This window comes from Vibrio sp. 10N.239.312.C11 (genome assembly GCF_041466065.1).
GTDB classification, from domain to species: domain Bacteria; phylum Pseudomonadota; class Gammaproteobacteria; order Enterobacterales; family Vibrionaceae; genus Vibrio; species Vibrio tasmaniensis_A.
Genome location: NZ_JBFSRZ010000040.1, coordinates 1 through 44,168, shown reverse-complemented (window position 1 = coordinate 44,168; position 44,168 = coordinate 1). Strand labels below are relative to the sequence as shown.

The window sequence follows — 44,168 nt, the reverse complement described above, 5'->3', positions numbered from 1 at the left end:
TGATCAGATCGTAGGTTCTTGATTTAGTTCCATTGAATTACGCAACAAAGCCCTTCCTCACCATGGCGATCAATGAAGACAGGACTTCCGGAAAAACCTGACACTTCAAAGTTTTTTGCTTCTCCATGAGAGTTTATGTTCGAGTGAATATTAAGTTGGACATGACTTCCTGCTTGAGCTGGAGTATTAAGAATCAACCTATCTTTGGTCCCTCCCTTCCATGCTTGGTACTCGTTGTCCAGTTTCGAAAATTTTTGAAGCTTTACCTTAGCATTGTTAGCATTGTTAGATATTCGCGCAATGGCAACATCTTTTGTAACTGATTGATTCAACTCAATTACTGATAGATCAATTGAACTTGACTTTATTGAAGCTAAATCAGTGGGAGCAATACAAGTGTTACATTTTTTTTCGATACATTGATCATAATTGACACAAAAAGAATGCTTACTTGAGAGAAGAAACTCCCCGTCCTCATTACCAAATAGCAACGCGCTACTGTTAGAAATAACCTTACCTTGTAAGTTTATTTCTAGCTCTATTGTGCTTTCTTTAAAATTCATAATTGAATTCCAAATAGTTTGTGACTGGTTTATTAAAATAAACTCCCACTCTAGTCTCTAAATCTTCAACCTTAGAACTATTTTTAGTAATGAAAATTTTAGAATCATTATTGGCTAACACTCTAAATATTGTCGTTGGTGAAGGGTGGTTATGATTATTATCAGCATTTGAGCATATTAAAAAATTCTCACAATTAAACATATTTAGAAGAGCGTTATTTGTGTTTTTATCACTACCATGATGTGAAAGCTTAACAAGGTCATATCTTATTTGATCTGTACCATCCGTTCCGTAGCTTTGTATAACTGTCGTAGGATGTGCATCGCCTAAAAGTAGAACTCGATAACCATAAAAAGTGATATCTAAAGCCAAACTCGATCCATTAGGTTCTCTCTTATCTTCAACAAAACAGCTATCATCCTTCGCATGCTCTCGTTGCTCATCTATAGACAACGTTGTTCTATTTCGAGCTATCTTGATATTCCGCTGCTTCTTTTTCTCTTTTTGAAGCCAAGTTGCGTATCTTTCGAGTTTATCTCTGTTTGGAGATCTAAAATCAATTTTAAATTCATCGAATATTTTCCCCATAAAGTAACCGTCTTCGGACAATTCAAGAGGAATAATTTTATTATTGACGATATTGCTTAGTTCAATATCTTGACTTAACGATACTTTAATGTCACGAGGTTGGTGCAGAATTTTTTCGATATAATCGTGATGATTAAAAATAAACTGCTTTACTATAATTCCTTCATTTAAAAAGCTCTTAAATCCACCAATATGGTCGTCATCATTATGGGTAACGATTGCTAGGTCTACTTCTCCATCAAATATGAGTGTCTTTATCGTCTTAGCCAGTTTTTCACTAATTCTTGACGATTTGGGGCCAGAATCAATTAAAATCGTGTAATTGGTACTATGGTTGACAAGTAAAAGACAATCGCCATTTTCGGCATCCAGAGCATAGAGGGATATGGTGTTAGACATTTTCAGTATTCAATCTTCGGCAAGGTATGATATTCAAGTAAGAAGCCTTAGCATCCTTAGCTCATGTTCACTCAAAAGTTTGAGATAATTGATCTCTTACATTTATTGAAACATTATATGATAACCATCGCATAATGACATGTGGAAATCTTATTAAGTGAGAGCTTAGTTTCTTTGTTATCAGACTGTTACCCTCAGTTTATTGTAATTCTTACGATAGTGACATCGGTCTTAAAACAATTTATCCCTATACATCCCTAAATCTTATCTGGTCAGTTACCTACAAGCGCTCTACTAAGTCTGACCCCAAACAAAAAAGGCCTCGCAATGCGAGGCCTTTGATTTTCTATCTATCAGAAGAGATTAGTCGCGAAGTGCTGCGCCGAATTTCTCTGAGATTGAAGCTACGATAGCATCTACTGAACCAGCGATGTCTGCATCTTCTAGTGTGCGCTCTACAGACTGTAGGCTAAGTGCGATTGCTAGGCTCTTCTTACCTTCTTCAACGCCTTGACCAACGTATACGTCGAACAGTTTAGCGCCTGTTAGGAATTCGCCACCCGCTGCGATACACGCTTCTACGATGTCGCCAGAAGCGACTGCTTCGTCAACAACAACTGCGATATCACGACGGTTTGCAGGGAACTTAGATACGGCTACTGCTTCTGGAAGCACGCGAGTGTTGATAGCTGCCCATTCGATTTCGAATACGATAGTGCGGCCGTTAAGACCAAACTTACGCTCTAGTTCTGGGTGAACAGTACCAATGATACCCACTTCTTTGCCGTCTACTACGATAGCCGCAGTTTGACCTGGGTGAAGTGCTGGGTGCTTCGCTGCTTTGAAGCTGTATGCGATTTCGTTTGCTGAGAGCTCAAGAACGGCTTCTAGGTCACCTTTAAGATCGAAGAAATCTACAGTGTTAGTTGCAATGTCCCAGTGCTCTTCGCCACGAGTACCAGAGATAACGCCCGCAAGCATCATTTCTTGGCGCATGCCGTTTTCAGCAGTTGCTTCAGGGATGAAACGTAGGCCTGATTCGAATAGACGAACGCGAGACTGTTGACGCTTCTGGTTGTGAACAACTGTGTTTAGAAGACCTTGGATTAGGCCAAGACGCATTGCTGACATGTCCGCAGAGATTGGGAATGGCAGGATTAGCGGCTCAACACCAGGTACAACAAGTTTTTGCTGTTCTGGTTCTACGAAGCTGTATGTGATTGCTTCGTGGTAGCCACGGTCTACAAGAAGGTCACGAACGCGCTTAAGCGGTTGGTTAGCTTCTTTGTGGTCATTCATTTTAAGTGCCGCTTTAGGCGCTTGGTTTGGAATGTTATCGTAACCGTAGATACGACCTACTTCTTCAATTAGGTCTTGCTCGATTGCGATATCAAAACGCCAAGATGGAGACGTTGCCGTCCAACCAGCTTCTGTCGTTTCAACGTTACAACCTAGGCGAGTAAGAATTTCCACTACGTCTGTAGATGGGATTTCGTGACCTAGTAGGCTGTCTAGCTTAGCGCGACGTAGAGCAACTACGTTTGCTTTAGGAAGATCAGCTTCAGATTCGCTGCCGTTTACTGGCGCAATTTCACCACCGCAGATTTCAACTAGAAGCTGTGTTGCACGCTCCATTGCTGCTGCTTGAAGTGTTGAATCAACACCACGTTCGAAACGTAGAGAAGAATCAGTGTGAAGGCCGTAAGCACGTGCGCGACCACGGATGTGATCCGGTGCGAAGAATGCAGCTTCAAGAAGAACGTCAGTTGTTTCAGTAGTAACACCTGAATCTTGACCGCCAAAGATACCAGCGATTGCTAGTGCTTTGTTGTGGTCAGCGATAACAAGTGTGTTGCTGTTTAGTTCAGCTTCGTTGCCATCTAGAAGTGTTAGTTTTTCGCCCTGCTCTGCTAGACGAACCACGATACCGCCTTCGATCTTAGCTAGATCAAATGCGTGCATTGGTTGGCCTTGCTCTAGCATCACGTAGTTTGTGATGTCTACAACTGGGTCGATTGAACGGATACCACAACGACGCAGTTTTTCTTGCATCCAGATTGGCGATTCCGCTTTCACGTTTACGTTCTTAACCACACGGCCAAGGTAACGTGGACAAGCATCAGTTGCTTTGATTTCAACAGATACTGTGTCTTCAATACTTGTTGCAACAGCTTCAACTGCTGGCTCTGTAACGTCTGCGCGGTTTAGTACGCCAACTTCACGAGCAAGGCCACGGATGCTGAAGCAGTCTGCGCGGTTTGCTGTTAGGTCTACGTCGATAGTTACGTCGTTAAGCTCAAGAAGCTCACGTACGTCCATACCTAGCGTTGTGCCTTCAGGCAGCTCAAGGATGCCGTCAGACTCTACGTCGATACCTAGCTCAGAGAAAGAACAAAGCATGCCGTGCGATGGAACGCCACGTAGTTTTGCTTTCTTGATTTTGAAGTCACCAGGAAGTACTGCGCCAACTGTTGCTACTGCTACAGTTAGGCCAAGACGACAGTTAGGTGCACCACATACGATGTCTAAAAGCTCTTTATTACCGTCTGCATCAACAGCGCCGATATCAATTTTTGTAACTTGTAGTTTGTCTGCGTCTGGGTGCTGACCGCACTCAACCACTTTACCTACTTTAACGCCGGTGAATTCACCAGCAACAGGTTCTACATCGTCAACTTCCAAACCAGCCATAGTGATTTGGTGAGCTAGCTCTTCGCTGTTAATTGCAGGTTTAACCCACTCGCGTAGCCAAGATTCACTGAATTTCATAGTTTTGACTGCCCCGGATTACTTGAATTGTTTAAGGAAACGAAGGTCGTTCTCGAAGAACGCACGAAGGTCATTTACGCCGTAACGAAGCATCGTTAGACGCTCTACACCCATACCGAATGCAAAACCAGAGTATTTCTCAGGGTCGATGCCAACAGAGCGAAGTACGTTAGGGTGAACCATGCCACAGCCTAGAACTTCTAGCCATTTGCCATCTTTACGTTTCACGTCAACTTCAGCTGAAGGCTCTGTGAACGGGAAGAATGAAGGACGGAAACGCACTTCAACTTCTTCTTCAAAGAAGTTACAAAGGAAATCGTTAAGAATGCCTTTAAGTTGTGCGAAGTTTACGTTCTCATCAACTAACATACCTTCCACTTGGTGGAACATTGGCGTGTGAGTTTGATCGTAGTCGTTACGGTAAACACGACCCGGAGCAATGAAGCGGAATGGCGGTTTGCCGTTTTCCATCGTACGGATTTGAACACCAGAAGTGTGCGTACGTAGCATTAGATCAGGGTTGAAGAAGAAAGTATCGTGATCAGTACGAGCTGGGTGATCGTCTGCGATGTTTAGTGCATCAAAGTTGTGGAATGCATCTTCGATCTCAGGGCCAGACTCAGTGCTAAAGCCAAGCTCACCAAAGAACTGTTCGATACGCTCAACTGTGCGAGTAACTGGGTGAAGACCACCGTTCTCAATGCGACGACCTGGTAGGCTCACATCGATAGTTTCTTCAGCTAGTTTCGCTTCAAGCTCTGCACGTTGTAGTGCGTCTTTACGAGCTGCGATCGCTTGTTGAACAGCACCTTTCGCTTTGTTGATCTCTTGACCAGCAGTGCGACGCTCTTCAGGTGGAAGTTTACCTAGGCTTTGTAGTTGAAGAGTTAATTCACCCTTCTTACCTAAATACTGAACTCGCACTTCATCAAGTGCGACTAACGAATCTGCTGTATCAATAGCAGTCGTTGCATTAGCAATGATCTCTTCTAGATGTTGCATCATTTCCTCATCTACCAGTTGGTAGTGTCCGTATCGGATGATTAGTTTTTTTAGATAGCTACACATAGTAATCAAACACGCAACCAATGCCAAATTGAATCGTTAAAAGAGCAAGTTATTGACTAAAAACACGGCAAATTTAACGTTAGAAAACAGAATTTCATTGAAATCGATGAAATCAAAGAGAAACCGATACAAAAACGTCACCAAGTGAGACAGTTTGATTACATTCACAGAACCTTGTTTGAGGCGTGATGTTCACAGGATTTGGATAGGAAGGCTGGAACTGAGATAAGTAGGTAGACTGAGATAAGAAACCAAGGAGCGAGGTTTAAGACCACCGCTCCTTGGTTTATTCGTAGAGAGCTTAATTTGAACGTAAAGAATGGGAGCTAAAACATCGAGCCTTTAGAAGTAATATTCCAACACAACTTCGACAAAATCATCTTTGCGAGCGAAGAACAACAAGTCTTCTGGGGTTTCGTTCTCAAACAACCAAGCGTTTAATCGCCACTTGAGATTGTTGTTGATTCGGCTTGATGCTTCGAGCTTCGCGCTGTAGACATCGCTGTTGTCCAAGTCTTGAGTGATGCCTGTAAGCACTTCGGTGCCGTCTTCATCATTCAAGGCGAAACGCGCTCCAAAGAATACATCGTTTTGGCCGATGGTTTGGGCATTGTTACCTCGGCTGTCATACAGGTATTCAGCAATGAAGCCAATGTCCCAATACGATTCAAGCGCCCCAACCCATGTGTATTCAAAGCCTGTCGCCACGCCAGTGTGGTTGTCGTAGCTGTCGCGATAAATGCTTTCCAGCTTCCATAACCAATCACCGATAATACCCTGCACATCGAGTCCAAAATGCTGCATTTGTGCGTAATACGGCTTGAGCTCATTACCTTCAACACGATAATAAGGGTCGCGATTTGTGCCGCCTAAGTAGCTTAAACCGACATCCCAGTCACCGTACATTTGGCTATAGCGCAGTGCTACATCAACGTGCTTTTCTTCTCTTGAAGATTCGTAAAGTGCATCGTCCGAAACGGGTACTGTTGGCCTTAAGCGTCCGTCTTCCCCTGCAAAGGTACGCTCACGAAAATACGGCAGTAACATGGCGTCGATGGTTCCCCAGCCTTTGATTGAGGTAAAGTGCACCATAGGCTGACCCAATTTCGATTCACCATCGACCGATTCAATGGCATCGGTTTGGTTTACCACATCCACCAAGTGCGCCGATTCGGTTACACCCCAAAACACCTTGCCGACACCGGCTCGCAATTCGTAATCGTCCCAATAATTGAGATACAGAGCTTCACGAACGTCGCCATGGGTTCGCTCATCGTCTTCGCTGTCTAGGCGGTAAAACGGCGTGAAGGTAAAGCTGCCGTTGCCCTCCTCTTGCTCCCAGTAAAACTCTGGTTGCAACACCAGTGAGCTTTGTCCTTTATCTTGCCCTTGCAAACCGTCACTAAAGAACTGCCTGTGTTCGAGGTTAATCTGCCCTGCGAGCTGTGGGGTGATCTGTTCTACGAACTCAGAGCTAATTCCAGCCGCCACACATGGCAACGACACCTGCATGAGTCCAACGGTCGCTGCCAAGGTTAAAGATAACTGCGTTCCTGTTAACACAATCCTTTTCATATTCTTGCCTTACTTTGCACGTTTCAATGTGTTTTTCTGGAAATCTTTGTCCTTAAGACCGGTTTGGAACGCTAAATCTGTCGTGGTTAAAACGGTGCTTTTGCCTGTTTGATGGTTTTGCATCGACATGGTGTGTGCGCGCCAGTATTGGTTTAGGTATTGTTTGTAGTCTTGGAACGAGAGGGTTTTCAACAATGCGCCTTTACGGTCGTAAAACTCCACTTGAACGGGGCGGTAATATTGTTGGTCTAGCCATACTTTCTGCATGGTGTAGCCAGAGTTTTTATCGGTCGGTACTTGCTCTAAAACAAAGGTATCAACACCTTCAATTTTGGCGTCTTCAATGTAGTTGAAGGTGTACTTTTCTAACTCAAACGAGCTTAAGTCTTCGTAAGCAAATTCACTGCCCATAAACGGGCCCGATTTGTTGCGTGAAGAGATGCGTTTTACACGTTTCAGAGCAGGTAAATACAACCATTGGTCATCCGATTTAGAGATGTGTGAATGGTTTAAGAAAGCCGTGCCTTTTACGTCACGTGGCTCATCAAAAATAGTCAGTCCTTTGTCACCATCGTCATCGACTTCTAATGACTTCAATCGCATTAGGCGCGAGCTGCTTTCGCCTTGTTTGTTGCGAAGTAGCATTTCCATGGTCGCAACAGAATCGCCCCACCCCATATCGACGGCTTTGCGTTGCTCGGCAATCTCTAAGCCTTTCGCTGGGTCTGCTAATGCTGGGAAAGCTGCCAACGTGCTCAGTGTGAATAATGTAGTAACGAATGTTCGTTTAACGCTTTTCATAAATTTCTCCTTGAGTCAGCCCACCGCAGCAGGCTGACGATTCCTTATTTGGTTGAAGCAGACAGTTCGCCAGTTGGGTTAGCTTGCGCTGATTTAGGTGATTGTGGTTCGTGCTGAGGTTTATCTGAATAGTGAGTCTGTTTGTCGAAGATCATCAGTAAGCTCGGTAGCAAGATGAAGTCGACTACCAGCGCAATGAAAATCACAATCGCGCTGAGTAAGCCCATGTCGGAATTGAGTCTGAAGCTCGACATCGCCAGTACAGAGAAACCAGCCACAAGCACGACAGTCGTGATCCACAGTGCGCGGCCAACTGTGTGGAACGCGTAACGAACGGCTTCCTCCGCTGATTTCCCTTCTAATCGTGCTCGTTGGTATTTACTCAAGAAGTGCACCGCATCATCGACAACGATACCCAACGTGAGCGTGACCACGACCGACAGGCCAAGGTTGATTTCACCGGAGATGAGCGCCCATAAACCAAAGCCAATAATCGCCGGGGCAATGTTTGGTACTAGGCTAATCATGCCTAAGCGAACTGAGCGCAATGCAAAGATCATCAAGCCAGAGATAAGCACTAAGGTGATAGGCAAAGTTGATAACATGCTCGCCATGTTGGTTTCGCCAATATGAGCAAACATCAGAGATGGACTGGATGCGACTACTTCATATTGCGGCGCATTAGCGGCAAACCATGAGTAGATGCGTTCTTCGAGTTCCACCAATTCCACGCTGCCGAGGTTGTCGACCGTGAGTACCATTTTGATCGACGATTTATCGACGTTGATCTGGTTGTTCAAGTCCAAGCCGTACGGCAGAGACATCTCGTAAAGCAGTAGGTATTGTGCGGCAAGTTCACGGTTAAGTGGCAATTGGTAATAGCTGTCATCATCGCCGTGCATGTTCTTATTCAAACGCATGTAAACATCGGAAAGCGTGGCGACATGGTCGGTTTCAGGTTGAACACGTAGCCAATCGGTAAAGTCACCAATCGCTTGCAAAAACACAGGATCAGCAATCGCTTGAGATTCATTGGTTTTGACCGCAATGCTGATGGTCGTCATGCCGCTTACTGTCTCTTCCATGAAGTCCGCAGCTTGTCTGAATTCGCTTGAGGTATCGAAATACTTCACCGATTCATCATTCACTTTGTTCAACGGAATTAACGCCGCAGCGCCAACGATTACTAGAGTAGAAATAGGTAACAGTGCTTTACGGTTGGTTACGACAAAATCACCGAGCTTATCCATAAAAGTGACTTTGCTTACCGCGGCTTCATTTGTTGGCAGAGTTTTCACTGGCAAGAGTTTTAATAGCGCAGGCAGCATAGTCACAGATAGGAAACACGCGATGATCACGCCCAATGCCGACAAGTTACCGAAGTCTCGCAATACGGGAGAATCCGACATGTTCATCATCAAGAAGCCAATCGCGGTGGTCACTGAGGTGATCAGAATCGGCATAGCATTGAGCTTGATGCTGTATTGAATAGCTTGTGCTTTCTCCATTCCGCGTTGCATGGCTTGTCTCATGGTCACAATCACGTGAACACAATCGGCAACTGCAAGGGTTAATACCAAGGTTGGAACGTTAACCGTCGCGGTGCTGAGGAACATCCCTGCCCAGCCAGACAAACCCATGGTCGCGACAATCGAAGAGATAATCACAACTAAGGTAGCCACCACGCTAAAGAACGAGCGCAACATAAAGGTCAGGAACACCAATACCACCAACAGCATTAACGGCACGAGCGTCGAGCTGTCTTCTTGAGCCGACATCATAAACGCGTTGTTCATGGCAATGATGCCCGCTTTATGGAATTCGACGCTCGGGTAATCGGCTTGGTACTTGGCGATCATAGTATTGATGGCCGCGATCACTTCTTGCACTTCGGCGGTTTTATCCACTTCAGGCAATTGCACGGTAACGTTAACAATGGTCACGTCACCAGAGGCCGATACCAAGGCATTCTTAAGCAGTGGTTCGTTGAGGGCGATCTGTTTAACTTTGGCGATTCGCTCTGGTGTGTGCTCGTATTCTTCGTACAACAAGTCTTCAACTAACAAGTCATCTTCAACGGCTTCGGTATGCTGATAATTGGCCAGCGAATCGACACGGCTTGAGTACGGGATCTGCCACGCGTCAACCGTGAGGTTTTGAATTAATGTGAGGGTTTCTGGGGTGAAGACATTGCCATCTTCAGGTGCAACAACAATCGCAAGGTTGTCGGTTTTTGCAAAGGTGGTTTGAATCTCATCGAACGCCATCAACTGCTTGTTGGTGCCTTCGAAGAAGATGTTGTAGTCCCCTCTAAAGTAGAGGTTCTTCGCCCCAAAAGCAGAGAGCATGATGATTGAAAAAACCACCAGCAGAACGATAAACGAACGCTTAGTCGGTATTGAGTGCAAACTGTTATCTAGATTATGAGCCTGTTGACCTGAGTTGAATGAATGATTCTCTAAATCGGGTTTTTTAGTTAAATCGAGGTTACTAGTTGAATCAGGGTTACTCATTAAATCAGAGCTATTGGCTAAATTGGGCTTCTGGCTGTCATGTTCCATCACAGTCTCCATTTGTGACGATTCGTCATAGTTGTGTCTTAAAAAGCCAGCCGGAGCTGACAAAAGACACAATTCTTAGTCATATACTCAAGAAAACCAAAACCACACTAGGCAAACTTAAGTTTATGACGAATCGTCACTAATGGTTATTAATAAACCCACACGAGTGGGCTTAATGGAAGATTATCGACCTACTGACTCTAGGTAAGCGACTTCTTCACTGAACAGTTCTTGTTCTACACGGCGCCAAGTTTTGCGGTAATCCCAATCGCTAGAAAGGGGCTGCCAATTTAGGCCGTCTAGTAGCATGTTCGCGTTATGTAATACTGAATACGGGTCTTGTAACCGCTTGATACAATGACTGTTTGATGCGTTCTGTGACAAGGCATTTGAACCAAATGCGATTGACCAGTTAGCAAACACGATGGCATCTGAACCCACACCAGAAGAGAACTTAAGGTCACCGGCTTCTACTGCTCGGTTTACCATTGAATCGGCTTGTTCAATCACCAACTCTTCCAGTTCATTCATCTCGGTTACACGTGCACTAGACGCTTTCTCTAGTACCCACGGGCTTTTCGCCATGATCGCACAGGTTGATAGTACCGGTTCCATGCGAGCATAGATTCGGTAAGCAACGTGCAGTGCGACAATCTTTTCACGTGTGTTGCCTTCAAACTCTCCAGAACGAGCAAACATCAATGCCTCGGTCTTTAAAGAGTGAATACACAAGGCTAAAACCACGTCTTCTTTGCTGCAAAAGTGATTGTATATCGTACCTTTAGAATAAGAACTTGCTGCCGTTAGCCTATCCATCGTGAGGTTTCCGAACCCTTGTTCTCGAACCAGATCTTTTGCTAACAACATCAATTCTACTTCTCGGTCTGCTATAGACTGCTGCTTTTTAGACAACACGCCTTTGCAACCAAAGATACCTTGTTTATCGCCTTTACAACCAAAGCCAAACATAATTTCTCAGTCCGTATTTGAGCTTAGCTATCATCTAAGCTTCGCCAGTATTTAAAACGCTCCTATCCAATATATTAACACGAATAGTAAATTCATGTAGTTAACCATTTTGTGACGCTTCGTCATTTCTGACTTATCGTCATAATAGCGCAAATATTGATCATATCAAGGTGTTTCATAAAATTAAATTCACTTTATGAATAGATGAGAAAACCATCAATAATCACATCGCGTTACTCACCAGCCTGCCGTCATTAACTGGCATAGCATCAGTAACCAACATAAGATCAATAACCGACACAGCATCACTAACCAACGCAACATCACTAACCAACGCAACATCACTAACCAACACAGGAAGAAGCGCCTTAGTTTGGCGAAACCAATACAAGCCCATTACGCTGTCTTCATCTAAATAGAGCATGATGGTTTAGGACTGTCAGCTATTCGAGCCGAATGGAGGGGTACGTAAACCACGAGAATGAGTGAGTTCAGGTTCACTTTTTGGTGCAGACCTCTCCTTATGGTTAATATTTGGCTTACTAATGCCGTTTTCTACTAAGTTGCTATAAATTAGGTAAGGGGTGACTTACAATAGTGACAACGACTTACCTTTTTTGAGAACACGATATTGAGCGCCAAATATTCTTATTTAGCTTGGCAAGTGAATACTTCTAGCCCAGCAGAAAAGCTTGTTTTATTGATGCTTGCAGACGGTGCTGACGAATTCGGCTACACCAATGTGTGCTTACAAACAGCAGGTCAACTTTGTGCTCTCTCTACGTTTGGTTTAGCCGACTGCCTTAAGTGTTTAGTCGACCAAGGTTTTCTCGATAAGATAAAAGTAGATTATCGAGATCAAAAAGAGATTCACGTTTTCAAAATGCTCATTGAGCAAGAGCAAGCTACGGCGCACGTTGAGGTTCAACCGACCAACAGTATTCCTGTCTACTCTACGGCACCTGCACCTAAGTTTCAGCCTGCTCCGGCACCGATGCAACACATGCAGCATGCCCCTCGCCCACAAGGCCGAGGCTCAATGAACAGCAACACCGTATCTACTCATGATCTCAACGAAGAAGAGATACCATCATGGGCAGAACGTGCGTTTAAATTCTCCGGTTTGACCGGTGACCATAGTTTAGTATGGAAGAAATTTGTCCTCTGGTATAAAGCCAAAGCCAATGAATTAATGCCACTATCTCGGATTGAATCCAAGCTGCAGTACTGGCTAGTTAACGAGAAGCAAAATGAAAGACAACAACAGCAGAAGACCTCTCAATATTCAGGAAATGCAGGACAAGCTCAAGGAAATGGGTATCGACAAAAGCTTAGCCCATCTGAACGCTTCAGGCAGCAGCTCATTCAAAAAGGCAAAAAGCCAACCTTCTGAGCCCGCTTCACCTGTTGTTCCTGACTCTACAGGCTCTGTAGTACCTGAGGTTATTGAAGCACAGAGCACTGAAGTAGCGACACCCAATGCTGCTAGCACGGGTTCGTCTCAACAAGTGCCTGTTGTTGACCAAGATCCCGCAGAGTTGGAGCTGACCGATTGGTGTATCCATGTTTTCGGTTCTTTCTTGAGCGTGTACGAAACTCAGTGGGAATACCAATACGGTAGTGAGCCAAGCGGAAAGTTTCTTGAGTTTGCGCACTCTGTAGACTCAGACGGCCTTAATCGCGTGCTAATGCACTGTCATGAACGTATTCAACTAGGCAACAGTTGGCCGCCGCAAATGGGTGAGCTTTGGATTCTAAAGGATTCATTAACAGAAGAAGAGCTGCTTGATAGCCGCATTCGCGTGTTGTCACGCACAGCTGTTAACAACATAGAAAAATGGCTTATCCAAAACAAGCTGTACGACTTGAAACGCACCGCTGAAAACAAGCTTGATGGCCTGTTTAAGAAGTACTATTTGGAAGCAAAACGTTTAGATGAGAAAGGCATGCTAGAAACTGAATTACCGCAGTTCCTTCTTGCTGCTAACTCCGTAAAGAACCTGAACGATTTAAAACGTGAAGAGTACGAAAGCCAACACGGCAAAGCGATTAACCCAAGAATTCAGAAAATTCTAAACAGTAAAAAGTAGCCGTCTTGTCTACGGTCTACGGTCTACGGTCTACGGTCTACGGTCAAAAAATACCGTCAAGATTACCCGGTCAATAGATACAAAAATGCCAGCTATCAAGCTGGCATTTTTTATGAGTTTTATTAACCCATCAAACAATTATCCGACCGCTATTTACGATCGCCTTACTGATTAATTACAGTAGGTGGATAGTTGCGTTTAGAGAGAAAACGCCTGAGTCGTCATCTTTCATGTTGAAGTTTTGGTAGCTAGCGCCTACAGATAGTGGGCCAAAGATGAAGTATTCTGCGCCTACACCGTACATGATATCAACTTCGTCTTGCTTGAAGCCGTTCGCTTTAAGCTCGTAAGAGTGAAGACCACCCTTCGCGTATACGTGAAGAGGACCAAAGTCGATGCTTGGTTTGATTGCTAGGTAAGTTGTGCTTGCGTCTAGTTTAGTCAGTGTTTGGTTGCCGTATTTAACACTGTCGAAAGAACCTAGATCCCAGTAACCCGCTTCAACACCAATAAATGGAAGGATGCCCGTACCCACGTGGATACCCATCGCTGTCTCTTCTTGATTACCTAATGAATTTTGACCGCCCATTGCGCCGCCGTACAACCAAGAATCAGCCATCGCTGTTGAAGATGCACCTAGCAGTGCTAGAGCCAATAACGTTTTTTTCATATTCGACCTTTTTCGTCCTGTTGGCAGGCCTTGCGTGGTAATGAATTGCCACCAAGTCGCCCTGTATGTAATAACTATTCAATTAGTAATGCAATAAGCAAGATTTATACCCAAACCTTGCCACTGCGTCTAGCTTTATTCGTTTAGCAAGCATCAATCGCGTTTTTAACACGCTTATCTGATACTGGGTAAGGTGTACCGAGTTGCTGTGCGAAGAAGCTTACACGAAGCTCTTCTATCATCCAACGCACCTCTTTTACATTTTCTGGAACCGCGATCCCTTTTGGAATTTTATTCAGCAGCTCTTTGTAATCATTCATTACAGAGTCCACTTTGATCATATGAAGGCGATCTTTATTCGGGTCAATCGGCAGTTTTTCCATTCGGCGCTCTATCGCTTTCATATAGCGTAGAATATCCGGCAAGCGTTTCCAGCCGCATTCTGTGGCAAACCCCTTAAAAATCAAACCTTCTATTTGAGCTTTAATGTCTGAAAGCGCAAATGCCATTGAAAGATCGACACGCCCTTTCAGCTTCTTACTGATGGCGAATGCCGTGGTTAAGATGGTTTCAACCTGTTGAGCAATCTCAACAACTGTGTCATCTAACTCTGCACGTACGTGTTCTTTTAGAGCTTCAAACTGCTCTGGCTCCCAAACTATGCCGCCCTTCTGCTCAATCAGCTTATCAATACCACAAGCGATACAGTCATCGATAAGATCGAGCACCTGTCCGTATGGGTTGAAGTACAAACCGAGCTTAGATTTGTTCGGTAAATTCGAGTGCAAGTATTTGATCGGCGATGGTACGTTCAACAGAATTAAACGACGCTGACCCGATTTCATTGCAGTGATCTGCTCTTGTTCTGTTTCGAACAATTTGATCTCTACGCTGTCTTTGGTGTCCACCAGTGCTGGGAAGGCTTTAACATCATAGCCACCACGTTTCTGCTGGTAGACTTTTGGTAACTCACCAAAGCTCCACGTATGCAGGTTTTGCTGCTCGATGTCATCGTCTGCCACTTTAGAAAGTGTTTCTTGAACCTTGTCTTTCAGGCTCTCTTTCAACTCATGCAGGTCTTTCTGCTCTTTCAGTTTGCGCTTGCGATGATCCACAGCACGGAATGTTACCTTTAAGTGCTCTGGAATCTGGTCTAACTTCCAGTCATCACGTACCACTTCCACACCTGTCATGCGGCGCAACTCTTTCTCAAGGGAATCCAATAGTGGAGCTTCAAGTGGCGTTACTCGAGCCAAGAACGCATCGGCATAGTTTGGCGCAGGCACAAAGTTACGGCGTAGCGTTTTTGGTAACGACTTAATCAGGCTAATCACCAGTTCCTGACGTAGGCCTGGGATCTGCCAATCAAAACCGTTCTGGTCGATTTGGTTCAAGATAGGCAGCGGGATATGTACCGTTACACCATCGTTGTCATCGCCCGGCTCAAATTGGTAGCTCAGCTTCAGCTTGATACCATTTTGATGCCAGAAGTTCGGGTAATCCAAATCAGTAACGTGGCTAGCATCGCCTCGGAACAGCATCGACTTTTCAAAGTTAAGCAGTTCCGGTGTTTTCTGGCTGGTCTTCTTCCACCATGTGTCGAAGTGACGTCCTGAAACCGCCTCTTCACCAACACGTTGGTCATAAAAGTCGAACAGTTCATCATCGTCGATCAAGATGTCACGACGACGCGATTTATGTTCTAGCTCTTCCACTTCTTGTAGAAGCTTACGGTTTTGTTTGAAGAAGGCATGTTTGGTTTCCCACTCACCTTCAACAAGTGCGCTACGTACAAACAACTCACGGCTGACGGTTGCGTCAATCGCACCGTAGTTTACTAAGCGTTTTGGAATGATTGGGATTCCGTAAAGCATCACTTTTTCGTGTGCCATTACTGCCGCTTGCTTCTTCGACCAATGTGGTTCGCTGTAGCTACGCTTAATCAAGTGTTTCGCTAATGGCTCAATCCATTCAGGCTGAATTTTGGCGATAACACGGCCCCAAAGTTTTGAGGTCTCCACAAGCTCAGCAGACATGATCCACTTAGGCTGTTTCTTAAATAGGCCAGACGCTGGGAAGATATGGAAGCGTGCGTTACGAGCACCTTGATATTCATTCTTCTCTTGGTCTTTCATACCGATGTGTGAAAGCAGACCTGATAGTAATGACATGTGGATGCCATCGTAGCTGCCCGGCTCTGTATTCAGCTTGGTATCTAATTCACGCATCGCTTGGTGAATTTGGAAATACACATCTTGCCATTCACGGATACGTAAATAGTTCAGGTAATCTTGCTTACACTGTTTGCGGAACTGGTTACTCGACAGCTCTTTTTGTTGCTGCTTAACGTAATCCCAAAGGTTCACAAACGTGATGAAATCTGACTCTTTATCGAAGAAGCGCTTGTGCTTATCGTCAGACGATTGTTGCTTGTCTGATGGACGCTCACGCGGATCTTGAATTGACAATGCAGAGGCAATCACCATCACTTCATGTAAACAGCGGTTGCTTGGCGCTTCAATCACCATACGTGCTAAACGTGGATCGATAGGTAGCTTAGCGAGCTTACGACCAATCGCGGTTAGCTTCTTCTTGTCATCGCCATGGTTCTTATTTTTATTCGCAGACGGTTCGACTGTCGCAATCGCACCCAACTCTTCAAGCAGCCTTACACCATCTTGAATATTGCGCTTATCTGGCGCTTCAACAAATGGGAATGCTTGAATGTCGCCTAGGCCCAGCGCTGTCATCTGAAGGATAACCGATGCTAGGTTAGTACGAAGGATCTCAGGGTCAGTAAACTCTGGGCGTGATTCAAAATCTTCCTCAGAGTACAGACGAATACAGATACCTTCCGCAACACGACCACAACGACCTTTACGCTGGTTAGCACTCGCTTGAGACACTGGCTCAATCGGTAGGCGTTGTACTTTAGTACGGTAGCTGTAACGGCTAATGCGCGCCGTACCCGGGTCGATGACATACTTGATGCCCGGAACCGTTAATGAAGTCTCTGCCACGTTGGTCGCCAGAACAATGCGTCGACCAGTATGAGACTGGAAGATACGGTTCTGTTCACCCGCCGATAGACGTGCATAAAGCGGAACAATTTCGGTATCACGCAAGTTACGTTTACTTAAAGAGTCGGCAGTATCGCGAATCTCACGCTCACCGTTCATGAAGATCAAGATATCGCCTTGACCTTCATCACACAGCTCATCAACGGCTTCAAAGATACCTTCGATTTGATCGCGGTCTGAATCACTGTCATCACCACCTAGTGGGCGGTAACGCGTATCTACTGGGTAAGTACGGCCTGACACTTCAATGATCGGCGCGTTGTTAAAGTGCTTCGAGAAACGCTCAGGATCGATAGTCGCCGACGTGATAATCACTTTCAAGTCTGGGCGCTTTGGTAGAAGCTCTCTCAAGTAACCCATGATGAAGTCGATGTTCAGGCTACGTTCGTGCGCTTCATCGATAATGATGGTGTCGTACTGGCTTAAGAAACGGTCGTGTTGAATTTCCGCCAGTAGAATACCGTCGGTCATCAATTTGATTTGGGTGTTTTCAGAAATTTGGTCGTTGAATCGAACCTTGTAACCAACGAACTCACCCAACTGCGTTTCCATCTCTTCCGCAATACGGTTTGCAACCGAACGCGCCGCAAGACGACGAGGCTGAGTATGACCAATTAGGCCAAAACGACCTCGGCCAAGCTCAGAACAGATCTTGGGTAACTGAGTAGTTTTACCCGACCCTGTTTCACCCGCCACGATAACTACTTGGTTTTCAGCAATGGCTTTCGCAATATCATCGCGCTTTTGGCTTACTGGGAGAATCTCTGGGTATTCGATGGTTGGTTTCTGCGCAGCACGCTGAGTTGCCGTCATCATTGACTTGGCAATATCTAACGCAATCTCATCGAAGACAGCGTGCTTAGATTGTTCGTTCTTGATTTTACTCGCGCCAGTAATTCGCTTACTCAAACGGAAGCGATCACGCATCATACATTCGTGGAGCGCTTTACGAAGAGATACTGGGCTATTCTGAGATGATTTTGTCTTTGTCGCTGATTGTTCAGTTTTTTTGGTATTTGATTGTTCAGCATTTAATTGTTTAGCAGGTCGGTTCGATGCAGGCTTATTTGATTTCGCTTTGCTCTGTGAAGAACTTGGCTGTGCTGCATTCTTGTTGTTATCTGCTTTTTCCGGAGACGAAGTCAAAGCGTGTCCTATTGTTGTACTTATTAAACTCGCGCGATTATATCACAAGTCTCAAACAAAAAAGCCTGACAACAAAGGGAAAACCTTTTGCTATCAGGCTGATTAGTCACTCTCACGTTAGTAAAAGCGATGGAAGCGTGACGAACGCAAACCGAATGTTTCAAAAATCACAGTTAAAAACTAAACGCTAAAAACACCTGTTATAAACTGCCTGCTAAAAACCGTGCTTAAAACTCGTACTGTAGATAAACCGTGTTGTAGTTACTGCCGCCTTTGATTCGACCAAACTGAGAGGCGTTTTCAAAAATAGCAGAGCGGTGATGCAACGAATAGCCGAACCATAAGTTGTTCAGGTCATTCTTACTCATTAAGTCACCTACGTTTACATCGACCGAAAAGTCGAGGTAATTAAGCAAATGGCTCCCGTTATAACCTTTCTCTTTCATCTCTTTCGCTTCGATGTAAGTCAGCGAATCGATGTAAGACATACCTTCTGCCACACCAACACGCCATTGTGTCGGCCAGTCGAAAGTGTAATACGCTTTGATAGCGACAATGTATTCAGTGCTGCTTGACTGAACATCTGAATTCCAGTGATGCGCGATACCCGGTGTTAAGTAGATGTCCAATGGGAAACCGAAGATCTCATCGGTTAACGGGTGGCCATAGAAGAAGGAGGTCAACTGGTTGTTGTATTCGTCTTTCTCCCTGTTGAATTTCATGATGTCGCCAATATTCGATGGCGTCGCCCAGCCGTGTGCAACACGTAAATACAGCGCATTGCTCAGCTTAGGTTTTGGCGCTTTGGTTTTATCATTGAAAAAGCCAAAACCAAGGTAAAGTTCGCCTTGATAACGGTCTTCGACAATCGACGAATCGTAAGCGTTGTCATCCAGTCGAGTCACACTGGTTGAACCCAATAAGTATAAGTTCGAAACCACATGGTAACGCGCTTCTACACCGACATTCAGGTCCACACCTGCGCCGATGGTTTCATTGGCTGCTGAGTAATACTCGCTGTTGAAATCCGCACTTTTATAGCGCAGTGTCGCACGCGGAGTGAACTCCCAGTCTCCGGTTTCATACTTGGCTTTCGCACGTAAGTTACCGTGAAAATTGAATTCACTGTCGCTCATTAACTCCGTTTCGACAGACCAAGGCCCATCAAGTTGGTAAGTCAGTTGAGCACCAAAGTCCGCCGTATCACCTTCAATTTCATTCTGCTCAGATGCTGGGATATCAATAAAGCGCATGCGAGAGATAGCATTAAGAGACCATTTCTCGTCATCGGGTTGATAAAGGTAAGCACCCATCTCAGTTCCATCAATGAACACATAGTCGTTCTTGAAAAATAGCATTGGAACAAAAGAGCTAACCGTTTGGTCGCCACCTGATGTGTCGTAAGGAATACTTGCCGTACGAAACATTGCAGCGATGCCCCACTCTTGCTCTTCAGCGGCCCACGCATTCGTACTTAGGAAAACGCTACTGACGAAAACAACGCCCGACGAAGCGAGAGTCGGTAAATATTTGAGCTTCATTCTTATGTAATTACTCTTTGTAATAAATTTTGTGTTACTGAATAGACATTTATTAGCCATAACGGCTAACTAATTTTAGGTTTGAGCGGCATTGACCGTTACAATGTAGAATATTCTCGGTTAAATGAAAGCATTGTGAAAGTCTCCGAATTACAAAACATTATAGATCACTTACCCAAAGATTCCGATCCGGATATTGTTATTGGTGAGGCATGGTTGCCCGAGCGTTTGGTGAATACCAACCTAGACGGCGACATGCTATTTCTTGAGTTCGATAATGCCCCTGAAGACAATCAAGGGGATGAAGAAGGCCGTGGTTTTGTTGAACACGAAATTGCTATGATTCGTGAAAAACTAGAGCAAGTGTTAGACGACACATCCGATACTAAGACCAAAGCCGATGCCCTATTGGCAATATTTCTAATGGGCCATGAACTTTCTAGCTCGGAAGTTATCGAAGTTCTTGAAGCAGATGGTTCTGAAACAGCTGAGTCTGAAATGATCGCGCCTGACATAACAGAGCCTGAAACGAACAAGCTCGAAACAAAACAACACCACGACGACTAGCCACCAACGATTTTAGGTACCGTATTGAAACCCTCTACGACATCATCTCTTCCCCTGTTACTCGCCGGACCCATTTTAAGAAAAACGACTGCAACTGAAGTCGTACTTTGGTTAGCCACCAGCTCGCCTCTGACAGGCAGAGCCGAACTGTATACCCGTAATTCTGACGTAGAGCCAGACCAACCGTTTTATACCTCATCGCTTGAAGATCATGATTCGATTCAAATCGGTACACATGCGTGGGTAACGCTCATCCGCTTACAAGGCGAGTTCCCGACGAATACACCTCTAGAGTATGACGTTCACACAGAGTCAGGCTCATTAAAAGAGCTTGCCCCTCACCTTGTTTACAACGGTAAATCTCGCGTTGAGTTTAAGATATCGACCTCGGCTGATTACATTCTTCATGGCTCTTGCCGTAATCCACATCATCCAAGCAAAGACAGCCTAGTCGCAGCAGATAACAAGATTGCCGATCAAACCGTCGCTGAAAGACCCGATATGCTGATGATGAGCGGCGATCAGATCTACGCTGACCATGTGGCAGGCCCAACACTTGATGCTATTCAGCAAGTGATTCAATTGCTTGGCCTAGTGGGAGAGAGCTTACCGACTGACTCGCAAGTTAACCGAATCAACAGCAGTGACGCCTTATTTGAGAGCGAATATCACTTATATCAACGTGATCAGTACTTGCCACACCACACCACTTCAGAATCCATGCTCGATAAGTTCTTCCCGAATCGTGGCGTACCGATTTTTAGCTCTACCGATTGTGAAAACCACTTGGTCACGCTGTCTGAGTTTATCGCGATGTACCTGTTAGTTTGGTCGCCGACACTGTGGCAGTGTGTCAATCGAGAGCGCTTAATTGAGAATAACTTCACTCAAGGTGGACGCCAATTAACACCGACTGAGCAGCAACAGTGGCGTGATGAAAGCGTCATCATGGATGATTTCATTGCTGGCTTACCGCAAGTACAACGTCTGTTCGCACATATCCCTACGTACATGATCTTTGATGATCACGATGTGACCGATGATTGGAACCTTACCGTGGGTTGGGAACATGCCGTAGACCAAAACCAGTTCGCAACTCAAGTCATTGGTAACGGCCTTGCGGCTTACTGGATGTGTCAGGGCTGGGGTAATAAACCGGAGAGCTTCGACGAGACATTCATCGAGCAAGCAAAACAGCTTTTTGTCGATCAACCGCGCGTTCTTAAACAAACGCATGACGTTGAACAAACGAACAGTGAAACCGGCGATGCCGCGACTACTCACTCTGTTAGCGACATCGAGCCAAACAAGCATCGAGCCTTCATTGAGATGTTGAGTCGCTTTGAGGAGTGGCATTACACAATAGATACTTCACCCAAAGTCATTGTGTTGGATACCCGAACCCGTCGCTGGCGTTCGGAATCTCGTATGAATAAACCTTCAGGTTTGATGGACTGGGAGGCCTTGATTGAATTTCAACATCAATTGATGCATCAAGATAAAGTCGTGATTGTTTCTGCTGCGCCAATGTTCGGCGTTAAGTTCATTGAAACACTACAAAAAATGGCGACAACAATTGGTAAGCCATTGGTGATTGACGCTGAAAACTGGATGGCACATCCGGGCAGTGCCAATACGCTGATCAGTATCTTTACCCATACCAAAACACCGACCAATTTCGTGGTGCTTTCGGGCGATGTTCACTACTCCTTTGCTTACGATATCAAGCTTAGATACCGCCGAAATAGCCCGAACATTTATCAAATCACCTGTAGTGGCATTAAAAATCAATTCCCAGCGCCGCTGCTTAAATTCTGTGATGTGTGGGACAGACTATTGTATAGCCCGCGCTCGATTCTGAACTATTTCACCAAGCGAAAGCGCTTAAAGATCGAGAAGCGGAGCCCAGACAATCAAACCTTCTATCGCCTTTCAAACCGAAGTGCGATTGGTGAATTAAGGCTAGATGAGGATGGTAAACCACAGTCGATCACAACACTTAGTGGTGACGGTAAAACCACCCGCTTTCCTGAACCTTACTAGGGCGTGTTCCTTATTGCTGACCTCTTCGTAATGTCAGTTTTAAGTAAAGACGCTTGCGATCACACTCCGTAGGCCCAATAGTAATAATATTCACCATAACTGGAATGCTCTTATGTTTAACTCACTTACCTCGTTATTTAAACAATTAGTTGACGGCTCTGATTTAGGCAAAACGCCCACTGCCTCACCTAACTTAGCCATCGCCAGCTTGTTATGCGAAGTCGCTGGTGCAGACCACGCGATCAACGAATCAGAGCAACAAGCCAAACTGCACTTACTTCAGCGTTTACTGAACATAACCGAAGAAGAATCAAAAGCTTTATTAACACAAGCTGAGCCTCAAGTTGAACAATCTGTTTCTCTGTACGATTTCACTTCTCAACTGCGAGAGCTTTCGCAGCCGGTTCGCATAGAATTAATCAAAGCTATGTGGGAAGTCGCGCATGCGGATGGAGAGATTGACCCACTTGAAGATTCAGTGATCCGTAAAACCGCAGAACTGCTCTACGTTGACCACAGTGACTTTATCAAAACGAAGCTGAACGTCATCGGTAAAAGCTAACCAAAGGCTCGATACTCACGTTAAGTGACTGGATCAACGTAAACGGTCGCCATGCATGATGCCTTTGAGCTCTAACGGCGTGCCCTTCTTAGTGACATAAAGGCCGCGCTGATTTGATACCAACACACTGCGCTTGCCTTGTGTTTGTTGAATGTATAAGTGCTTGATATTGAATGTCTGCTTATCTTGGGCCTGATCTTGATCCAATTGATAAAAGTAGTAATGATTCCCCCAGCGCAAGAACACGCCAAACATCTGCTTAGTTTGAGCGATATTCCCATCGATATCGTAACCAATGTACTGCATTTTGACTCGACCATTTTCCAATCGAAGTGATATTTTTTCCCAGCCTACCATCGGGTATTCTGCGGAAAATTTATAAGTACTTTTGGTTGCGAGCCCAGAAATTAAGCCTACATTTAGAATCACAAAAAACGTGAGTAAGATAGGCATCCAAAACTTACGATTCATATCACTCACCCTCGCTCATCGTCATTATCGTCATCGCAAGACAAAGATTTAAACTGGTGACTCATCTCTTTCCAGCGCCCGTTTATCAATGCGACGGCTTGGATATTCTGGCACCCAACTCCGATGCGATGCAGATAAAGCGAATCAACACCGAGTTCTGAGACGGTATTGAGTTCGGTTAATAATTCTTGATCAAAATTCAAACTGTCGTGATAAACATCCATGCCACGATAGCTCGTTTTATCCATAAAAAAAACGAACTGATAAAACAGCACGAGAAGAAGCGCGCTGACGACCATCCCTACGATACGAGATTGGTGACGAGTGAGAAAACTCTTAACCCTTCGCTGTTTATGAAGTTCCCGTTGTTGGGGTAATACAGACTCGCTTTTACTGTCATCACTGCGATCACTGCGATCACTGTCAGTATTAAAAACCTCTAGCTCAACGGTTTCATTAGGAACATTAACTTGAGCTACTTGAGTTTGAATAGCAGAAATGGGTGTTGATAGATAACCACCAAGCTGTTGAGGTCTGCTAAAACTGTACCCTTGCTTCTGAACCGTTAAAATTTTGCACTCACAGTTCAGTTCATTCAACGCTGTACGAATGTTCTTTATCGCTACGTTTAGCGAGCTTCCTGTCACCACCCGCCCAGGCCAGCAATGTTCAAGAAGGAAGTCTCGGCCAATCGCTTTCGGGCTATTCATCACCAAATGTTCAAGGATCAAACTTTCGGATGAAGACAAGGTGACCTGCTTGTTAGAGCTCGAATTAATGAGAGTATTGTTATTCAATTCGATACCCGAAGCGTCTAAGGTGATCTTATCAGGGCTATTGGCGTTCATTTCGGCGAGGCGTTCATAAATAAAAGGTCATCAAAAAGGTGTTTATTTGGTCGAGCTAATACCAAACCATACATGGAAAAGAAGAGTAATAAGTTTAGTCAATAATTAAGCCAAATATAAGCTCAGCAAGTAACAAGATAAAATAACAACAAGGTGAGCCAGTCACGAAAACTCACTCACCTATAAACATAGCCGAGTTTAACTCTAAACTTGTCATGGTCCTATATTAAGACCTCGTCGTTACGCAATCTGAAAACGAGGTCACAATTCTGTTCTAGCGAAATTATAGTTCCAGTTTGAATCCAAGTTCACTAATCATAACTTCAGCGAAGCCTAACTTTACTGCATTCAACTGACTGGCAACTCCGCGAGCTTGTTCTTCGTTTTTAGCCAATATTGCCATTGAGTAAATGGGTCTGATCATCGCTTTTTGGTTTGGCTTCTCTTGAGCTATTTCTTGATGTTTTAAGTAAGCAGAAGTAATCACGCCTTGAGCGCTCCAATCGACAACCATTTGTAAATCTTGGCTGATAATCTCATCGACAATGAATTGATTCTCAGGCTCTGTCCAAGCGAGTTCGACTGCGTAGTTTTTGAAAGCGACGTCAGTGTTTAACCACTTATTACCGATGTCTCTGATTTCAGTCACCTCGACAAGCTCTTTAAATTGGAATGGTAGGTTACCAATCAACTCTCGAACGTGCTGTTCACTGTCCGCTTCAATCACAAACTTAATCATCGGAAATTTCTTGTCTCCGATAAAGCTTTCCGATACGAACATATCGTGTACCAAGCCAGCGTCAATTAAGTTAGCAAATGCTTTTTTCTGATGAGGCATCGCCTCAAATACCGCTTGAGCATCGTCGGTTTTCCAAGCGACTGACACACCGTATGCCGCAGCATGGGCATGGGTTGAAAAAAGAGTCGCTGAAAGTAGAAAGCTAAAAATAGCTAAAAAGGTTCCTAGAGTTGTTTTCATTATGTGGTTTCCTGATTAGTCGCGAATAATTTCATACAAGTTAGGGTCAGCAGAAACCCCTTCGATTTTTAAAGGTGGTAGCTCTTTTCTCATCACTTGTATTGCATCATGGAATTGCTTCTTACTCTCCCATTCAGCGACATTGATAAAGCGGTATGTCGCGTCCGAGCTTAAAGAGCGGTGCAGTTTGGTCGATAGGTATCCGGGTTGCTTCATCAATACGTCTCGCGCATTTTCCCAATACGTTAATGTAGCGGCCTCATGGGCCGGCTCGACTGAAAAGGTATTTATCAATACAACGGGTTGTGCCGAAACCAACACACTTACGCTTAGCGCCCCCAGTGCCAATCCATACTTAATAATGTTCTTCATCCTATTCTCCTTGTTTTGGGTGAGCTAACGCTACCACCTAGCCCTCCCCAATCAAGGTCGAGACCTGCGATTTAATATTAATTAAAAAGCTAAATTTCAAACCAATATTATTCACTCGTAAAATAAGCGATGTAGCCATTCACTATTGATAAACCACTTGTTGAAATTAGGTTTCTTGGGATAGTCATTGCCCTTAACGTGAATAGTCTTTGCCCTCAATTTGGATCGTCATTACCCTCAAATAACAGGCACAAAAAAACCACCTAATAAGTAGGTGGCTCTTCATTTTAATAACTCACAAGATTCAGGCTAACTTTAAGTGTTTAACCTTTCAGTATTTAACCAAGCGCCTCTCTGAAATACAAACGATTACAACATAGTCAGCGCAAGCTTTGCCAAGTTATAAGCGTCAACATAACCAGAGTGCTGACGACCTTCCCACTCAATGTTTTTCGCTTCTTGAGCAGCACGGTGACCAATACGTTTTTCTTTCAATCGATTCTGAACTCGATAAAGCGTGGCGATATTCAAGAACTCGCTGAACGGAGGTTCGATGCCTTTCTCAATACACTCTTTGTGTAAGATAAGGTCGTCACGTCCCCACGCTGCATAGATTTTTTTTGGTCCACCGAAGTTCTTAATCATCGACTTGATGACAGATTCTAATGGACGACCTTGCTTTTCGATTTTACGAGGTGTTATGCCCGTTAGCTCGGCGCAGAACAGAGAGACTTCGTCTTTCTCTGGCTTAACGTAGTATTGTGCTCGCTTGACGATAGTGCCAGATGCTAGATCAATTTCAGCAAGACCAACTTCAATGATCTCGCCTGTTGTTCCCACACCGTCTTCGCTCCAACAGCACATTTCCAAATCGAAACATACCACTCGATTGTGATTCATACGTCGCCTAATTCTCTCGTCAAAAATTTTGTCAAATTGTACATGAGCCCAATACAGAACTCGACCCTAGTTGCATCAAGTGCTCATTTAGCCTGCAATTGTAACGCGATTTCGGCCATTTGACTTACTTAGGTAAAGCATACTATCAGTTTTTTGAAGGAGTTCTTCGATGTCTTCTTTACTGCGGATGGTAGCACCGATACTTAGAGTACAACTCAATAGTTGACCTTTATGCTCACAGTGAGACTCGCTCACCGTATCTAAAATGCATTCTAAATAACGAGCCAGTGCGTCGTGTTCAATGACGCTCGAAATGATACCAAACTCATCTCCTCCCATACGGAAGACATGATCGCCCTCTTTCAAACTGCCTGAAATCAACTGAATTACATGAACCAGTAAGGCATCACCAGCCGGGTGGCCAAATTGATCATTAATCCCTTTAAATTTATCGACATCAAATCCAATCAAGCTAAACGGCTTGTCACCTTGTATCGCTTTATCGAGCACCTTATTAAAGGCTCGTCGATTATAAATCTCTGTGAGGCTGTCATGATTGGCAAGAAAACGGAGTTCTTCCGTTCTTTCATCAATCATTTTATACAGGCGTACTTTTTCTTGGACTTGCAGTTTAACGATATAAGAAAGCAACAGTGAAATAGTCGTGCCCACGAGGGCAATCCCGGCCAACACCAGGTAACCATTAAACGAAATGCATGAGTCTATCTTGAAGTCGACAACCCATTCACGGTTAGTGAGTGTGATTTTCTTGGTGATATGTTGTCCAGTCACACCCTCATAACCTTTCGTTTCGAACAAGACAGGTGCATCTTCGGCTTCAAAACCGACATCACTAACGCGGACATAAACATTCATATCCCCAACCGTCGAAGCCAGCAAGTTCTCAAAATAGTATGTGGTGCGAACCACACCAATTACAACGCCGAGTAAGTTGTCACTCTCTCCCTCAAAGACAGGGTGATACACCAACATGCCACTCTTTTTTGTGCCTTTATCTAGCCCATCTTGTATCAAGCGAACTTTGTCTGAAATATTCGCCTTACGTGTCTGTTTGATATTATCTAGAACGAGATCAAATCGCTCTCTAGAAGAGTAAAAGCCAAGAACTTTGTTGTTTGGTTCTGTATTGGGGAAAATATCGCTAGCAACGAAAGCTGGCTGACCATCCAAAATGTAGCCATAGGTTTTTGCTTGGTTCTTAGGAATGGTATACAGCTTAAAGAATGGGTACTTTTCTTTCATTTTCGCAGTGTGCTCAGCTATCTCGTCTGCGGGCACTTTTTGCATCCACTGCAAGGCAATTAAACTCTTTGAATCATCTATGGTTTGCTTAGCAAAGCGATCAAACTTATCCCAATTTTCAGGATCATTTGCGTAGAAAAAATTAGCACCAGACCCAATATATGCCACATCATTATCTATAAAGGCTTCCAAGCTCAATGTCTGGTGAGTAGCAAAACTATCCAAATTCATATTCAGCGCACGCTTTTGATTAAGCATGACTAATACAAAGCACAAAACAGTAATCAAAAAACTGACCGAAAATACGACCAACGGGAGAGTTTGTCTCTTCAACCCTGTTATTAGTGGGTCAGTAGTTTGGGGCATGCGGGTTCCAAATAGGCTCTATTGAATGAAAAGTATATAACGGACGGAAATAATGCTCCATTCATGTTTAGTCCTAAATGTCACATTAAACGGGCATTTTGTAAATTTTACTGACCCCCATGACCAATAACCAGACAAATCTCGACTAAATTTCAAGCTAACACACTAAAAAGCCACTTGTTTGAAAACATTAAATACACCTCTTAAGCCTTGAATATGCTAGTATCCACCCATATTTATAGCTTGAAAGCGACCGTTTCAGTCTCGTGCTACCGAGTTTCTTTCCAATCTGTATATTCCTTTAAACCGACGAATATACCGTTAAATCAATTTTAAAGAGAAATCACTATGATCGTTGATTTGAACCTAATCCCACAAACGTTTGATATGCTTCACGCAGGCCTAACTGCATCAAGCGTTTTACTACTGCTTATTGCCGTTTCTCGTAAAACCCAAGTGGTTGAGAAAGTCGTAGAAAAGCCAGTAGAAAAGATCGTTGAAGTTGAAAAGCCAGTTGAGAAAATTGTCGAAGTAGAGAAAGTTGTTGAAGTTGAACGTGTAATCGAAAAAATCGTAGAAGTTGAATCTAAGCTGGCAACAGCACCAACAGATTCTGCAATGCAGCTACTGTCTATCATGCAACAAGAAGCTCGTTTAATTGACTTCCTAAAAGAAGACCTAACTTCATTCTCTGACGAAGAAGTTGGCGCAGCAGCACGCGTAATTCACACTGGCGGTAAAAAAGTGTTAGCCGATTACGTGACGCTTTCTCACATCCGTACTGAAGATGAAGAAACGCGCATCACGGTTGTTGAAGGTTTCAACCCTCAAGAAATTCGCCTAACAGGCAACGTAACGGGCAATGCACCGTTCAATGGCACATTGGTTCACAAAGGTTGGAAAGCAACTGACATGAACCTGCCTAAGCTTGCTGAGAACTACGATGCATCTGTGATTGCACCGGCAGAGGTGGAGCTATAATGGAACACCAAACTCAGCCATCATCACACGAGTCATCTGCACAGACGCATTCACAAGAGCTATCTTCTCAAGAGCAACAGCAAGCGCCTAAGTTCAGTGTCGGTATCGATTTAGGTACTACACACTGTGTTTTGTCTTTCATCGACACAACAAATGAAGACGCTCGCGTTGAGGTGATGCCAATCCCTCAATTGACGGCTCCAGGTACCGTAGAAACTCGCAGCCAACTTGGCTCGTTCCTATACCAGCCGCACGAACATGAAATGAATGCGGGCTCTCGCGTCCTTCCTTGGTCTTCTGAACCTAAAGCGCTAGTCGGTGCGATTGCTCGTAACCTAGGTTCGAAAACCCCTATCCGTTTGGTCGCAAGTGCAAAATCTTGGCTATGCCACGGTGGTGTGAACCGTCGTGATGCTTTCCTTCCTGCTGGTAGCCCTGAAGAAGTTGAAAAAGTATCTCCGCTTAAGACAACTGAGTTGTACCTAGAGCACCTGAAAGATGCTTGGAACCACGCTAACCCAGAACACAAACTGGCAGACCAAGATGTAACGATCACCGTTCCAGCTTCGTTTGATCCTGCGGCTCGTGACCTAACTGCTGAAGCTGCGCGTAATGTTGGTTTTACTCACCTAACGCTTCTTGAAGAGCCACAAGCAGCTCTTTACAGCTGGATTGATAACAGCAACGATACTTGGCGCGATGAAGTGAACGTTGGCGACATCGTTCTTGTTGTCGATATCGGTGGTGGTACGACTGACCTTTCGTTGGTTGAAGTAACACAAGATGAAGGCAACCTAAGTCTGAACCGTATCGCAGTAGGTGAACATATCCTACTTGGCGGCGACAACATGGACTTAGCGCTCGCTTACCGCCTGAAAATGAAGCTGGCTCAAGAAGGCAAAGAACTCGCCCCTTGGCAGGTTCAAGCGATGACTCATGCATGTCGTGATGCGAAAGAAGCATTGCTAAACGATGCAGAACTCCAATCTGTGCCGATCGTTGTTCCAAGCCGTGGCTCTAAGCTACTTGGCGCAACACTGAAAACAGAACTGACTCAGCAAGAAGTACAACAAACATTGGTTGATGGCTTCTTCCCACAAGTCGCTGTAACGGATCACCCAGTACAGAAAACTCGTGGTGCACTGACTCAAATGGGTCTGCCTTACGCTCAAGATGCGGGTATTACTCGTCATATTGCTGCATTCCTTTCTAAGCAAGCCAATGCGCTTTCTGGAAATAGCGAAGCCGCTCAACAAGATTTCAACCCGTTTGCAAACATGCCCGGTATGCCCGGTACAGAAGCGCCAGCAGCAGACTTCATCAAACCAACAGCGGTACTGTTCAATGGTGGTGTTCTAAAATCTAACCTACTTGCTGATCGTCTTTCAGACACGATCAATGAATGGCTAATTAATGCAGACGCAGAATTCGCTAAACAGCTTTCAGGCCTAGACTTAGACCTAGCGGTTGCAAGTGGCGCTTCATACTACGGCGCAGTTCGTCGTGGCCAAGGCGTTCGTATCCGCGGTGGTATCGCTTCTTCTTATTACGTAGGAATTGAAAGCGCGATGCCAGCTATCCCAGGTATGGCTCCTCCAATGGAAGCACTGTGTGTTGCACCATTTGGCATGGAAGAAGGCTCAAGCGTTCAAGTTCCGAGTCAAGAGTTTGGTCTAGTGATTGGCCAGCCAGTACACTTCCAATTCTTCGGTTCAACAACACGTCGTGAAGACCAAGCAGGTACGCACCTTGATCACTGGGCTCCAGAAGATCTTGATGAGCTTCCTGAAATCCAAGTGACACTGCCTGTTTCTGAAGGTCGTCGCGAAGGTGAAGTGGTTCCGGTGACTTTGGCGTCTCGTGTTACTGAATTAGGCACGTTATACCTAGAAGCGATAGCCACTGACAATGGTCAGAAATGGCATGTTGAGTTCGACGTTCGTGAAGACTCGAATAACGACTCAAACGTAGAAGCATAATGAATCAACGGCACCTTAGCGGGTGCCGTTACTTTATCAATGCGATTCCCTAGCCCTGTATTAAAAGCATTCCAAAGACAATAATAAGACCAAAATTATCCATTAACTGGTCATCACTTTGGCAGAATAAGGTTTTGTATGGCATCTCCTCGTTTTTTAGTCGGCATTGACTTAGGCACAACCAATACTGTTGTCGCTTACTGTGAAATCAACGACGACCTACAACATGCTCCCGTTTCTCTTTTCGATATTGACCAACTCATCGGCCCCGGTGAAGTGGTTCGCAAGCCTCTACTTCCATCATTTCGTTATCATCCCGCACAAGGTCAGATCTCCCCTTCCGATCTCACCATGCCTTGGGAACCGAGCTTAGTTGAAGGCGATATTCAAAATGTCATCGTTGGTGAATGGGCTCGCGAACTGGGCGCAAAAGTCGAAGGCCGCCAAGTATCCAGTGCAAAGAGCTGGTTATCTCACCAAGCGGTTGATCGTAACTCCGACATTCTGCCTTGGGCAGGCGCAACTGACGTCGATAAGGTGTCTCCTGTTGTCGCAAGCGCAAGCTACCTTAACCACATCCGTCAAGCATGGAACTACCGTAACCCAAGCAATAAGCTTGAAGACCAAGACGTTGTAGTCACCGTTCCTGCTTCATTCGATGAGACAGCACGTAAGCTGACACTCGAAGCGGCAGCACTTGCTGGTTTAGGTAAGATTCTATTGCTCGAAGAGCCGCAAGCCGTTTGTTATGACTGGTATGCCCGTCACCAACAAACCGCTACAGACGAACTTCAACAGATCCCGCTGATTCTAGTGTGTGATGTTGGTGGCGGTACTACCGATTTAAGTTTGATCGAAGCGAGCTTCAAATCGGATAACGGTGGCAATCAAGAGCTCGCACTCGACCGTATCGGCATTGGCGAACACTTGATGCTCGGGGGTGATAACCTCGATTTAGCTCTTGCCCACCTTGCAGAGCAGCGCTTCAATCAAAACAAAAAATTGAATGCTTCGAGCCTAACCAAGCTTATTCAGCAGACTCGCGCCGCAAAAGAGAGCCTGCTTTCTGCTAATGCGCCAGACGATGTGAAGATCACCATGCTGGGCAGCGGTTCAAAACTGCTTGGCGGAACGAAGAGTATTGGTTTAACCAAACAAGAAGTTCATCAGATTGCACTAGAAGGTTTCTTCCCGCTTTCAGAGTTTACGGAAGTACCCGACAAACGACGTAGCGCGGTTGTAGAGTTCGGTCTACCCTACGCAGCAGATCCTGCTGTAAGTAAGCACGTTGCCGAATTCCTAGCGACCCACCAGCAAGTATCTAAAGCCGCATTGGAAAAGTCAGACTCTGTTGAGTTTGATGATACCAAACCTGCAATTCCTGTTGGTGTGCTACTCAATGGTGGTGTGTTCAACAGTGAACTGGTAACAGAGCGAATTACTCAGTTACTTGGCAATTGGAACGGTGCACCAATCACCGTCTTAGATAACCCTCACCCTGACTGGTCTGTAGCCCTTGGTGCTGTAGCTTTTGGTAAAGCACGCCGTGGTGCACAACTGAAAATCGGTGGCGGTGCCGCTCGTTCTTACTTCTTGCATCTACAAGAGAAGAACAAGATGGGCAAAGCGCTTTGTCTGCTTGCCAAAGGTACTGAAGAAGGCCAAGAGATACGCTTAAACAGCCGTCGTTTCTCGCTGACTTTAGGTGAGCCAGTACGATTTAATCTACTGACTTCAACCCACGATCAAATTGCTCATGACACCGCGATTCAAAATGGTGTGATGGTCAATGTCGACGCTGACTTGTTCTCCCCTCTTCCACCGTATATTTCAACACTGGAAGGTTCAGGTACTGCAGAGCTCCAAGCCAACCAAAAAGAACGCGTCGAAGTATTGCTCGCGTGTCAATTAACAGAAGTCGGCACACTGAAAATGGAGTGTGTGAGTACAGAAGATGACTCTAAACGTTGGTTGCTCGAGTTTGAAGTCAGAAACAAGCAAGGCGATGAGTCCGATAACTCTAAACTTCATCCAAGACTGGACGAATGTAAGGAGTTGATTTCTCGCCTGTACAGCGGCAACAAGAAAAGTGCGGAATCTAAAGAGATCAAAACGCTGGCCAAAGATCTTGAGAAACGACTTGGTAAGCGCGAAGAGTGGGACTTTACTACTCTCCGTCACCTGTTTGATTCGTTCTCATTAGGTCGTAAACGACGTCGTCGCTCTGAAGCACACGAGAAAAACTGGCTCCGTTTAGCGGGTTACTCTATGCGACCTGGCTTTGGTGATCCAACCGACTCATGGCGTATCGAACAAATTTGGGGCCTCTACCAACAAAACATTCAGTTCCAGAACCATCAAGGTTGGACAGATTGGTGGGTATTCTGGCGTCGAGTTGCGGGTGGCCTGAATCAAGAGCAGCAAGAGACCATCTTGGCTGATATCGCGAAATACCTTCACCCAGGTGCAATGAAGAACCCTAAAACGGCTAAAGATGCACAAGACAATGGTTATGAAGCCATGGTGAGATTGGCAGCATCACTTGAGCAACTTGAAGTGGAAGACAAGGTTCTATTAGCGACTTGGTTCTTAAGCAAAGCGATTAACCATAATCAGTTCGAACAGGCTCACTGGTGGGCTCTGGGTCGCTTAGCGTCTCGCACACCGTTATACGGAAGCCAACACAGTGTCATTCCAAGAGAGCAAGCAGAACAGTGGTTACCAAAGCTGCTTGACCAGAATTGGCAGAAAGAGCAGATGATTGCCTTCGCGGCTGTGATGATTTGTCGTAAGACGGGTGACCGACAGTTCGATATCTCTGATGACTACCGTGCTCAGGTTCTTGAAAAATTAAAGCAAAGCAAGGTGCCAGAGTCTTGGCTAACGCTAGTAAGTGAAGTTACTGAGCTTTCTGAGAGCGAGTCTAAGCGCGTGTTTGGTGATGCATTACCAAGCGGCTTGAGCCTAATCAATAACTAGCTTTAAAAACGATTAGCTTTAGCTGTTAATGAGTAAAGAAGCTAACGAAAAAAGAAAAAGCCACTTTCGGTTCGTTGAAAGTGGCTTTTTTATTGGTGGCTTAAGGCTGGTATGTTTAGTCGACTTATCGCTTTTTGGTTAAGAGCCTCAGCCGTGTTGCAGTTCATCATTGTTAATGTTTCGTTCCAGTTGGATTGATAGGAAAATCCGTATTTTCATAAATATCAGATAACTTTTTCGGTTTTTTCTCTTTGGCTCCTTTGTTCGATTGATTATGAGTTTCGCTTAAAAGCCATTCCTCATGCATTTTTGCTGAATCCAAAAACTCTGGATCTTCCATTGCTTCCTTGCGAAGTTTATTTACACGTTCGAGAGTATCCCAAATCATAATACTTCACCTCCACTAAGGCAGTAATATTAAGATAGCTCAAACACACAAAACTTCAACTAAACCAATGAGATAGCGATCTCAATTTCGTAATTTACCCACTTTTAAAAAGTGGAAGCGCTCATTTTCAATTGAGCTCAGACAGTGGGTATTCCCCATGATCTTCAAAGATCATCAGGTATAAAAAAAGCGAGCTTAATGCTCGCTTCTTGTCTGTCTATCTGTTGATCGGATCGCCAACACTCGCACGATTAAATCACACCGAACTTAAGCACGGTTACCAATTTTAACCGTACCATTTGTAGCAAACCAAAGTGCTTCTGAACGACGGCGACCTAGTAAAATAGGGCCATCATCGTAGAACAAAAAGTTTTTCCAGTGCTTCTTAAAAACTGACCACTTAGTTTCGAGAATGTTATATTTTTCATAACAAAAATAAACAGTTACGTCATCTTGCCAATCAATGAAGTTAAGGATCTCTTCTGGCATTTCAGGCTCATCGGCTTCCCAATTTGCCATCCAGCTGATCTCTTCGTTCCAGTTAGATGCCTTGCTCGGCCAGTCTTGCGAACTTAGTCTCTCAGCATCAGGGCTTTGAGGGCTTACGTTCTCTTTCCAAAACTGAGATGCCCTTGCCTGTGTCATTGGTTTTATCTTTTCCAAATCTTCAGCGGGTAGTGGCATTGACTGGTGAGTGAAAATCCATTTTCTTTGGTATTCTTCCAAAGTTGTATATGACATCAAAATTCCTCAAATATCTTCTCAGGCTTATGGGCTTACCATGCCTATATGTTCTTTCGATACAGCGATGACTTCATTTTATTTATGTTCTCCGCTGTATCTAAATTCAATGTTTGACACTCACACGGAGCGTTTATCTTGCCAGTTTGGGTTTACCAGTGCCGTCAACACGTGATCTTCCCATTTACCGTTAATCTGTAGGTAATCTTTGGCAAAACCTTCTCGAACAAAACCAAGATGCTCTAATACACCCGCACTTCGTTCGTTGTGAGGCATGTAGCCCGCCATTAAGCGGTGCATGTTCTGCACGTCAAACATGTAGTCTTTAGCCATGCTCAAGCCTCTGCGCATGTAACCGTGGCCCTGTGCACTTTGCGCCAATGAGTAACCGACATTACAAGCGTAGAACGGGAAACGAGACAAATTACTGAACGATATGGTACCTAACATTTCATTTGAATCAGCATTAATCAACAAGCAATAATAGCCTAGCCCCAATTTATGGAGTTCGTTTAACTTAATCAGCCGTTGAGCCCAATCCGCTCTGTCAAAGAACGCATCCTCTCGGGTCGGTTCCCAAGGCTTAAGGTACTCTCTGTTCACCTGAAAGTACTCACTGATCATGCTCGCATCATAGATCTCAGCCGTTCGTAAAATTAGGTTGCCATCACGTTTATCAATACGTTGCTGCGTACTCGAATCTTCCATAGTCTTGTTCTTATTCTTTTGTCTCTTTTTTCGTTACCGCCTCACTCTTACCGAATTTAGCAGTCTAATATCATCAGCTCTTTCTGATACCGTAATCACGAAGCTTATTCGCAATTGAGGTGTGAGATACATTCAAACGTTTAGCAAGCTTACGGCTTGATGGGAATGACTGATAAAGCTTCTCTAAAATCTGAGATTCATAGTCTTTCATGATCTCGTCTAGCGAGCCGTCTAAGCTTAAATTCGCCATTCCAGCAGTCATAGTGTCAAGCTGTGGCAGGTGGAATTGCTCAACCGTTAACGTATCTGAATCCAACTCTGTTAGTGCACGTAGAACCATGTTGTCTAACTGACGAATATTGCCTGGCCATTGGTAGTTACCTAATTGGTCGACTAGTTCTTGAGTCAACTTTGGTTTCAACATCCCTAACTGCTGTGCGTACTTTGCAACGAATAGCTCCAGTAATGGCGCAACATCGTTTGAACGTTCACGCAAAGCAGGAATTGATAAAGTCAGTACGTTCAAGCGGTAGAACAGATCTTCACGAAACGAGCCCGAGTCGGCTAATTCAGAAAGGCGATGGCGCGTTGATGCGATAATACGAACATCCGCGTGCATCTCTTCTTCTTCACCAACACGACGGAATGAACCATCTTGTAGGAAACGCAGCAGTTTGATTTGTAGATGCGGGCTCATTTCGCCGATTTCATCTAAAAATACCGTACCGCCATTCGCTTGTTCAAAGATGCCTTTATGACCTTGCTCATGGTTGAATGAGCCCGGTGCATGTCCAAACAATTCCGTTTCTGCTACGTCATCAGGCATTGATGCACAGCTTAGAATCAAAAATGGAAAAGAAGATCGATTTGAACGGTTATGACACGATTTCGCCAGCATCTCTTTACCCGTACCTGTATCCCCTTCAATAAGCAGAGGTTGATCTAGCATAGCCAGTTTCTTAGCTTGACTGATCAAGGCTTTATGGCGATTAGAGACACCAACAAAGTGTTCAAAACCTAGGTTATTCTGTTCAGGGATGGCGTCTGGCGCGTTCATTTCTTGGTTACAAGAACGAATCGTCATTACTGCACTCGCCAGTACCGCCTCGTTGACATCACCACCTAGATAAATAGGCAGAATTTCAATAGAGAAATCTAGACCATCTAGCACCACGACTTCACGGTGACGCGTTACATCGCCTTCAATCCAACGAGCGAAGTTGAAGCTAGGAACGAACGTCGCTAGTGGCTCACCGATCACTTCTTCTTCTTGTTTGTTGAAAAGGTTCAATGCAGCGTGGTTTGCCATGTCGACTGAGCCTTTAAGGTCAATCGCAATCACAGGATCAGGTAGGTTTGCCAGCAGGGCAATCAGTTCTGTGTTATGCCTTTCGCTTGGCATAAACTGGATTTTACGTACATCCTTCACACCTGAAATTCGGCGAATTTCAGCCATAAGTTCACTAAAAGCATCAAAATTAATATCCGGGCAATTTAGGTAAATAATACCTTTAACATCAATTTCGATTCCTCTTAAATCAATGCTTTTTGAGGCCAAGATATCGAGCAACTCACGCGTTAAGCCGAGTCTGTCTTCACACAATACTTCAAGACGCACAAATAGTCCTATTATAGGTGTCAGGATAAGTTGACAGTAGTGTGAATTAAGCTCTAAGTTCAGTCAAGAAGAAGAGTAAACATATGTTTACTCTTCGCTCGCAAATCACTCAACTTCCTTGTGTATATAGACTTTATAGGAAGGTAATTCGCTTTATTTCCTACATTTCAATTTTAAGCACTTCGCTTTACTTTAAGGTAATGCGCTTTATTTCAGAAAGGACGGCTTTGCGAAGGTCGGATAGTTTTACTTTTCGCTCACTATGCCAAGGCATAGGACGCAGCAATGTCATGGCTTTTAAGCCCAGTCTCGCAGTGAGGATACCGACACCGAGCCCCTGCCCTGCTCGAGCTGAGACTTTACCTGCAAGATCCATCGAGACGAGATCCATACTCGCATCAATCGCGAGTTCACTGGCTCCTGCCGCTGCCATGTTGATTAACACCAACTTGAACAACTTAATGCGAGACCAGTAGCCAAGCTCAATGCCATACACATCAGCAAGCTTGTCTATCATGGTGAAATTACGCCACGCCACCAGCAACATATCTGCTGCCGCTAACGGGCTCACAGCAACCAAGGCCGCGGATTCCGTCGAGAACTTAGTGACGATTTGAGTAGCGACCTTATCTTGCTGACTCACGACCAACGCATCGTACATATCCAACACTTCAGCATCGCTGTGCGCCGGATTAATGCTGTTTCGCCACTTATCATAAGCGGGTGATTCAGCGATAATACCGCCCTGCTTGGCAATGTTTTCACAGAATGCTTTACCTTTACCAACACTCTGGCTTTGTAACAGCTCTTCACTCTGCTCTTGCACACTGAAATGATCTTTCAGCGAACGCAGCTTCCACAACTCTTTGCCTATTGCGCCTAAACCTAATGAAGCAATGGCAGCGATAAAACCAGCCCAGCCTAAAGCTAGCCAGTCAGCGGTTTGAATAGCAGTAATGACAGAGTCAATCGCCTGCCAGCCCACCAGACCTGAGAAAGCGACCAGTAAACCCGTTCCAAACCACTTCTTCTTTTTGCTCGGTCGAATCACTTGTTCCAATTGCTGCTCAGCTTCACCATCAAGTTCGGCTTCCACTTGCGGTGCGACAGGGACAAATTTCTCTTGCTCTGTGAACAGTTGTTGAGCGCCTAAATCCGGGCCAACTTCGCTCTTGTCTTGCTCATCAAAAGAGGTCTTCAACGGTTCATTAAAGACCTGCTTTGTTTTTAATTCACTCATTTGATTGCCTCAATTACTTCAACTTGTCGCCAATGAGATACTCTAAAACCTTGTCGACTCTCAGATGCTGACAAGGCTCATCGGAGTGTTGTTCCATTGGCCTAAAGCTCGTGAAATCAAACTGGTTGGTTTCCCAATACTGTTTGTTCGGCAGTTTGCGCGGCACCTCTCCCGGATACATGGTTTGAGGGACATTATCTAGAGTCACACCTTGCAACGCCGGAACATTGTCTGAACCTGACGAGATATAACCCGCGCTGGTCGCTTGAATAGACGCAATGCTCATGCAACTCATGTCGATGTGTTCAAACGCCGCCTGTTGCCAAGCAGGGTGTACCATCTGCTGTAACAACGATACCAAGTTCGGATGTTGATCCGGTGTCACATGGTCAGCCTTAGTGGCAGCAAACAAGATCTTGTCAATCTTCGGCGCAAACAAGCGTCTTAGCATATTGCTTCGCCCGTACTTAAAGCTCTTCAATAACTGTTCTAACGCACCACGCATGTCCATGAAAGAGTCATAACCTGCGTTAAGTGGCTGTAAGCAATCCACCAGCACGATTTGTCTGTCGAACGTGGCAAAGTGATTCTTATAGAACGCCTTTACGACTTTCTGTTGATACTCTTCATACCGCGCTTTTAAAACCGCATAGTTGCTGGTTTTTGAGAACTTACCCTCGGGAGCAGCGCACGGAAAAAATTGCAGCACAGGCGCGCCTTCAAGCTCACCCGGCAATACGAATCGACCCGGTTGTACCCAGTGCAATCCGTTATCCTTACAAGTATGAAGGTACTGAGTATAGCTATCGGCAATCGCGACCAGTTTCTTTTCTTCTGCTTCGGCTAGCAAGTCAATGTCGCCACGTATTGTGTTCCACTGTTGCGAATAGGTTTCTCTATCGCCGTTCAACGCGGCAAATTGAGATTGACTCCAAGTATCAAAGTCCATGTCCAACAAAGGTAAATCAAGTAGCCACTCTCCCGGATAATCAACAATATCGAGATAAAGGGTGCTGTTTTTGCTCAGTAGCTTTTTCGCACCTTTAGCTGGCTTATATTTAATTGCTAGACGAATCTCACTAACATCTCGCGTTGGCACTGGCCATTCTGGTGGTTGTGCATTCAACGACTCCATCGCTTCATCATAAGAGAAACGTGGGATCATCATGTTTTGTTGCGGGATGCGCTTTGCGCCAATAATTCTGCCATCTCTCGCCGATGCAAGTAGAGGCAGATTTTTGTGGGTAGACGTATGAAGAAGCTGATTAACCAGCGAAGTAATGAATGCTGTCTTACCCGCACGAGAAAGCCCCGTGACCGCTACTCGAATGTGAGAATCCGTTCCTCTGCTTATAAAGTCACTCATTTCTTGAGTTAGGTGTTTCATTTGAACGACTCCGTGATAATTAGGCCAGTCAGTTATGATAATAGATAGGCTAGCCTATGTTCTTTCCCTGTTGGGATAGTGTGCATGCTTTTGCTTTTGCTTTTTTTTGCTAACAGTAATGAGTATGCAATATACATTCTTAATGCTAGATGAATAAAAGCCCCTGACTACATTCATAATCAGGGGCTTTAGAATTTTTCTGCGATATCCGACTCTTAATCGTCTTCAATCAACTTGTAGATAACAAACAGTGCAATCTCTGCAATTAGCCAAAGCGCACAAGTAATCGTCACGTATTTATTATCAAAGATACTGATCCCTTTCAAGATCAGGTCGTAACCAACAAAAGCACCAATCACCACTGCCAAGATAATCTGTAGGATCTGAATAAAACGAGGCATTCCTCTCTCCTATGTTCTTATATCAAACTATGTGTTTATCACTATATCATTGATAATAAGACAAAAGTGCAAATAATGCTGCACTTTTGTCTTCAACTTTCTGTCAAGATTTGCAATTCAAACGCTGAAGTTAGCGACAATTACAATTTTTTGGCGTCGGTTAATTATGCTTTTTCAGCTTCAGCAATTTTCACTTTCCACGTATCAGGGCCGATCTGGTGCGCGTTCACGCCATTAGAGTCAACCGCAACCGTTACCGGCATATCTTCAACTTCAAACTCGTAGATCGCTTCCATACCGAGATCTTCAAACGCAACCACACGTGCTTTCTTAATTGCTTTTGCAACAAGATAAGCGGCGCCGCCAACAGCCATTAGGTAAACTGACTTATGTTGTTTGATTGATTCAACGGTCGCAGGGCCACGTTCTGCTTTACCAATCATGCCCATAATGCCAGTTTCTTCTAGCATCATGTCGGTGAACTTATCCATACGAGTAGACGTTGTCGGGCCAGCAGGACCTACCGCTTCATCACCCACAGCATCAACAGGGCCAACGTAGTAAATGAACTTACCTTTCAGGTCGACGCCTTCTGGTAAACCTTCACCACTTTCAAGCATGCCTTGAATACGCTTATGCGCTGCATCACGACCCGTTAAGATCTTGCCTGATAGAAGAACCGTTTCGCCGGTCTTCCAATCTTGAACGTCTTCTTTAGTAATTTCATCAAGGTTAACACGGCGTGTATTTGCGCCTGCTTCCCAAGTTATATCTGGCCACTCTTCTAACTTAGGTGGTGTTAGCTCTGCAGGGCCGCTGCCGTCTAGAGTGAAGTGTACGTGACGCGTTGCCGCACAGTTCGGGATCAAGCAAACAGGCTTAGAGGCTGCGTGCGTTGGTGCTGTTTTGATTTTCACGTCAACCACAGTCGTTAGACCGCCAAGACCTTGTGCGCCAATGCCCAGTTTGTTTACACGGTTGAAGATATCTAAACGAAGCTCTTCTTCTGCGTTCTCTGGGCCTTTGTCGATAAGCTCTTGGATATCGATGTGTTCCATCAGAGATTCTTTAGCGAGTACCGCGGCTTTCTCCGCCGTACCGCCAATACCTATACCTAGCATACCCGGTGGACACCAGCCCGCGCCCATTGTTGGTAGCGTCTTCTCTACCCACTCTGCAATATCATCAGAAGGGTTAAGCATTACCATCTTGGTTTTGTTCTCAGAACCGCCGCCTTTTGCCGCGATTTGAATTTCAACTTTGTTGCCTGGAACCATATTAATGTGAACAACCGCTGGTGTGTTGTCTTTGGTATTAATACGCTTACCTGCAGGGTCCATTAGGACAGATGCACGCAATGGGTTATCTGGATTGTTGTAAGCTTGACGAACGCCTTCATCAACCATCTGTTGTACTGTTTGATCCGTTTCCCACCTAACATCCATACCGATGTTCACGAAACAAGTAACAATACCCGTATCCTGACAAATTGGACGATGGCCTTCCGCAGACATGCGTGAGTTGATAAGAATCTGAGCAATAGCATCTTTAGCTGCTTGGCTCTCTTCTTTCTCGTACGCTTTTTCTAGGGCTTGGACAAAGTCTAAAGGGTGATAATAAGAAATGTACTGAAGTGCGTCAGCGACACTGCTGATCACATCTTGCTTACGAATAACCGTCATTGCATGCCTCTTTATTGTTCTGGTTCCATGTGGGGTCTTGGTTTGACTGTTTTTGTCTAACCGGATTAGTTGGCTTAGCTTTTTATTATGTTGAGCTGTATTTAGTTGCTTTAGCAATCGCTTGCATAGCTGTAAACTAAACCATGTAGTTTGCACCGTTCTAATCAAGAACCCATTTTATTTTCAATTTATGATACTCTTGCTTCCTCTCACACGCCATGCAGTGATCGAACTCTTTGTCACAAATTAAACAAATGAATAACAACGAATTTCGCTCTATCCAAATCAAGCCGCTTGAATATCAATCAACTTTAGCTAAACAGCTGTTTTCTCATATTGAAAGCGTGCCGTGGGCAATGCTATTACGCTCTGCCTCAGAAAGCCACATCGATAGTCGATACGACATTTTAGTTGCTCAACCCATCGCCACCTTCGAGACAATCGGTGCAAAAACGACCGTCAATGTTAATGAGACGTGCGAGGTTTCAGAGTCAGACCCTTTCGAACTACTCGACCAATATCAGCAGCAATTACTACCCGCAATCAGTGAGCACCCTGAACTGCCTTTCGTTGGTGGTGCTTTAGGGTATTTTAGTTACGATTTAGGGCGACGAGTAGAAGCTCTTCCCTCTCTTGCTAAGCGTGATATTTCTGCACCAGACATGGCGGTTGGATTGTATGAATGGGCTGTGATTGTTGATCATAAGCTTAAAGCTGCGTTCCTTGTTGGGCAAAACATTGATACCCATTGGGATTGGTTAACTCAACAACAATCGCCAAGCCAACAAGCAGAAAGAGCAGAACAAGCAGAACAAGCAGAACGAACTCATCAGAAGTTTGGATTAACCACCCCATGGCAATCCAATATGACAGAACAAAGTTATGCCAATAAATTCGATAGCGTTCAAGAGTACTTGTTGTCGGGTGACTGTTATCAGATAAACCTTGCTCAGCGCTTCAATGCCCAATACCAAGGCAGTGAATGGCTCGCTTATGAAAAGTTAGAGAAATACAACTCAGCTCCATTCTCTGGTTTTATCCGTTTAGCAGGCTGCACCATTCTCAGTGTCTCACCTGAGCGTTTTTTAGAGCTCAATAGTGGCACCATTGAAACCAAGCCAATCAAAGGGACACGTCCTCGTTCTGAAAATTCCATGATTGATGACGCTAATGCTCAAGACCTGTTGAATGCTGAGAAAGATCAGGCAGAAAACCTGATGATCGTCGACCTGCTTCGTAATGATATTGGCCGAGTCGCAAAGCCGGGATCGGTTCATGTACCAAAGCTCTTCGATATAGAGAGTTTCCCTGCTGTGCACCACTTAGTGAGCACGATAAGGGCAGAGCTTGATGTGCAATATTCAGCACATGACCTATTAAGGGCTTGCTTTCCCGGGGGGTCGATTACTGGAGCGCCAAAAGTTCGCGCGATGCAGATCATTGAGGAGCTAGAGCCTCATCGTCGCTCGGCGTATTGCGGTAGCATTGGTTATATCAGCCGTAATGGCAGAATGGACACCAGCATTACGATTCGTACCCTAGTGGCAGAAAACAATACGCTTTATGCTTGGGCTGGAGGTGGTGTGGTATTTGATAGTGATTGCGTATCTGAATATCAAGAGACTCTGGATAAGTTAAGCCGTATCCTACCGGTATTAGCCACTAAATAGTTTAATCTTTGCTGCGGGCAATATAGCTACGATATCCCGTTATCGAAATAGCATATAGAATTACGGTGACGTTAATTCTATATGCTTTAATTAGCTAAGTGAGTTATAACCCACTCAGCTTCTTCTTTTACACTAGCTTAGAATGTGGTATCCGCCCCATGAACCCACGGGGCGACTTGTCAGTGTTTGAAGTTCCAAGGCA

General features: G+C 44.8%; 35 protein-coding genes. 9 read left to right on the top strand and 26 right to left on the bottom strand.

The features are described 5' to 3' along the window. Nucleotides 1-23: 23 nt before the first annotated feature. The 9 genes from AB6D07_RS16340 to AB6D07_RS16300 all read right to left on the bottom strand — a co-directional run bounded on the left by AB6D07_RS16340 (nucleotide 24) and on the right by AB6D07_RS16300 (nucleotide 11,718). Nucleotides 24-563: a hypothetical protein gene (locus AB6D07_RS16340; protein ID WP_372140732.1), complete on the bottom strand. Its 540-nt coding sequence runs from the start codon at nucleotides 561-563 to the stop codon at nucleotides 24-26. Then, on the bottom strand, nucleotides 553-1,551 hold the full coding sequence (locus tag AB6D07_RS16335; protein WP_017102695.1) for a ComEC/Rec2 family competence protein: 999 nt from the start codon (nucleotides 1,549-1,551) through the stop codon (nucleotides 553-555). The genes AB6D07_RS16340 and AB6D07_RS16335 overlap by 11 nt, the downstream gene beginning before the upstream one ends. 363 nt (nucleotides 1,552-1,914) lie before the next feature. After that, a complete protein-coding gene (pheT, locus tag AB6D07_RS16330; protein ID WP_017102694.1) occupies nucleotides 1,915-4,320 on the bottom strand; it encodes a phenylalanine--tRNA ligase subunit beta in 2,406 nt (801 codons plus the stop codon). Nucleotides 4,321-4,338: 18 nt separating this feature from the next. Continuing rightward, nucleotides 4,339-5,322, bottom strand: coding sequence for a phenylalanine--tRNA ligase subunit alpha (pheS, locus tag AB6D07_RS16325; protein WP_004734764.1), 984 nt, complete (start codon nucleotides 5,320-5,322; stop codon nucleotides 4,339-4,341). Between the two features lie 408 nt (nucleotides 5,323-5,730). After that, nucleotides 5,731-6,963: a hypothetical protein gene (locus AB6D07_RS16320; RefSeq protein WP_017102693.1), complete on the bottom strand. Its 1,233-nt coding sequence runs from the start codon at nucleotides 6,961-6,963 to the stop codon at nucleotides 5,731-5,733. A 9-nt stretch (nucleotides 6,964-6,972) separates the two neighbouring features. Then, complete coding sequence (locus tag AB6D07_RS16315) at nucleotides 6,973-7,764, bottom strand: outer membrane lipoprotein-sorting protein (RefSeq protein WP_017102692.1); 792 nt, start codon at nucleotides 7,762-7,764, stop codon at nucleotides 6,973-6,975. A gap of 44 nt (nucleotides 7,765-7,808) precedes the next feature. After that, nucleotides 7,809-10,388 carry an RND family transporter gene (locus AB6D07_RS16310; RefSeq protein ID WP_029222867.1) on the bottom strand — a complete coding sequence of 860 codons (2,580 nt, stop codon included), beginning with the start codon at nucleotides 10,386-10,388 and terminating at the stop codon, nucleotides 7,809-7,811. Between the two features lie 120 nt (nucleotides 10,389-10,508). Beyond that, nucleotides 10,509-11,294: a TetR/AcrR family transcriptional regulator gene (locus AB6D07_RS16305; RefSeq protein WP_009847004.1), complete on the bottom strand. Its 786-nt coding sequence runs from the start codon at nucleotides 11,292-11,294 to the stop codon at nucleotides 10,509-10,511. A 223-nt stretch (nucleotides 11,295-11,517) separates the two neighbouring features. Then, entirely contained in the window at nucleotides 11,518-11,718 is a 201-nt protein-coding gene (locus AB6D07_RS16300; RefSeq protein ID WP_139137586.1) for a hypothetical protein, read from the bottom strand. Nucleotides 11,719-11,925: 207 nt separating this feature from the next. Here AB6D07_RS16300 and AB6D07_RS16295 point away from each other — a divergent pair, with 207 nt between their 5' ends. Continuing rightward, nucleotides 11,926-12,687 carry a hypothetical protein gene (locus AB6D07_RS16295; RefSeq protein ID WP_017102689.1) on the top strand — a complete coding sequence of 254 codons (762 nt, stop codon included), beginning with the start codon at nucleotides 11,926-11,928 and terminating at the stop codon, nucleotides 12,685-12,687. Further along, a complete protein-coding gene (locus AB6D07_RS16290) occupies nucleotides 12,608-13,384 on the top strand; it encodes a hypothetical protein (protein ID WP_009847007.1) in 777 nt (258 codons plus the stop codon). The genes AB6D07_RS16295 and AB6D07_RS16290 overlap by 80 nt, the downstream gene beginning before the upstream one ends. A 175-nt stretch (nucleotides 13,385-13,559) precedes the next feature. Here AB6D07_RS16290 and AB6D07_RS16285 read toward each other — a convergent pair whose 3' ends face one another. The 3 genes from AB6D07_RS16285 to AB6D07_RS16275 form a co-directional block, all read right to left on the bottom strand. Then, nucleotides 13,560-14,054, bottom strand: coding sequence for an outer membrane beta-barrel protein (locus tag AB6D07_RS16285; protein WP_009847008.1), 495 nt, complete (start codon nucleotides 14,052-14,054; stop codon nucleotides 13,560-13,562). A gap of 143 nt (nucleotides 14,055-14,197) precedes the next feature. Then, on the bottom strand, nucleotides 14,198-18,280 hold the full coding sequence (gene hrpA / locus AB6D07_RS16280) for an ATP-dependent RNA helicase HrpA (protein ID WP_017102688.1): 4,083 nt from the start codon (nucleotides 18,278-18,280) through the stop codon (nucleotides 14,198-14,200). Between the two features lie 227 nt (nucleotides 18,281-18,507). Further along, nucleotides 18,508-19,821 (bottom strand): MipA/OmpV family protein, encoded by a 1,314-nt coding sequence (locus AB6D07_RS16275; protein ID WP_372092013.1) that lies wholly within the window; start codon nucleotides 19,819-19,821, stop codon nucleotides 18,508-18,510. 81 nt (nucleotides 19,822-19,902) lie between these two features. Here AB6D07_RS16275 and AB6D07_RS16270 point away from each other — a divergent pair, with 81 nt between their 5' ends. The 3 genes from AB6D07_RS16270 (at nucleotide 19,903) to AB6D07_RS16260 (ending at nucleotide 22,993) form a co-directional block, all read left to right on the top strand. Beyond that, nucleotides 19,903-20,388, top strand: coding sequence for a hypothetical protein (locus tag AB6D07_RS16270; RefSeq protein ID WP_017102686.1), 486 nt, complete (start codon nucleotides 19,903-19,905; stop codon nucleotides 20,386-20,388). Nucleotides 20,389-20,412: 24 nt separating this feature from the next. Beyond that, a complete protein-coding gene (locus AB6D07_RS16265) occupies nucleotides 20,413-22,431 on the top strand; it encodes an alkaline phosphatase D family protein (protein ID WP_017102685.1) in 2,019 nt (672 codons plus the stop codon). A gap of 112 nt (nucleotides 22,432-22,543) precedes the next feature. Continuing rightward, the gene (locus AB6D07_RS16260; protein WP_009847013.1) at nucleotides 22,544-22,993 is read left to right on the top strand and encodes a TerB family tellurite resistance protein; all 450 of its coding nucleotides are present in this window, start codon (nucleotides 22,544-22,546) and stop codon (nucleotides 22,991-22,993) included. Nucleotides 22,994-23,026: 33 nt separating this feature from the next. Here the strand turns inward: AB6D07_RS16260 and AB6D07_RS16255 are convergent, their stop codons facing one another. The 6 genes from AB6D07_RS16255 to AB6D07_RS16230 all read right to left on the bottom strand — a co-directional run bounded on the left by AB6D07_RS16255 (nucleotide 23,027) and on the right by AB6D07_RS16230 (nucleotide 28,192). Beyond that, the gene (locus AB6D07_RS16255; RefSeq protein WP_029222865.1) at nucleotides 23,027-23,464 is read right to left on the bottom strand and encodes a hypothetical protein; all 438 of its coding nucleotides are present in this window, start codon (nucleotides 23,462-23,464) and stop codon (nucleotides 23,027-23,029) included. Nucleotides 23,465-23,469: 5 nt separating this feature from the next. Beyond that, nucleotides 23,470-24,312 carry a winged helix-turn-helix domain-containing protein gene (locus tag AB6D07_RS16250; RefSeq protein WP_017096749.1) on the bottom strand — a complete coding sequence of 281 codons (843 nt, stop codon included), beginning with the start codon at nucleotides 24,310-24,312 and terminating at the stop codon, nucleotides 23,470-23,472. A 283-nt stretch (nucleotides 24,313-24,595) separates the two neighbouring features. Next, entirely contained in the window at nucleotides 24,596-25,291 is a 696-nt protein-coding gene (locus AB6D07_RS16245; protein ID WP_017102684.1) for a hypothetical protein, read from the bottom strand. 15 nt (nucleotides 25,292-25,306) lie between these two features. Further along, the gene (locus AB6D07_RS16240) at nucleotides 25,307-25,663 is read right to left on the bottom strand and encodes an antibiotic biosynthesis monooxygenase (protein ID WP_017102683.1); all 357 of its coding nucleotides are present in this window, start codon (nucleotides 25,661-25,663) and stop codon (nucleotides 25,307-25,309) included. A gap of 369 nt (nucleotides 25,664-26,032) precedes the next feature. Beyond that, entirely contained in the window at nucleotides 26,033-26,563 is a 531-nt protein-coding gene (locus AB6D07_RS16235; protein ID WP_009847018.1) for a 3'-5' exonuclease, read from the bottom strand. Between the two features lie 87 nt (nucleotides 26,564-26,650). Continuing rightward, nucleotides 26,651-28,192: a sensor domain-containing diguanylate cyclase gene (locus AB6D07_RS16230; protein ID WP_017102682.1), complete on the bottom strand. Its 1,542-nt coding sequence runs from the start codon at nucleotides 28,190-28,192 to the stop codon at nucleotides 26,651-26,653. A 348-nt stretch (nucleotides 28,193-28,540) separates the two neighbouring features. On the opposite strand from AB6D07_RS16230, the gene AB6D07_RS16225 reads away from it, so the two are divergent. From AB6D07_RS16225 to AB6D07_RS16215, 3 genes are all read left to right on the top strand, one after another. Next, nucleotides 28,541-29,173 (top strand): DUF2760 domain-containing protein, encoded by a 633-nt coding sequence (locus tag AB6D07_RS16225; RefSeq protein ID WP_009847020.1) that lies wholly within the window; start codon nucleotides 28,541-28,543, stop codon nucleotides 29,171-29,173. Then, nucleotides 29,173-31,152, top strand: coding sequence for an Hsp70 family protein (locus AB6D07_RS16220; RefSeq protein ID WP_017102681.1), 1,980 nt, complete (start codon nucleotides 29,173-29,175; stop codon nucleotides 31,150-31,152). The genes AB6D07_RS16225 and AB6D07_RS16220 overlap by 1 nt, the downstream gene beginning before the upstream one ends. Nucleotides 31,153-31,290: 138 nt before the next feature. Continuing rightward, entirely contained in the window at nucleotides 31,291-34,131 is a 2,841-nt protein-coding gene (locus AB6D07_RS16215) for an Hsp70 family protein (RefSeq protein ID WP_029222864.1), read from the top strand. A 172-nt stretch (nucleotides 34,132-34,303) separates the two neighbouring features. On the opposite strand, the gene AB6D07_RS16210 is transcribed toward AB6D07_RS16215, so the two are convergent. From AB6D07_RS16210 to AB6D07_RS16175, 8 genes are all read right to left on the bottom strand, one after another. Beyond that, nucleotides 34,304-34,519 (bottom strand): hypothetical protein, encoded by a 216-nt coding sequence (locus AB6D07_RS16210; protein ID WP_012604204.1) that lies wholly within the window; start codon nucleotides 34,517-34,519, stop codon nucleotides 34,304-34,306. A 267-nt stretch (nucleotides 34,520-34,786) separates the two neighbouring features. Next, nucleotides 34,787-35,260, bottom strand: a complete 474-nt coding sequence (locus AB6D07_RS16205; protein ID WP_029222863.1) for a DUF2947 domain-containing protein — start codon at nucleotides 35,258-35,260, stop codon at nucleotides 34,787-34,789. 120 nt (nucleotides 35,261-35,380) lie between these two features. Then, nucleotides 35,381-35,968, bottom strand: a complete 588-nt coding sequence (gene rimJ, locus AB6D07_RS16200) for a ribosomal protein S5-alanine N-acetyltransferase (RefSeq protein WP_009847025.1) — start codon at nucleotides 35,966-35,968, stop codon at nucleotides 35,381-35,383. A 73-nt stretch (nucleotides 35,969-36,041) separates the two neighbouring features. Then, nucleotides 36,042-37,586: a transcriptional regulator TyrR gene (gene tyrR, locus AB6D07_RS16195; protein ID WP_017101490.1), complete on the bottom strand. Its 1,545-nt coding sequence runs from the start codon at nucleotides 37,584-37,586 to the stop codon at nucleotides 36,042-36,044. Between the two features lie 187 nt (nucleotides 37,587-37,773). Beyond that, nucleotides 37,774-38,826, bottom strand: coding sequence for a YcjF family protein (locus AB6D07_RS16190; RefSeq protein ID WP_017102679.1), 1,053 nt, complete (start codon nucleotides 38,824-38,826; stop codon nucleotides 37,774-37,776). A gap of 13 nt (nucleotides 38,827-38,839) precedes the next feature. Continuing rightward, the gene (locus AB6D07_RS16185) at nucleotides 38,840-40,213 is read right to left on the bottom strand and encodes a YcjX family protein (protein WP_017096744.1); all 1,374 of its coding nucleotides are present in this window, start codon (nucleotides 40,211-40,213) and stop codon (nucleotides 38,840-38,842) included. Between the two features lie 215 nt (nucleotides 40,214-40,428). Next, complete coding sequence (locus tag AB6D07_RS16180; RefSeq protein ID WP_004734731.1) at nucleotides 40,429-40,614, bottom strand: hypothetical protein; 186 nt, start codon at nucleotides 40,612-40,614, stop codon at nucleotides 40,429-40,431. A 164-nt stretch (nucleotides 40,615-40,778) separates the two neighbouring features. Further along, nucleotides 40,779-42,296, bottom strand: coding sequence for a fumarate hydratase (locus AB6D07_RS16175; RefSeq protein WP_029222862.1), 1,518 nt, complete (start codon nucleotides 42,294-42,296; stop codon nucleotides 40,779-40,781). Between the two features lie 254 nt (nucleotides 42,297-42,550). Here AB6D07_RS16175 and pabB point away from each other — a divergent pair, with 254 nt between their 5' ends. Beyond that, nucleotides 42,551-43,966, top strand: coding sequence for an aminodeoxychorismate synthase component I (gene pabB, locus AB6D07_RS16170; RefSeq protein ID WP_017102677.1), 1,416 nt, complete (start codon nucleotides 42,551-42,553; stop codon nucleotides 43,964-43,966). The last annotated feature ends 202 nt before the right edge of the window (nucleotides 43,967-44,168 follow it).

Bases quoted from the DNA above. Each gene is read 5' to 3' on its own strand.
- AB6D07_RS16340 (WP_372140732.1), bottom strand. From the start codon at position 563: ATGAATTTTAAAGAAAGCACAATAGAGCTAGAAATAAACTTACAAGGT.
- AB6D07_RS16335 (WP_017102695.1), bottom strand. From the start codon at position 1,551: ATGTCTAACACCATATCCCTCTATGCTCTGGATGCCGAAAATGGCGAT.
- pheT (WP_017102694.1), bottom strand. From the start codon at position 4,320: ATGAAATTCAGTGAATCTTGGCTACGCGAGTGGGTTAAACCTGCAATT.
- pheS (WP_004734764.1), bottom strand. From the start codon at position 5,322: ATGCAACATCTAGAAGAGATCATTGCTAATGCAACGACTGCTATTGAT.
- AB6D07_RS16320 (WP_017102693.1), bottom strand. From the start codon at position 6,963: ATGAAAAGGATTGTGTTAACAGGAACGCAGTTATCTTTAACCTTGGCA.
- AB6D07_RS16315 (WP_017102692.1), bottom strand. From the start codon at position 7,764: ATGAAAAGCGTTAAACGAACATTCGTTACTACATTATTCACACTGAGC.
- AB6D07_RS16305 (WP_009847004.1), bottom strand. From the start codon at position 11,294: ATGTTTGGCTTTGGTTGTAAAGGCGATAAACAAGGTATCTTTGGTTGC.
- AB6D07_RS16300 (WP_139137586.1), bottom strand. From the start codon at position 11,718: ATGCTCTATTTAGATGAAGACAGCGTAATGGGCTTGTATTGGTTTCGC.
- AB6D07_RS16290 (WP_009847007.1), top strand. From the start codon at position 12,608: ATGGGTATCGACAAAAGCTTAGCCCATCTGAACGCTTCAGGCAGCAGC.
- AB6D07_RS16285 (WP_009847008.1), bottom strand. From the start codon at position 14,054: ATGAAAAAAACGTTATTGGCTCTAGCACTGCTAGGTGCATCTTCAACA.
- AB6D07_RS16275 (WP_372092013.1), bottom strand. From the start codon at position 19,821: ATGAAGCTCAAATATTTACCGACTCTCGCTTCGTCGGGCGTTGTTTTC.
- AB6D07_RS16260 (WP_009847013.1), top strand. From the start codon at position 22,544: ATGTTTAACTCACTTACCTCGTTATTTAAACAATTAGTTGACGGCTCT.
- AB6D07_RS16255 (WP_029222865.1), bottom strand. From the start codon at position 23,464: ATGAATCGTAAGTTTTGGATGCCTATCTTACTCACGTTTTTTGTGATT.
- AB6D07_RS16250 (WP_017096749.1), bottom strand. From the start codon at position 24,312: ATGAACGCCAATAGCCCTGATAAGATCACCTTAGACGCTTCGGGTATC.
- AB6D07_RS16245 (WP_017102684.1), bottom strand. From the start codon at position 25,291: ATGAAAACAACTCTAGGAACCTTTTTAGCTATTTTTAGCTTTCTACTT.
- AB6D07_RS16240 (WP_017102683.1), bottom strand. From the start codon at position 25,663: ATGAAGAACATTATTAAGTATGGATTGGCACTGGGGGCGCTAAGCGTA.
- AB6D07_RS16235 (WP_009847018.1), bottom strand. From the start codon at position 26,563: ATGAATCACAATCGAGTGGTATGTTTCGATTTGGAAATGTGCTGTTGG.
- AB6D07_RS16230 (WP_017102682.1), bottom strand. From the start codon at position 28,192: ATGCCCCAAACTACTGACCCACTAATAACAGGGTTGAAGAGACAAACT.
- AB6D07_RS16225 (WP_009847020.1), top strand. From the start codon at position 28,541: ATGATCGTTGATTTGAACCTAATCCCACAAACGTTTGATATGCTTCAC.
- AB6D07_RS16220 (WP_017102681.1), top strand. From the start codon at position 29,173: ATGGAACACCAAACTCAGCCATCATCACACGAGTCATCTGCACAGACG.
- AB6D07_RS16215 (WP_029222864.1), top strand. From the start codon at position 31,291: ATGGCATCTCCTCGTTTTTTAGTCGGCATTGACTTAGGCACAACCAAT.
- AB6D07_RS16210 (WP_012604204.1), bottom strand. From the start codon at position 34,519: ATGATTTGGGATACTCTCGAACGTGTAAATAAACTTCGCAAGGAAGCA.
- AB6D07_RS16205 (WP_029222863.1), bottom strand. From the start codon at position 35,260: ATGTCATATACAACTTTGGAAGAATACCAAAGAAAATGGATTTTCACT.
- rimJ (WP_009847025.1), bottom strand. From the start codon at position 35,968: ATGGAAGATTCGAGTACGCAGCAACGTATTGATAAACGTGATGGCAAC.
- AB6D07_RS16190 (WP_017102679.1), bottom strand. From the start codon at position 38,826: ATGAGTGAATTAAAAACAAAGCAGGTCTTTAATGAACCGTTGAAGACC.
- AB6D07_RS16185 (WP_017096744.1), bottom strand. From the start codon at position 40,213: ATGAAACACCTAACTCAAGAAATGAGTGACTTTATAAGCAGAGGAACG.
- AB6D07_RS16180 (WP_004734731.1), bottom strand. From the start codon at position 40,614: ATGCCTCGTTTTATTCAGATCCTACAGATTATCTTGGCAGTGGTGATT.
- AB6D07_RS16175 (WP_029222862.1), bottom strand. From the start codon at position 42,296: ATGACGGTTATTCGTAAGCAAGATGTGATCAGCAGTGTCGCTGACGCA.
- pabB (WP_017102677.1), top strand. From the start codon at position 42,551: ATGAATAACAACGAATTTCGCTCTATCCAAATCAAGCCGCTTGAATAT.